Genomic DNA, 56291 nt, shown 5'->3' on the forward strand with positions numbered 1-56291 from the left:
CGGTTCATCGTCACTGCGAAGTCGAACAGCTACGTCGCCGGTGCCAAGCCATCAGCGTCATGCCGCCTGGGTTCACACGACGTCGGTTATACGAGCGAGGGATGGCGCTATCTCGACAGCTATTTCGGTGGTGGCGATTTTGCCGGCCAGGAGGTGGTTTGGGTCAACGATGAACCGGTATGGGCCATGAACTATTTCGGGAGGATTTTAGTGCCTGCGTTGATCGATGCAACGAAGGCCGGGACCGTCATCAAAGCTGCCCTACAGTACATGTATATCGAGGAAAACCGGTTTCTTGGGGGTATGGATTTCGACCATGCGCTCGCCCGCTACCACGATCGCAACGTTGGCGACTGCAGCCATTTTAGAGGGCGCGAGATCATTGTGGTCGCTGGCCGCGAAGCTTACGAGTTGCACTATCACGGCGGCTTGATCAAACCGTAAGCCGAAATTGGTCAGAACTCGACGACCTTGCCGTCGCTGATTGTGACGCGGCGGTCCATACGGGCTGCAAGTTCGTGGTTGTGGGTGGCGATCAGCGCGGCGAGCCCGGATTGGCGGACGAGCGCTTCGAGGGCATCAAAGACGTAGTGCGCCGTTGCCGGATCGAGGTTGCCGGTGGGCTCATCGGCAAAGAGCACCAGCGGCGCATTGGCCACGGCGCGGGCAATGGCGACGCGTTGCTGCTCGCCGCCGGATAGTTCGGCCGGGCGGTGTGAGGCGCGATGGCCGATACGCATGTAATCCAGCAATTGTCCGGCGCGCTCATGCGCCTCTTTCCGCGAGAGCCCAGCAATGAGCTGCGGCATCATGATATTTTCTACCGCAGAAAACTCCGGGAGGAGGTGATGAAACTGATAGACGAAACCGATCTCGTTGCGTCGGATGGCCGTGCGCCGCTCGTCGGACAGCCCGTTGCACGGATTGCCGTTGATCGTGACATCCCCGGCATCCGGGTGCTCCAGCAGGCCGGCCACGTGAAGAAGGGTGGACTTGCCGGTGCCCGACGGCGCGACAAGGGCTACGATCTCGCCACGATGCAGCGAAAAATCCGCACCTTTCAGGATGGAAAGAGTTGTCTCACCCTGGCCGTAGTGGCGTTCGATGCCGGTCAGCTGCAGAACGACGTTTTGCTTCATGAAATGCTGAGGTCCTTATTCGTAGCGCAGCGCCTGCACCGGATCGAGCCGCGAGGCACGCCAGGCAGGGAAAATGGTGGCGAGGAACGACAGGCTGAGCGCCATGACCACGACCGTGATCGTCTCCCCGATATCCATTTCCGCGGGCAGCTTGCTGAGGAAATAGAGCTGGGGATCGAACAGAACCGTGCCGGAGACCCAGGAGAAGAAACCACGGATAGACTCGATGTTGACGCAGACGAGAACGCCGAGAAGGACGCCGCCGAGTGTGCCGACAATACCGATCGCAGCCCCTGTCATGAAGAAAATGCGCATGATCGCCCCGGAACTTGCACCCATGGTGCGCAGGATGGCGATGTCGCTGCCCTTGTCCTTCACCAGCATGATCAGGCCGGAGATGATATTGAGGGCGGCGACCAAAACGATCAATGTCAGGATCATGAACATGACATTGCGCTCCACTTGGAGCGCGGAGAAGAACGTCTCGTTGCGTTGGCGCCAGTCGGTGAGGAACACCTGCCGTCCGGCGGCCGCCTCGATCTGAGGCCTCATCGCCTCGACATCGTCAGGCTTGGTGATGAACAGTTCGATCGACTGGACGATACCTGGTGCATTGAAGTAGAGCTGCGCTTCCTCGAGCGGCATGAAGATGATCGAGGCATCGTATTCCGACATGCCGATCTCGAAAATCCCGGAGACGGTGTACGATTTGACGCGCGGATTGACACCGAAGGGGGTGACGTCGCCCTCAGGCGCGATGAGCGTGATCTGATCGCCGGCAGACAGGCCGAGCTGCTGGGCCATGCGCGAGCCGACAAGAACCCCCTGACCGGCCGCAAAGCCGACGAGATCCCCCGATTTGACATTTCCGGAAATGGTCTTGAGCTTGGTGAGATCCTCGGCGCGCATACCGCGCACAAGGGCGCCCGTACCAGCTCCGCCTTTACCGGAGGCAAGCGTTTCGCCCTCGACGAGCGGTATCGCCATGGTGACGCCCGGGACCGCGGCAAACTTCTGCGCAAGGGCTGCATAGTCGTTCAAGGGCGTGTCGACAGGCTGGACGATGATGTGACCGTTCAGACCGAGAATGCGCGTGATCAGCTCGGTGCGGAAGCCATTCATGACGGCCATGACGATGATGAGCGTCGCGACGCCGAGCATGATGCCGATGAACGAAAAGCCCGCGATGACGGAAATGAACGCCTCTTTTCGCCGGGCGCGAAGATAGCGCCAGGCAACAAGCCGTTCGAAGACTGAAAACGGGCGCGACGCAGATGCTGCGACTTTTGTCTTAGGCTGCTGATCCACTGCCGCGCTGCTTACCGCCATTCGCCTTCCCGCCTTTCATTCAGCCAACCAGCCGGTTGACTGCCGCTTCAATCGTCATCGTCTCGCGCGCGCCGGTCTTGCGATCCTTGACTTCCACTTCACCACTTGCAACCGACCGGGGGCCCACGATCACCTGGACGGGCACGCCGATCAAATCCGCCGTGGCGAATTTCGTTCCGGCGCGATCGTCACGGTCGTCGAGCAGCACGTCTTTGCCGGCCTTCATGAGCGTCGAATAAAGCTTTTCGCAGGCAGAATCACAGGCTTCATCGCCGGACTTCATGTTGATCACAACAATGTCAAATGGTGCAACGGAGGCCGGCCAGATGATTCCGTTCTCGTCATGAGAGGCTTCGATGATCGCCGGAACCAGCCGTGTAGGGCCAATTCCGTAGGATCCCATATGGACCGTATGTTCCTTGCCGTCAGGACCCTGGACCTTGGCTCCCATCGGTTCGGAATATTTCTCGCCGAAATAGAAGATGTGGCCGACCTCGATGCCGCGGGCCGAGAGACGCTCGGCCTCGGGGATCGCGTTGAAGGCGGCCTCGTCGTGCATTTCCGATGTCGCGGCATAGACCGACGTCCACTGGTCGAAGATCGCCTGCAAACCCGCCACGTCGTCGAAATCGGTATTGGCGCCTGGAATATCGAACTTCACGAAATCCTTGTGACTGAACACCTCGGACTCGCCAGTGTCAGCAAGGATAATGAATTCATGGCTGAGATTGCCGCCGATCGGGCCCGTATCTGCCAGCATCGGAATGGCCCGCAGTCCGAGCCGCGAGAACGTGCGGAGATAGGCGGCGAACATCTTCCTGTAGGAATGCTCCGCCCCTTCGCGGGTCAGGTCAAACGAATAGGCATCCTTCATCAGGAATTCGCGCGAGCGCATCGTGCCAAAGCGCGGGCGGATCTCGTCGCGGAACTTCAGCTGAATATGGTAGAGGTTGAGCGGCAGATCCTTGTAGGACTTGACGTAGGAGCGGAAGATATCCGTCACCATCTCTTCGTTGGTCGGACCATAGAGCATGGGGCGGTCCTGCCGGTCCCTGATGCGCAACATCTCCTTGCCATAGGCGTCGTAGCGGCCGCTTTCCTGCCAGAGTTCAGCCGACTGGAGCGTCGGCATCGACAGCTCGATGGCGCCCGCGCGGTTTTGTTCCTCGCGGATGATCGCGTTGACCTTGTCGAGAACGCGCTTGCCGAGCGGCAACCACGAATAGATACCCTGCGACTGCTGGCGTATCATTCCAGCGCGCAACATCAGCCTATGGGAAACAATTTCCGCTTCCTTGGGGTTCTCCTTCAGGATCGGCATGAAATAACGGGACAGACGCATGGCAACTTCCGGTTGGTTTGACAGGTTCGCGGCGTGGAATCGCACAACAAGTTAATGCTGAAGGCGTTCATATCTGCTTCGCCGCAGGAAAGAAACCCTGCTCACGGAGGCCGCAGTCCAACAGTTTGAAATGGCGGCAAGCAGCGCGCCGAATTTTTTCTTCATTCTAAAAAAATGCATGTTTATAAGGACTTACATGAAAAACTTGTCAACAGAAAAATTTTGCGCGAGTGTAGCAAAAATGCAAAAAAACAGATGACAAAGCTTATTCTTTGAGCTAGTTTCAGCTCACAAAAGAGGCAGGAAGGTTAAATTCTTGTCGTTCTCGCGGTCAAGTCTTGGGAGGATCAGATCTTAGGCGCGCTCGTCGCTGCCCCGGCAACGGATAAGGATCACGCGAAACTTAAAAACAAGGCTTCTGCCTTGTTTTTTTTTGCCCTACATCAACTCGTGCTAAATCTCATAGCAAAATTTACACCTCGCGTCGGGTTTCACCGCACGCGCCCAAGCCTGGTGCCTGTGTGCCCCAAATATGCGACAGCCTTATGACATGCCGCTTTGCCAGCTCATTGGTAGCGAGGAACGATGGCCGGGATCGCGTCTACGTTTATGCCGAGATAGTTCGAACACACGAACCAGCCGCCGTAAATTACGCCTGAGACCAGGGTCGTCAGCAAGACCACCCGAGCGGCGCGGAACTTCGTCGGAGCACTGGCGACGGTGCCAAGCACGACCTCATTGTCTTCTTCCTGGGTTCTCATGCCGATCGGCAGGATGGCAAAAAGCGTGATCCACCAGACGACAAAATAGACCGCCAGCGTCGACAAGATTGGTTGGATCATCGTTTGGCTCCCTCCGCGGCTGTATTTCGCGCTTAGCGCTTCCTCGGCCGATATCTATAAGGCGAAAGGCGCTGCTGTTCAAAGCGTGAGATAGCGCCCTAATGTCACAGCTGTTCGAGTTCTATCAGCGTCCCGAAGAAATCCTTCGGATGCAGGAAGAGCACCGGCTTGCCGTGGGCGCCGATCTTTGGTTCGCCGTTGCCGAGCACGCGCGCTCCAGATGCAAGCAGATGGTCCCGTGCCGCGACAATATCGTCAACTTCATAGCAGATGTGGTGCATCCCACCGTCGGGGTTCCTTGCCAGGAACGCGGCGATCGACGAGCCCTCCCCGAGCGGCTCCAACAGCTCGATCTTGGTGTTGGGCAAACCGACGAAGACGACGGTGACGCCATGTTCCGGCAGGGGTTGGGGCTGCGACACGGAAGCACCGAGCTGGTCGCGATATGCAGCGGTCGCCGTCGCCAGATCCGGCACGGCAATTGCCAGGTGATTAACCCTTCCGAGCATCGACACCTCCTTGTCAGCCTGGATCTCAGACCTTGTTCATGAAGACGGTCACCACAGGCTTCTTCCCCCAGATGTTGTTTGCTGTCGAGCGAACCGCCCGGCGCACAGCTTCCTGGAGCATGTCGAGGTCTTTGCGGCGCGCGCGCGGAATGCTTTCGATGGCACTGACCACGGCATCGAAGAGCGTGTCTTCCATTTCCTCGCCCTCATCGTCGTAGATCGGCAGACCGATGGCCACAACATCGGGATCGCCGATGATATCGAAGCGCGCATCGAGCACGACGCCGACCGCGACATGTCCGGCAAAGGACAGCTTCTTGCGGTCGCCTATGCCCATTTCCTCGAAATCGCCGATCAGCGTTCCGTCCTTGTAGATCCGACCATGCGGCACGTCGTCGATGACCTCGACCGGCCCGGGCGCCAGGCGAAGCATGTTGCCATTTCTGACGCGAGGCACAAGTGCGATGCCGGATTGTTGGGCGAGCTCCTTCTGAGCGACGAGATGGGCGGCTTCGCCATGGACGGGAACGAGAACCTTCGGCCTTGTCCACTGATACATCTTCTGCAACTCGTTGCGGCGCGGGTGCCCAGAAACATGGACCAGCGCCTCGTTGTCGGTGACAATATGGATACCCTGCTCCACCAAGCCATTCTTGATATCCTGAATGGCCTTTTCATTGCCTGGGATGGCGCGTGAGGAAAATACCACGATATCGCCGGCGGACAGCGCAACATTGCGCATCTCGTCCCGGGAAAGCTTGGCGAGGGCCGCCCGCGGCTCCCCCTGGCTGCCAGTCAGGATGACGACAACCTTGTCGCGCGGGATATAGCCATATTCGTCTTCGGCAATGAAGGGCTTCACGCCTTCCATCAGCCCGACATCGCGGGCAACATTGGCGACGCGCTTCAGCGAGCTGCCGAGAAGCAGCACCTCACGGCCAGCAGCCTCGGCGGCTTCGGCAACGGTGCGGATACGCCCGACATTCGAGGAGAATGTGGTGATCGCCACGCGTCCGTCGGCGTTCTCGATGATCTTGCGCAAGGATTCCGACACGTCTTTTTCCGACGGCGAGACACCATCGCGCATGGCGTTGGTGGAATCGCACATCAGCGCGAGGACGCCCTCGTCGCCGAGTTGGCGGAAACGGGCTTCGTCGGTGAGCGGACCAAGCGACGGCTCATGATCGATCTTCCAGTCGCCGGTATGCACGATATTGCCAAGCGGCGTGCGTATCACCAGCGACATCGGCTCGGGGATGGAGTGGTTGACCCCAACGCCCTCGACGCTGAACGGACCGATATTGACGCGGTCTCCAGCCTTGAAAGGGGTGATCGGAATTTCACCACGCGACTTCTCGTAGTTGCGCTTTGCCTCCAGCATGCCGGCGGTGAAGCCGGATGCATAGACCGGCACATTCAGGCCCGGCCAAAGATCATTCAAGGCGCCGTAATGGTCCTCGTGCGCGTGGGTGATGATGATCGCCTTGAGATTTTTGCGTTCCTTGGCAAGGAAGCGAATATCCGGCAACACAAGGTCGACGCCGGGCAAATCCGGCCCGGGAAAGGTCACGCCGCAATCCACCATGATCCACTGGCGATGGTCCTTGGGGCCATAGCCGTAGAGCGCGAGATTCATGCCGATCTCGCCTACACCGCCAAGCGGCAGGAACACCAATTCGTCTTGGTTCGCCATACTATTCTTTTATCCATTATCCAAAAAAGACATCGCCTGCGGCGATCGTCATGATCCTGCCTGCACCGGTGTCGAGCATCAACAAGCCACTATCATCTATCCCTGCGAATTGGCCGGAAATCGACCGGTCGGGCAGGTTTACCGTTATCTTTTCGCCTATGCCGCAAGCGACATCGCGCCACCGTGCGGTAATTTCGCGTATGCCCCTGCCCTTGTCCCACGCGGCGAGCGCTTCCGCCATCGAGGCATAAAGATGCGCGAACACCTCTTCAGGCGAGGCGGACGCTCCCTGCTCGCGCAGGCACGTTACGGGATATTGCGGGTTTTCAGGCATGACCGCAATATTGATGCCGATGCCGATGACCAGCGCATAACGGCCGCCGGGCAAGGCCTCGCCTTCGATCAGAATGCCGCAGGTCTTCTTGCGTCCGATGAGAATATCGTTCGGCCATTTGACCTCAACAGGCTTGGCGGCCAACGGCAGCACCGCGCGCACCGCCTGATGAACGGCAACGGCAACCGCCAAAGGCAGCGAGCCAAGGCGTTCCATCGGGGCTGGGTCAATCAGCAGAAGCGACGCATATAGATTACCAGGCTCAGAAACCCAAGGTCGCCCGCGCCGGCCGCGGCCACCGGTCTGCCGGCCCGCGGTGATCCAGAAATTGCCCGCGTCGCCGGCACGCGCACGGACGAGGCATTCACTATTGGTGGAAGAGGTCTCAAGCAGCGCCTCATGCCGGAAGTCGGCAGGCAACTTCCGGCTTCCGGTTTCAGCAGCCATTAAAACAGCGTCGCGGCAGCCAAGTCGGCGGCGCCGCCGATGGGGCCGCCGATGAGGACATAGGCAATCACGAAGAGGCCAGAAAGGCCGTAGACCAGGCGCAGTTCACCGGCGGAGCGCGTAAAGTCGTCCGTCGCCTCGTCGAACCACATGACCTTGACGATGCGAAGATAGTAGTAGGCGCCGACAACCGATGCCAGCATACCGATGATCGCCAGCCCGTAGAGCTTTGCCTCGATGGCTGCAACGAACACGAAGTACTTCGCGAAGAAGCCCGCAAGCGGTGGAACCCCGGCCAGCGAAAACATCAGCGCAGTCAGGACGACTGCCATGAACGGATTGGTCGACGACAGGCCGGCAAGATCGCTTATGCTTTCGACCTGGCGCCCATCCTTGCGGCGCATCGCCAAGATGCAGGCGAAGGTGCCGAGCGTCATCACCATGTAGATGACCATGTAAAGCATCACGCCGGATACGCCGGTCTTGTTGCCGGCAGCAAGGCCTACGAGCGCGTAGCCCATATGGCCGATCGACGAATAGGCCATCAGCCGCTTGAAATTGTGCTGGCCGATCGCGGCGAAGGAACCAAGCAGCATCGACGCGATCGAGATGAAGACGACGATCTGCTGCCAGTCGGCGAGAACCGGCTGGAAGGCCGTGATGACGAGCCGTGTCAGGATCGCCATGGCCGCAACCTTGGGCGCACCCGCAAGGAAAGCGGTGACCGGCGTCGGCGCGCCTTCATACACATCAGGCGTCCACATGTGGAAGGGCACGGCGGAAATCTTGAAGGCAAGGCCGGCGAGAACAAAGACAAGGCCAAAGACCAAGCCGAGCGACCGTGTTTCAGAGCCCAGTGCCACGGCAATGGCATCGAAGGTGGTGTGACCGGTAAAGCCGTAGACCAGCGACATGCCGTAGAGCAGCATGCCGGAGGAAAGCGCGCCAAGGACAAAGTATTTCAGGCCGGCTTCCGTCGACTTCAGGCTGTCGCGGTTGATGGCACAGACGACATAAAGAGCCAGCGACTGCAGTTCCAATGACAGATAAAGCGAGATCAGGTCATGGGCCGAAATCATCAGCAGGATGCCGAGCGTCGCCAGAAGCAGGAGCACTGGAAACTCGAAACGATCAAGCTGCTGTTCGCGCGCCTGCCCGATCGTCATGAACATGGCGACGATCGAGCCGATCAGTGCGACGATCTTCATGAAACGGGAGAAGCCGTCGGAAAGATAGGCGCCGCCATAGGCAAGGCCTGTGCTTGGCTCAAAAATAATCCAGAGACCTGCGATAACAAGCACGGCAATGGCGAGCCCTGTTACCATGGGACCGGAACGTTCCCCGGCGAACACGCCGATCATCAGCAGCGCGAGCGCACCGATCGCGAGAATGATCTCCGGGAAGGAGAGCTGCAGACTGGCATAAATTGTGTCAGCGGTCATAGCCAAAAAGTCCCGTCATCATTTCATCGACAGCGCAACGTCGTGCGCGGCGTGCAGGGCTGCAGAGTAGTTGTTCACAAGCAGGTCCACCGAGGCAGCGGTCGCATCGAAGATCGGCGCGGGGTAGATGCCAAAGAAGATCGTCGCCGCGATCAGCGGATAGAGAATGAGCTGTTCGCGCGGCGACAGGTCCAACAACGCCTTCAGCTTCTCCTTTTCCAACGCGCCGAAGATGACACGACGGTAGAGCCAAAGTGCATAGGCGGCCGACAGGATGACGCCGGTCGCGGCAAATAGCGCAACCCAAGTGTTGACGCGGAAGACGCCGATAAGGGTCAGGAATTCGCCGATGAAGCCTGACGTGCCGGGAAGACCGACATTGGCCATGGTGAAGATCATCATCGCAACGGCATATTTCGGCATGTTGTTGACGAGACCGCCATAGGCCGCGATGTCGCGGGTATGGGTTCGGTCATAGACCACGCCGACGCAAAGGAAGAGCGCGCCGGAGACAATGCCGTGCGAGAGCATCTGGAAGATTGCCCCCTGCACGCCCTGGGTATTGGCGGCGAAGACACCCATGGTGACATAACCCATGTGCGCCACCGACGAATAGGCAATCAGCTTCTTGATGTCCTCCTGCATCAGCGCCACCAGCGAAGTATAGATGATGGCGATCACGGACAGCGAGAAGACGAAGGGTGCGAAATAGGCTGACGCATCCGGGAACATGGCGAGCGAGAAGCGGATGAGACCGTAGCCGCCGAGCTTCAGCATGACACCCGCAAGGATCACCGAACCCGCCGTCGGCGCCTGAACGTGCGCATCAGGCAACCAGGTGTGGACCGGCCACATCGGCATCTTCACGGCGAAGGACGCAAAGAATGCGAGCCATAGCCACGTCTGCAGATGCGGCGGGAACTTGAAGGCAAGCAGCGCCGAGATATCTGTCGTTCCGGCCTGCCAGTACATCGCCATGATGGCGAGCAGCATCAGCACCGAACCGAGCAGCGTGTAGAGGAAGAACTTGTAGCTGGCGTAGACGCGATCCTTGCCGCCCCAGACGCCGATGATCAGGAACATCGGGATCAGGCCTGCTTCGAAGAACACGTAGAACAGCACGATGTCCAGCGACACGAAGACGCCGGTCATCATCGTTTCCAATACCAGGAAGGCGATCATATATTCCTTCAGCCGCTTCTCGACCGAGAGCCAGCTCGCCAGCACGCAGAAAGGCATCAGGAATGTCGTGAGGATGATAAACAGCATCGAAATGCCGTCGACGCCGAGATGGTAGCCGATACCGGTTCCAAGCCAAGCGTGCTTCTCGACCATCTGGAAACCGGGATTGGCATTATCGAATCCGGCCCAGATAAACAGGGATACGACGAAGGTGAACATCGTCGTCAGCAGCGAGATGTTGAGGATGTTACGACGGCCATTTGGCCCGTCCTCGCGCATCAGGAGCAGGAGCACCACGCCGACCAGCGGCAGGAAGGTGACCGTTGAAAGAATAGGCCAATCGGTCATCAAAGGGCACTCCCGAGCATCATCCAGGTAACGAGGGCTGCTATGCCGAGCAGCATCGCGAAGGCGTAGTGATAGAGATATCCGGTCTGCAGGCGAACCACGCGGTTGGTAACGTCAACGACGCGCGCCGCAACTCCGTTCGGGCCGTAGGTATCGATGATGCCGCCGTCACCCTGCTTCCAGAGGAAGCGTCCCAGCCGCTTGGCGGAACGGACGAAGAGGAAGTCGTAGAGTTCGTCGAAATACCACTTGTTCAGCAGGAACTGATAGAGAATCCGATGCTGACGAGCGAGATTCCGCGGCGTTTCAGGCGACTTGATGTACATGTACCAGGCGGTCACCAAACCGAGCAGCATGGCGATGAACGGGCTGAGGCTGACCAGCGCCGGCACGCGCTCGAGCTCCTCCAGGATCTTGTTGTCGGGAAGCGTAAACAGCGAACCCTTCCAGAACTCGCCATAGCCTTCGCCGATGAAGTAACCGTGGAAGACAACGCCGGCCGCCAGAGCGCCGAGCGCCAGTAGGTAGAGCGGGATTAGCATGACATTCGGCGATTCGTGCACGTGGTGCATGACTTCGTGCGACGCGCGCGGCTTGCCGAAGAAGGTGAGGAACGCCAGGCGCCAGGAATAGAAGCTGGTGAACATGGCGGCGATGACCAGCAGCGTGAAGGCAAAGCCTGAAACCGGGCTATGCGAGGCATAGGAAGCTTCGATAATCGCGTCCTTGGAGAAGAAGCCTGCAGTGCCGATGATCGTGAACGGAATGCCGACGCCTGTTAGTGCCAGCGTGCCGATCGTCATCATCCAGAAGGTCATCGGAATGTGCTTCCGAAGCCCGCCCATGTGGCGCATATCCTGTTCGCCATCGACGGCATGGATCACCGAGCCGGCACCGAGGAAGAGCAGCGCCTTGAAGAAGGCGTGGGTGAACAGGTGAAAAATCGCCGGGCCGTAGGCGCCGACACCGAGAGCCACAAACATGTAGCCGAGCTGCGAACAGGTCGAATAGGCGATGACGCGCTTGATGTCGTTCTGCACGAGACCGACGGTCGCGGCAAAGAACGCGGTGATCGCGCCGATCGTGGTGACGAACACCAACGCATCCGGCGACAATTCGAAGATCGGCGACATGCGGGCAACGAGGAAGACGCCGGCCGTGACCATGGTCGCGGCATGGATGAGCGCCGAAACCGGTGTCGGGCCTTCCATCGCGTCCGGCAACCAGGTGTGCAGCAGGAACTGCGCGGACTTGCCCATCGCACCCATGAAGAGAAGCAGGCAGATGCCGGTAAGCGCATGGGCGCGGGTCAGCTGCATGCCGAAGAGATTGAGGACGATATCGCCCGGCTGACCACCCTGCCCGGCCGCAAAGCTCTGGGCATTGCCGAAGATGACGTCGAAATTGATCGAGCCGAAGAGGACGAAGACACCGGCTATGCCAAGGACGAAACCGAAGTCGCCGACGCGGTTGACGACGAAGGCCTTTATCGCAGCCGCAGAGGCCGAAGGCTTCTTGAACCAGAAGCCAATGAGCAGGTAGGAGGCCAGACCCACGCCTTCCCAGCCGAAGAACATCTGAGCCAGGTTATCGGAGGTCACCAGCATCAGCATGGCAAAGGTGAAGAGCGACAGATAGGCAAAGAAGCGCGGGCGATGCGGATCGTGATGCATATAACCTATCGAATAGACATGAACGAGCGTCGACACCGTATTGACGACGACGAGCATGACCGAAGTCAGCGTGTCGATGCGCAGCGCCCAGGAGGCATCGATGCCGCCGGACTGGATCCACCTTAGGATCTCGACCTTGATCGGGCCTTCATGCGGCGCCCCGAGAGCGACGGTGAAGAAGACGATCCAAGACAGAAGCGCCGCGATGATCATCAGGCCGCAGGTGATGTATTCCGATGCCTTGGCGCCAACCGAACGGCCGAAAAGGCCGGCAATCAGGAAGCCGATCAGTGGAAGAAAGACGATAGCCTTATAGAGAAACATAGCTGTATCAGCCCTTCATCATATTGACGTCTTCCACGGCGATCGAACCGCGGTTTCGGTAGAAGACAACGAGAATTGCAAGACCGATCGCAGCTTCTGCGGCAGCAACCGTCAGGATGAACAGCGCAAAGACCTGTCCGACGATATCGTTGAGGAAAGACGAGAAGGCGATCATGTTGATGTTGACGGCAAGCAGGATCAGCTCGACCGACATCAGGATGATGATGACGTTCTTCCGGTTGAGGAAGATGCCGAAGACGCCGAGCACGAAGAGGATGGCGCTGACCGTGAGGTAGTGGGAAAGTCCGATGACCATGATAGTGTTCCTTTAACCCTCGCGTTTCAGCTCAAACGCCCTGCCCAGGCTTGACCGTGACCACCTCGACGGCGGTCGCGGGCGTGCGGGCAACCTGTTGCGGAATATTCTGGCGCTTGATGTTGGTGCGGTGCCGTAGCGTCAGGACGATGGCGCCGATCATCGCGACCAGCAGCACAAGACCGGCGATCTCGAAGAAATAAACGTAGTTCGTATAAAGCACGTCGCCGAGCGCTGCCGTGTTGGTCTTGCTCGAAAGCGGCGGAATCGGCATCGCGACCGTCTTGGCGATCACGGGCGAGATGACGGTGCCGCCAGCCACGACGATCAGTTCGGCTGCCAGAATGACCCCGACCAGCGCGCCGATCGGCGCATAGGCCAGGATGCCGGAGCGCAGCTCGGCAAAGTCGATATCCAGCATCATCACGACAAAGAGGAAGAGCACCGCCACGGCGCCGACGTAAACGACGAGCAGGATCATCGCCAGGAACTCCGCTCCGAGAAGGAGGAACAGTCCCGCAGCGTTGAAAAAGGTCAGGATCAGGAACAGGACCGAATGGACCGGGTTCCGCGCCGAAATGACCATGAACGCCGACGCCACCGCGATAAAGGCGAACAGATAGAAAAAAAGAGCCTGCAGACCCATGTTGGTGCCTTCTTCATCTTCCCCCGGGCAGTTGAGCCCCGAACAGTCGGGGGTGTCCCTGCCCGATCGAGCTTCGCATGCGACTGCGTGGCGAAGCCCCGGTCTAAGTTGAACCCCGACAGTCGGAAACGATATCCGCCCGTCACGGCTTATTCAAAAATTCCGGCTCAGCGGTAAGGCGAGTCGATCGAGATGTTGCGAGCGATTTCTCGCTCCCAACGGTCGCCGTTCTCGAGCAGCCGTGCCTTGTCGAAGTAAAGTTCCTCGCGGGTTTCCGTCGCAAACTCGAAGTTCGGCCCTTCGACGATCGCGTCGACCGGGCAGGCTTCCTGGCAGAAACCGCAATAGATGCACTTCACCATGTCGATGTCGTAGCGCACCGTGCGGCGGGTGCCGTCGTTGCGGCGCGGGCCGGCTTCGATGGTGATGGCCTGGGCAGGACAGATCGCCTCGCAAAGCTTGCAGGCGATGCAGCGCTCTTCACCGTTCGGATAGCGACGCAACGCATGTTCGCCACGAAAGCGCGGGCTGACCGGCCCCTTTTCGAAGGGGTAATTGATCGTGGCCTTCTGCTTGAAGAAATAGCGCATCGACAAAAAGAAGGCGCCAACGAATTCCTTGAGGAACAGCGAGCTGACGGCGTTTGAAAATCCAGCCATCTTATTCTCCAAATCTGCTTGAGGCGAAGGGAAGCATGATCATGCCCACCCTGTCAGCTTCAGCACGAATGCAACGATAACGACCATGGCGAGCGAGATCGGCAGGAAGACCTTCCAGCCGAGGCGCATGAGCTGGTCATAGCGGTAGCGCGGAACGAAAGCCTTGACCATGGCGAACATGAAGAAGACCAGGCAGGACTTCAACAGGAACCAGATAACACCGGGCACCCAGTTGAGGATCCAGATATCGACCGGTGGCAGCCAGCCGCCAAGGAAAAGGATCGTCGTCAGCGAGCACATCAGAACGACGGCAGCATATTCGCCCAGCATGAACATCATGTAGGGGGACGAGCCGTATTCCACCATGAAGCCTGCGACCAGTTCCGATTCCGCTTCCGGAAGATCGAAGGGCGGGCGGTTGGTCTCGGCCAGTGCCGAGATGAAGAACACGATGAACATCGGAAACAGCGACAGCCAGTGCCAGTCCAGGAAGGACGACGGCAGCCCGAGCTTGGTGCCGAGACCAATCTTCTGCGACAGGACAATATCGGTCAGGTTCAGCGAGCCGACGCAGAGCAGCACCGTGACGATGACGAAGCCGATCGAGACCTCGTAGGACACCATCTGCGCTGCGGAGCGGAGGGCGCCGAGGAAGGGATATTTCGAGTTCGAGGACCAGCCGGCCATGATTATGCCGTAGACTTCGAGCGAGGAAATCGCCAGCACATAGAGGATGCCGACATTGATGTTGGCGACGACCCAACCGTTGGCAAGCGGAATGACGGCCCAGGTGGCAAGCGCCAGCGTCACCGAGACCAGCGGTGCCAGCAGGAAAACGCCCTTGTTGGCCCCGGCCGGGATGATCGGCTCCTTGACCATGAACTTCAGAAGGTCGGCGAAAGACTGGAAAAGACCCCAGGGACCGACGACGTTCGGACCACGGCGCAGCTGCACCGCTGCCCAGATCTTGCGGTCGGCAAGCAGGATGTAGGCGATGAAGATCAGCAAGCAAACCAGGAGCAGAAGCGATTGGCCGATCATAATAAGCGCCGGCCAGACATAGGTCGAAACGAATAATTCCATTGTCCCCTGCCCTTACTCTGCCGCAGCCTGGAAATTGTTGCGGGCCAATGCCGAACACTCCGCCATGACGGCCGAAGCGCGCGCTATCGGGTTCGTCAAATAGAAGTCTTTCACTGGCGACGCAAACGCGGATTTGCCCATCTTGCCGGCTTTTTTCGCAAGTGCGACAATTTTGGCGCTGTCGGCTTCGGTGATCTCGTCGATGCGTGCGAAATGCGGGAAAGCGGCATAAAGCCTTGCGCGCAATTCACTCAGCGAATCAAAGGGAAGCTTCTTGCCAAGCACATCGGAAAGAGCGCGGATGATGGCCCAGTCCTCACGTGCTTCACCGGGCGCAAAGCCGGCGCGATTGCCCATCTGCACGCGGCCTTCGGTGTTGACCCAGATGCCGGATTTTTCGGTGTAGGTCGCGCCCGGCAGGATGACATCCGCATTGTGGGCGCCGTTGTCGCCATGCGAGCCGATATAGACTGTGAATTTTGTCTTCTTGGCGGAGAAATCGAGTTCGTCAGCGCCGAGAAGGAACAGCACGTCCATCGCCGTCATCATCTCTGCAGCGTTGACGCCATTAGCACCCGGAACGAAGCCGAGGTCGAGACCGCCGACGCGCGATGCCGCCGTGTGGAGGACTGCCAGTCCATTCCAACCTTCAGTGACGACACCGGCAGCGACGGCGAGCTTCGCGATGCTGGCCTGCACGCCTGCGGCATCGCCGCGGATAAAGGCGCCGGCGCCTAAAATGATCATCGGCTTCTGGGCGTTCTTCAGGACGTCGGCAAAGGCATGGCTGCCGTCCACGAGATCCTTCAGCGTATCGGGACCCGCGCCGAGATAGTTGTATTCGTAGCGCATTTCGCCGCCTTCGCCGATCACGCCGATCGGAAACTTGCCGCGCCGCCAGCGCTTGCGGATGCGAGCGTTCAGCACCGCTGCCTCGAAGCGGGGATTGGCGCCGACGATCAGCAGCGCATCTGCCTGTTCGATGCCCTCAATTGTCGGGTTGAAGAGGTAGCTTGCGCGGCCAAGCGACGGATCGAATGCCGCCCCATCCTGGCGACAGTCGAGATTTTCGGAGCCGAAAGACTTCACAAGCTCCGAGAGCGCGTACATTTCCTCGACAGTTGCCAGATCGCCGGCAATCGCGCCGATCTTATCAGCCGAGGTGGCCGATACAGCCGTCTTGATCGCGGCGAATGCCTCACCCCACGTGGCAGGCTGCAGACGGCCGTCGCGACGGACGTAAGGTTTGTCGAGGCGTTGCGTCTTCAGGCCGTCCCAAATGAAGCGCGTCTTATCGGAAATCCACTCTTCGTTGATCTGGTCGTTGACGCGTGGCAGGATGCGCATGACTTCGCGGCCGCGGGTATCGACGCGGATCGCCGAGCCGAGCGCGTCCATGACGTCGATCGATTCGGTCTTGTTCAGCTCCCACGGACGGGCGGTAAATGCGAAAGGCTTGGACGTCAGCGCGCCGACCGGGCAAAGGTCGACGACATTGCCCTGCAGTTCCGAGGTCATCGCATGTTCGAGATAGGTGGTGATCTCCGCATCTTCGCCGCGGCCGATCAGGCCAAGCTCGGAAATGCCGCCGACTTCCGTCGTAAAGCGAACGCAGCGCGTGCAATGGATGCAGCGGTTCATCACAGTCTTGACGAGCGGTCCGATATACTTGTCCTCAACCGCGCGCTTGTCTTCCTGATAGCGCGAGCTGTCGATGCCGAAGGCCATGGCCTGGTCCTGCAGATCGCACTCACCGCCCTGGTCGCAGATCGGGCAATCGAGCGGATGGTTGATGAGCAGGAACTCCATCACGCCTTCGCGAGCCTTCTTGACCATCGGCGTGTTGGTGAAAACTTCCGGCAGCTCGCCGTTGGGGCCGCCACGGATGTCGCGCACGCCCATGGCGCAGGAGGCCTGCGGCTTCGGCGGACCGCCCTTTACCTCGACGAGGCACATGCGGCAATTGCCGGCCACCGACAACCGTTCGTGGAAGCAGAAGCGCGGGACTTCGGCGCCGGCTTCCTCACACGCCTGGATGAGCGTGTAGTGATCCGGGACTTCGATCTCTTTGCCGTCAATCTTCAGTTTTGCCATCGTCCACTCAGTCCTGTTTCGCACTTGCAGCCGAACCCGGCCGCAAACATTTTCATGACCGCAACACCGCCGGCCGCCGGGCGACAATGAGCCGGGTGCCATCGGTCTTACTCACAATAACCTTTGCCGAAGCATGCCCCTGCACGCTAAGGCGACCCGGCCCCGCATCTTCGGGCCCCGCCCGAATGCTCGACTGCCATCTTCGTCTTTCCCCGGCCGCTTGGGTCAGTCGGGAAAATAGTCACTTCCTGCCCGACGCTTTCGCCGCCAGCAATTTCGCATGGCCCACCCAGTCATCACGGGCGATCCGGCCGTCGAAACCGAGCTCGCCATCAAACCGCGCTATATCAGCTTCCGTCCAGGCGGCGATATCGGCGACTGAGCTGATACCGCGCTGGTTCAAAACCTGTTCCAGCTTCGGCCCGATACCCGAAATCCGCTTCAAGTCATCGGTCTTTGCCGTCGTGCCGCTGTTGGCCTGCGCCGGTTTCGGCGCTGCCGCAACCTTTGCAACGACGGCCGTTGCTTTGATGGTCTTCGCTTTGACAGGCGCAGGCTTGACAGCCGGTTCCGGAACGAGCGAAGCCGCAGCCGCGAGGGGTTCAACCGACGCCTCCGGCTGCAATTCATTCCGCGCATCGATCGAGGCCGCCAGCCTGTTGGTGACGTCGAACGCACCCTGGAGCGCGCCGAGGAAAGCCCCTGCCATCTGTGTCGTTACGCTGAAACCGATCGCCGTTGCCGCCGCCATGGCTGCTACCGGATGCGAAATCAACGGGTTCATGGACATCAAAGGCGAACCCTGCAGGATCTCGGCAGCCATCCGGCCGAGTTCAGCCGATCGATCGGCTGCTCCGCCTTCTTGCTGTGCATCTGCAGACTTCACCATCATAGCTCCTTATTCCGCCGCCTGTAGTGCAGCGCCATGTTCCATCGCATTGGCGGTGTAAAGGTCGATGCGCCGTTCGATTTCGGGGCGGAAATTGCGGATCAGACCCTGCACCGGCCACGCGGCAGCATCGCCGAGCGCGCAAATGGTATGCCCTTCGATCTGCTTCGTCACCTGGAACAGCATGTCGATTTCGCGCTTCTGGGCATTGCCCTTGGCCATGCGCTCCATGACGCGCCACATCCAGCCGGTGCCTTCGCGGCAAGGGGTGCACTGTCCGCAGCTCTCATGCTTGAAGAAGGCCGAGATACGGGCGATCGCCTTGATGACATCAGTGGACTTGTCCATGACGATCGCAGCCGCCGTACCAAAGGAAGAGCCCACGGCGCGCAGGCCGTCGAAATCCATTGGGCAGTCGATGATGTCCTTGGCCGGTACGATCGGGCATGAAGCGCCGCCCGGAATGACTGCCAGAAGATTGTCCCAGCCGCCGCGGATGCCGCCGGCATGCTTGTCGACCAGCTCGCGGAAGGTGATGCCCATCGTCTCCTCGACCGTGCACGGACGGTTGACGTGACCTGAGAGCATGAACAGTTTGGTGCCGACATTGTTCGGACGGCCCATCGAAGAGAACCAGGCGGCGCCACGGCGCAGGATGGTCGGCGCAACGGCGATCGACTCGACGTTGTTGACCGTCGTCGGGCAACCGTAAAGGCCCATGTTTGCCGGGAATGGTGGCTTCAAGCGCGGCTGGCCCTTCTTGCCCTCGAGGCTCTCGAGCAGCGCGGTCTCCTCACCGCAAATATAGGCGCCGGCGCCGTGATGGACAATGATATCAATGTCGTAGCCGAGTTTGTTATTCTTGCCGAGCAAGCCGTAGTCGTAGCATTCGTCGATTGCCGCCTGCAGAGCCTCGCGCTCGCGGATATATTCGCCGCGCACGTAGATATAGGCGTGGTTCGCGCCCATCGCGAAGGAGGCGATGACGCAGCCTTCGATCAGCGTGTGCGGATCGTGGCGCATGATGTCACGGTCCTTGCAGGTGCCGGGCTCCGACTCGTCGGCATTGACCACGAGATAGTGCGGGCGGCCGTCGCTTTCTTTCGGCATGAAGGACCATTTGAGGCCGGTCGGAAAGCCGGCGCCGCCGCGACCGCGCAGGCCGGACGCCTTCATCTCGTTGATGATCCAGTCACGACCCTTTTCGAGGATCTGCTTGGTGCCGTCCCAGTGGCCGCGACTGATCGCGCCCTTCAGGGACTTGTCCTTCAGACCGTAGATATTGGTAAAGATGCGATCCTGATCTAGTAACATGCTTCACCTCTACCGCGGCTTCTTACCGAAGACTCTGATGTATTCCGCTTCGCCACCCTTGGCGAGAGCCTTTGCCTGCTTKAGCCAATCGTCACGCTCGATACGGCCATGGAAGCTCAAATAGCCGTCCACCCATTCGCGCTCGGCTTTTTTCCAGCTCGCCACCTGCGCGAAGGTGAAGATGCCGATGCTGTTGAGAATGATCTCGATCTTCGGGCCGACGCCGGAAATCATCTTCAGATCATCCGGCGCTGCCGGCTTTTCGATCGAGGCAGGGCGGTTCTTGTCTTCGAGAGACGGCTTCGCCGCGCCGACAGCGGTGTTGTCCGCCTTCGCTGGAACTGCCTTCGGGTCGCCGGCGGGAAGCGCCGTCTTGCCGTCGGCCGGGCTCTTCAGCGCCGGATTGGTTTCGGCGTCAGTGCTCTTCGGCCGACCTGCTTCAGCCGGCGGGACGCTGACGGCTTCCGTCGCGACAGCCTTCGGGGCCGCACGTGGCTTTGGCGTCTTGGCCGGCGCATCAAGCAGCGACGTCAATCCACCCTCGGGTGCCGAAAACAGGCGGTCGATCTGCGGTCCGGTCGACACTTCGCTGCCTTTTCCTGCCGCAAAGCTGTCGATGATCTCTTCCAGCCGTTCGGGCGTCAGGTCCTCATAGGTATCCTTGCCGATCATGACCATCGGCGCATTGACGCAGGCCCCGAGACATTCGACCTCTTCCCAGGACAGCGTGCCCTCTTCGTTTCGCTCGAAGGTATGAGCATGGATCTTGCTCTTGCAGACCTTCATCAGCGCTTCAGAGCCCCGCAGCATGCACGGCGTCGTGCCGCACACCTGGACGTGGGCACGGCTTCCGACCGGGTGCAGCTGGAACTGGGTGTAGAAGGTCGCGACTTCCAGAACACGGATGAACGCCATGTCCAACATCGTGGCAATCTTCTCAATTGCCGGCTTGGTGACCCAACCGTCCTGTTCCTGCGCGCGCATCAGCAACGGAATGACCGCAGATTGCTGGCGTCCTTCAGGATATTTCTGGATGGTCTTTTGCGCCCATACCGAATTGTCTTCGCTGAAAGCAAAGGCCGCAGGCTGGAATTGATCTTCGGCTAGTCGACGAACGGACATTCTTTCACGCCTTATCTCAGTTTATGGATCCACACCGCGTGCTCGTCAGCGACGAAAATTCGCAGGCGTAAGCCAATTTGTCCTTTTGCATAAATACGACGAACGAACCGCCGCCGTTCGGAACCGCGGTCTTTATCTCAAACCCGCGCGACACCAGGTCGGCCATGGTCGTCTGCGTATCGGCCGACTGCGAACCCGTCTTCGCACCAGTATCTGCCGGAGCCTGTGTCGTGCCCCCTATCGACTTGCCGAGCTTTCCAAGTTCAGGCGTCTTCTGTTGGGCAGACGCCGAGCAGGCAAACAACAAGGCGGCAATGGCCGTTGCGACGGGCAGAAGCTGCATTAGCGGTCAACCTCGCCGAACACGATATCGAGCGAGCCGAGAACAGCTGCGACGTCGGCCAGCTGATGGCCCCGACACATGAAGTCCATGGCCTGCAGATGCGCATAGCCTGGCGCCCGGATCTTGCAGCGATACGGCTTGTTCGAGCCATCGGAAACCAGATAGACGCCGAACTCGCCCTTCGGCGCTTCTACCGCGGCATAAACTTCGCCGGCCGGCACGTGGTAGCCTTCGGTGTAGAGCTTGAAGTGATGAATGAGACCTTCCATCGAACGTTTCATCTCGCCGCGCTTCGGTGGCACGATCTTGCCGTCCAGCGACGAGAAAGGACCGGCCTTCGCATCGCCGAGCAGACGATTGACGCATTGCTTCATAATGCGGACCGATTCGCGCATCTCGATCATGCGGATCAGGTAACGATCGTAGCAGTCGCCGTTCTTGCCGATCGGGATGTCGAATTCGAGATCGGAATAGCATTCGTAGGGCTGCGCGCGGCGCAGATCCCATGCGGCGCCGGAGCCTCTGACCATGACGCCGGAAAAGCCCCATGCCCAGCAATCCTCGAGCGAGACCACACCAATATCGACGTTGCGCTGCTTGAAGATGCGGTTTCCGGTCAGAAGGTCGTCGATATCGTCGAGCGCCTTCAGGAAGGGATCACACCATGCGCCGATATCCTCGACGAGCTGATGCGGCAAATCCTGATGGACACCGCCCGGACGGATATAGGCGGCATGCATGCGCGAACCCGAGGCGCGCTCGTAGAACACCATCAGCTTTTCGCGCTCTTCGAAGCCCCAGAGCGGCGGTGTCAGGGCGCCGACGTCCATCGCCTGAGTCGTGACGTTCAGAAGATGCGAGAGGATACGGCCGATTTCCGAATAGAGAACGCGGATCAACTGGCCGCGGATAGGGATTTCCGTACCGAGCAGCTTTTCGACGGCAAGCGCGAAGGCATGTTCCTGGTTCATCGGCGCCACGTAATCGAGGCGGTCGAAATAAGGAACGGCCTGCAGATAGGTCTTGGTCTCGATCAGCTTTTCGGTGCCGCGATGGAGCAGGCCGATATGGGGATCGACGCGCTCGACGATCTCGCCATCGAGTTCGAGCACGAGGCGCAGAACACCGTGCGCTGCCGGGTGCTGCGGGCCGAAATTGATGTTGAAGTTGCGGACGTTATGTTCTGTCATGGCGACGCGCTCCGCGCTGGCAATAATCAATGGACGAGGTGTAGACGATAGCGTCAATCGGATTGATGACGCCTTTCTTCACTTCGCCGCCTTTTCATCACCCGGCAGCACGTAATCCGTGCCTTCCCAGGGGCTGAGGAAATCGAAGTTGCGGAATTCCTGCTTCAATTCCACCGGTTCGTAGACCACGCGTTTTGCCGCATCGTCGTAGCGCACTTCGACAAAACCCGTGGTCGGAAAATCCTTGCGCAGCGGATGCCCTTCGAAGCCGTAGTCCGTCAGGATGCGGCGGAGGTCCGGATGGTCGGTGAAGAGGATGCCGTACATATCCCAGGCTTCGCGCTCGAACCAATCGGCGCCGGGATAGACCGCGCAGGCAGACGGCACCGGCTGTTCTTCGCCGGTCGGCACCTTGATGCGGATGCGCAGGTTCTTCTTCGGCGACAACAGGTGATAGACGACGTCGAAACGATCAGGGCGCTGCGGCCAGTCGACTCCGCAAATGTCGATCAGATTGACGAAGGCGCATTTCGAATCGTCATGCAGAAATCGCAACAGCGGGATCAGATGTTCGCCCGATGTCGTAACCGTCAATTCGCCGTACTTGATCTCGGACAACGAAATCAGGTCGCCGTGCACTTCGCCGATATAGGCTGCAAGCTTTTCCAGGGATTCACTCATAATGCTTGTCCCCTGCCCTTAGCGTTCGATCGTGCCGGTGCGGCGGATCTTCTTTTGCAGCAAAAGCACGCCGTAGAGAAGTGCTTCGGCCGTGGGAGGACAGCCCGGCACGTAGATATCGATCGGCACGACGCGGTCGCAGCCGCGCACCACCGAATAGGAATAATGATAGTAGCCGCCGCCATTGGCACAGGAGCCCATTGAGATGACATAGCGCGGCTCGGGCATCTGGTCGTAGACCTTGCGCAGTGCCGGCGCCATCTTGTTGGTGAGCGTGCCGGCGACGATCATCACGTCCGACTGGCGCGGCGAGGCACGCGGCGCAAAGCCGAAGCGCTCGACGTCGTAACGCGGCATCGATACCTGCATCATCTCGACTGCGCAGCAGGCAAGACCGAAGGTCATCCACATCAGCGAGCCGGTACGCGCCCAGTTGATCAGTTCGTCCGTCGAGGTGACCAGGAAGCCCTTGTCCGCCAGCTCATTGTTAATCTCGCCGAAAAACGGATCATTGGCGCCGACAGGCTTGCCGGTGGCGGGATCGATGATGCCCTTCGGCTGCGGCGCAACAAGCGTCGAATTGCCCTGTGCTACTCCCATTCCAGGGCTCCCTTTTTCCATTCATAAATGAAACCAATGGTCAAAACGCCGAGGAACACCATCATCGACCAGAACCCGAACCAGCCGATGTCGCTGAAGGACACCGCCCAAGGGAAAAGGAATGCCACTTCCAGATCGAAAATGATGAAGAGAATCGATACCAGGTAAAAGCGGATATCGAATTTCATGCGGGCATCATCGAATGCGTTGAAGCCGCACTCATAGGCAGAAAGCTTCTCCGAATCGGGCGCCTTGAAGGCAACGGCGAACGGCGTAATGAGTAGCGCCAGGCCGATGATTAGCGCAATGCCAATGAAAATCGCTATCGGAATATAGGAACTGAGCAGTCCAGTCATCATGTCCATCCCTGCTTGCGAAGGAGCGCCGGGAGGCGCTTCGGGCTGATAGCCCAGCAAGCGAAAGAGCGTTGCAACAAGCCGTGGTTAGCGCAGCCGGAGCGCCGGCGCAAGGCTTTTGAATACGTCATTTGCGCGCGACTAAATCGGTTTTATCAAGACGATGCAACGATGTCGCGACAATTCGGCCCATAGCCCCGAACGCGATTTCGCAGGTGCAACAAATTCATTATAGATCGTAAGGACTTGTGTGAAACTGGCGCGAGTGACGGGGCTCGAACCCGCGACCTCCGGCGTGACAGGCCGGCACTCTAACCAACTGAGCTACACCCGCGCATATATAAGATGGCCTCTAAAGGCCGAGCCAAAAAGTCCGAAGCGAGCAGCCGCCAGGCGGCCTGCCTTTACTTGAAATGGCGCGAGTGACGGGGCTCGAACCCGCGACCTCCGGCGTGACAGGCCGGCACTCTAACCAACTGAGCTACACCCGCAATTCATTTCAAGTACTCCGGATGCTTTCGCACCCATCAAACCGGCTCAAGCCGTCCGATGAGCGGCTAACTACGGGGTTCGCCTTTTGGTGTCAAGCAGCTTTGAATACAAAACCATGACAGACCACGAAATGTTTTTTGGTCATCGCCGGCTTTGCCCTAGACCGCGCAACATGCCGCTCCCGGTCACTCCTCGAGGTTCCCGGCAAGCGCCTGCTTACCCTGCCCCGTACTGATCGTCCGTCACATATTCCATCCACTCGGCGGCCTTGCCGTCTTGCGTTTCCTGGATGGCGATATGGGTCACGGCGGTTTGCGGTGTGGCGCCGTGCCAGTGCTTTTCGCCCGGCGCGAACCAGACGACGTCGCCCGCCTTGATCTCCTGGACCTCGCTGCCCCAAGCCTGGGCGAGCCCCTTGCCGAACGTGACAACCAGCGTCTGACCGAGAGGATGGGTATGCCAGGCAGTGCGGGCTCCCGGCTCGAAGGTGACGCTGACGACCTGAACGCTTGCGGGAGCCGGCGCCTGCATTAGCGGGTCCTGGCGAACGGCGCCGGTGAAATATTCCGCAGGCGCCTTCATCGACGGGCGCGAGCCGCAAGGCTTTATCTCCATGATCTATCCCCTGTGTCACAGCAGTTCTGATCCAACGATGGGCCAACCTATTCCATCCGAAGGCATCGTCCAAGCGATGACAGCGGGCATGCGGCGACGCGCCCTACAACAGGATGAGGTCCAATTCAGCCCCGATCTCCCGTTTGGCGATCTCGACCACGCTCGTCTCGTGGGTGAAGAGAATCGTCTGGAAACGGCCTGCGGTGCCTGCAAGCGCCTTTAACCCCGAGCAAGTCCGCTCGTCGTCGAAGGTCTGGAAGATGTCGTCGACGACCAATGGCGGCGGCTCGTTTCGGGCGGAATAATCTTCCAGAAAGGCCAACCGCAGGGCCAGATAGAGCTGGTCGCCCGTACCCTCGCTCAAACCGTCGAGCGGTACGCGCTCGCCGCCGGTGCGCTCCGCTAGCAGCTGCAATTCGTCGTCGCTGCCGTAATCCTGGACAAGACGGGCAAAGCGATTACCCGTCAGCAGGGAGAAAAGTTCGCCTGCGCGCGTCATGACCGGGTCTGCCCGTTTCTCGCGATAGGATTCCATCGATGCGCCCAGCATATGGGCTGCGAGTTTCAGCACCACCCATTGGCGAGCGAGTTCCTTGGCTTCCTGTTCGGCGGATAGCTTTTCGAAGACTGCGTATTCGGCGCTGGTGCCCGCTTCCAGCTCCCGCCGCTGCCGATCATTTTCCGAAAGCCGTGCTGAAAGAGTGCCGAACCGCTGGAGCTGGTTTGCATCCTGCGCCTGCAGGCGCTCAATCTCGAGATCGGCTTCGACGCGGCTGAAGCCTGCCAATTCAGCACGCACCGCTTCTTCGGGCTGACCTTCCGCCTGCTCGTGAAGCCGCCTGCGGCTCGCTGCAAGTCGCGTCTCCAGTTCCTTGCGCACGCGCAGCCGCTCCAGCAGCAAAGGTAGGTCGTCCGACTGTGGCGCGTTCTTCGCCAGCGCTTCAAGTCGAGCTTCCGCCTCTTCCGCTTCGGCGCTCGATCGCGCAAGCCGATGCTCGGCGCGCTCCAGCGCCTTCAGGAGGTTGCTGCGGTGCTGCTGGTCGGCATTGGCAGTGATGGCGCGATCATGCAACGCATCCATCGCCGCATCCGGCGAGAATGCTGCGAGATCGGGGGCGGCGGTCGAAACCAGCGCGCGAACGCTGTCCTCGAAGGTGGTGATATCGCGCAACATGCCGCGAACGCGACGGCGGCGATTGTCACGCTCGATCAGCGTTTGTGGCAGGTCCTTCCAGATATCGAGCGCGGCCTCTGCCATCTCGATGGTCGCGTCCTCGGCCAGACCGATCATGGGCGTCGCCTCGGCAAAGGCGTTCTGCCAGCGCTCGGCGTCCGACCGCAGCGCCGTCTCGCGTGCTTCCAATTTGGCAAGCCCGTCCAAGACCGAGACACGTTCGCCCTCGATGGAGCGGCTTTCCGTCCATCGATGCGCCAGATCGGCAATGTGCCGGGACAGAGCCCGCGCTAGCGCCGCCGGCGGCAGGGACGTGGTGCCAGCAAGGCCCGTCGCGTCGGCAAGGGCAGACAGCGCCGGCATTAGCCGAGCCTCAGCCAGGCGCAACAATGCAAGCTCATCCTTGAGAGTACCAAGCGCCTCGCGCTGTCTGGCCAGCGCATCGATCCCGCGCCGCCATTCGATCATGCGGTCCGGACTGAGCGGAGATACCTCTGCAGAGGCAAAGAGCTGCTCGAAATCGCCGGTCGCGTTCTCGAGCGCCGCAGTCGCCGCCTCCTCACGGCGACGATCGGCCAAGAGCGCCTGCTCCAGCTTGTCGAGGCGCACCTTCATTTGCGCGTGACGGGAAACGCGCTCGGCATCGTCCAGCGCTACGTCTGCCAACCGGTCCGCGGTGCGGATCGCCTCCTCGAATATCCCGGCCGGACCTGGTACAGGCGACGCCTTATGGGACTGCCATAGCTCGTCGCGCCGTGTTCGGGCGGCTTCGATGTCGCCGCGGGTGATGAGCGAGCCGCCGCGTTCGAGAGCCGCGATCTCGCGCTCGACTTCCGCCTGTTCCGCCTCCCCGACGCCAACAGCCGCAGCTCTTTCGCGTGCTATGGTGCGCAGCTCATCGAGCCGGGAGCGATGTTCGTTCAAAACGACGATATCCGGAAGTGGGCTTGCCAGCAGCCGGCCGAGGTCGGTCACGGCAGGAAGAAGCCGTGCGGTGGCTTCTGCAAGATCCGCTTCCGCGCGGGACACGCGAACCTGCGCGGCGTCGAACGCCTCGAGCTTGGAAAGGTCGGGCCGCAGCGCTTCCATCTGCTCGGAATAGGGCTTGGCGTCGACGAGGCGCCCGGAAACGTCGGCGCCCTCCAATCGTCGCAGGTGGTCCTGTTCCTCTTCCTGCCGCCCGCGTACCTCCGCATAGCTTCGCTTCAGCTCCTTTCCCTCAGTCGCCAATGCCCGAAGGCGTGCGAGGTCGGCGTCTGCCGGCTGGCGCCGTTCCAGCTCGGCGACATCGACCGACAGACCGAGCTTGCGAGCGAGCTGCTGCAGCCTGACATCGAAATCCTCGACTTCGCCCTTGACCCGGGACATGTCCTTACGGTGGTTCAGATAGGCTCCCTTTTCGGCGTAGCGCGTCATCACGACATTGGCGGCGTCGAGGACGGCATGGTCGACCTCGGCCGTCTCAATCTCGTCCTTCAGGCGGGCAATCTCTTCCGTGGCAGTATGAACCACATCATCGTTCAGCCGTCGAGCCTCGAGCGCCTTGTCTAGATCGTGCTCGAATCCTGGCGGCAAGCCCGCAGTGTCGGCAAAATCCAGCAAGAGCCCGTGCTCAGTATCGACCTCTCGCAGCATAGGTTCAAGCTTCTTCAGCGTCCTCAGACGATCGAGCGCGGTCTTAGTCTCCTGCCGCTCCACCTGAAGCGCTGCAAGTTCGCTCGTGACCTCGGCAGCCTCAGCAACAAGCTTCTTCCAGTCTCCCGATTTCAGTTCGTTTTCGCGCTCGGCTTTGCGAGCGTCGTCGTGACGATCGAGCACCTGGTAGAACGAACGATCCTTCGATCGTCTTGGCGCGTAGATGCCATCCGCCTCGCCGTCGAGCGACTGGCGAAGGCGCGCGAGGCCGGTCAGCCCGGACGCCGCCGAAAACAGTAGGCTTCCGATTTCGCCGCCACTCTGCAGCATGGCGGCGGCGCCAAGCCGCAGACGATCGGAATCGAGGCCAAAGGCGCGCTCGAAGACGTCACGGCTGAGGTTGCCCAGGAATGGCGCCAGGGCGTCTTCGGCAAGCGTCGTCTCCTTGTCGTCGATGCCCAGCAACGTGTTCTTGTTGCCCCGGCGGCGGCGAAACGCAAGGCTTGATCCGTCACGGGCGGAGATAAGGGCACCAATCCGCAAGGTGGCCGCTTCATGCAGAAAGTTGAAGCGGGCGCTGCCGCGCGGAAAGCCAAACAGCAGGTCGGAAATGGCGTTGAGAGCCGACGATTTGCCGGCCTCGTTCGGCCCGTAGATGACGTGCAGACGGGCGTCTGGGCGGAAGTCGAGAGTCCGGTCGGTAAGCGCGCCGTAGCGGATGATGTCGAGCCTGTCGAAGCGCATAGATCAGCTGGCCCCCTGCCCGCGGGCAAGCAGAAGCTGACGCGCCTCCTCGACAAGCATCTCGATGCTGTCGCMAAGCGGCAGATCGCCTGCGCCCGATCCGCTCGGCAGCCGCGCGGCGACTTCGGCCACCAGCCTGTCGGCCTCTGTCGCAATATCGGCGGTGCCCGCGTAGTCGCCGAGCAATCGGCTGAGATCGAGCGAGGCGCCGGGGGCGTTGGTCTTGGCCGGCCGCTCCAGCCGCAACTCCAGCTTTTCCAGCCAGATATCCTCATGGCAGCGATGGCAGGCTGCCTGTACCTCGTCACGCCATTGGGCGCGATTGGCGGCGATTGCCCCCTGCAAAGGCGTCGTGCCGACGAGGCGCACCCGCAGCGCTGTCATGCGGCCTTCCATTCCGGGAACGAGCGGCTGGACGGCATGTTCGACCCGGCGAAGGATTGCGGCCTGGTCATCTTCAGGATCAACCGTGACATTGATCTCGGCAAAGCGGGCCTCGTCGACGATCAGACGTTCCAGAGCGACAGCACCGTCCTCGACGGTGACGAATACCGCGCCCTTGGCGCCGCGTTCGCGAATGCTTCGGCCCTGCAGGTTGCCGGGGAAGATCACATGCGGATCAAGCGATACCTCTTCATAATCGTGGACGTGGCCGAGCGCCCAATAGTGATAGCCGCGCGAGCGCAGATCCTCGACAGAGCACGGTGCATAGGGTTCGTGCGGCTCGCGGCCGGTCAGGGAGGTGTGGAGGACGCCGAGATTGAACCAGCCTGCCACCGGCGGCGGATAGGCAAGCGCGAGGTTGTCGGTGGCGGAACGGTCGGCAAATCCCTGGCCGTGCAGCGCAACCTTCAGGTGATCCAGTCGGAAAGTCCCCGGCTTGTTCGTCGGGAATTCGCAGACATTGCCCGGCAGGGTGATCGTCTTGGTGATGACGCTCGCCGCATCATGATTGCCGCGCAGAAGAAAGACCGGAATCCCCGCCCGCTCCAGCCGCGCCATCTCGCGATTGAAGAATAGGCCGATCTTGTTATCCTTCCAGTCGCCGTCATAGACGTCGCCGGCGATCACGAAAAAGCCGACCTGGCGCTCGATGGCGTGATCGACAAGCGTCGAAAAGGCTTTGCGGCTGGCTTCCACGAAGATCGCTGCAATGTCGGCATCCTTGATCGCCAGCCCCTGGAAAGGGCTGCCGAGATGCAGGTCGGCGGCGTGGATGAAGGTGAAAGAGGACATGCGCTCCGGTCATCGATCGAGTCCGAGGCATTCTTTTAGAAAAAAAATCTCGCGATTGATACGGCTCGCGGCGTTCGTCCCTGGGTTTTGCGCGTTGTTTCGCGCTATCACACGCCTATGTCACGACATTGCGATATTCGATCGATTGTCGGGCAACTGGACGGCTGTTACTGCCAGGACCAGTCTTGATCAGAGGAGGATTTTTCATGAGACATCACGCATTCGGCCGCACGCCTTTCATCGTTAGCGATGTCGGTTTCGGCGCTTGGCAGATCGGCGGCGCCTGGGGCGACGTCAGCGAAGCCGACGGCCGCGCCGCCCTCAATGCGGCGCTCGATGCCGGCATGACCTTTATCGACACGGCCGACGTCTATGGCGACGGCCGCTCCGAAAAGATCATCGCCGACGTGCTGAAAAGCCGCGGCGGTAAGCGTCCGATGGTGGCCACCAAGGCAGGCAGACGCCTCGACCCGCATGTCGCCGACGGCTACACCAAGGCCAATCTCGAAGGCTTCATCGACCGCAGCCTAAAGAACCTCGGGGTCGACAGCCTCGACCTCGTTCAGCTTCATTGTCCGCCAACCGAGGTGCTCTATCGCCCAGAGGTGTTCGAAGGGCTGAACGATCTGCAGAAGGCCGGCAAGATCAAGGGCTATGGTGTCAGCGTCTCCACCGTCGAGGAGGGCCTGAAGGCGATCGAATATCCCGGCGTCGTCAGCATCCAGATCATCTACAACATCTTTCGCCAGCGTCCCGCCGACCTGTTCTTCCAGGAAGCGCGCCACAAGGAGATTGCCGTGATCGTTCGCGTGCCGCTCGCAAGCGGGTTGCTGTCCGGCAAGATCACCCGCGACACCAAGTTCGCAACTGACGACCACCGCAACTTCAATCGCCACGGCGAAGCCTTCGACGTCGGCGAGACCTTTGCAGGCGTGCCATTCGCGGTGGGTCTTCAGGCTGTCGAGGAGGTGCGCAAACTGGTGCCGGCCGGCGCCAGCATGGCAGCCTTCGCCTTGCGCTGGATCTTGATGACCGATGCGGTCACGGTGGTCATTCCGGGCGCGCGCAACGCCGAGCAGGCCAAGGCCAACGCAGCGGCGTCAAGTTTTGCGCCGCTTTCAGCCGACGTCATGACGGCGACCCGCGAAATCTACGATCGCCTGATCGCGCCTCACGTCCATCAGCGCTGGTAGACAAAAAAAGGGTCCGGCGCGAACCGGACCCTCTTTCAACTCTGCTGGCCATCCACTGCCGACGACAACGTCATGCAGCGACGGTCAGACGAGAATGGATTCAGCCGTTGACGGCTTCCTTCAGACCCTTGCCGGGTGTGAACTTCGGCACGTTGCGCGCAGCGATATCAACTTCGGCGCCGGTCGATGGATTGCGACCCTTGCTGGCTGCACGGTGCGAAACGGTGAAGCTGCCGAAACCTGCGAGACGAACGTCGCCGCCATTCTTCAGTTCGCCCTGGACGGCGTCGAAAACTGCGTCGACAGCAGATGCTGCGTCTGCCTTGGTGATGCCAGCCTTTTCAGCAACTGCGGACACGAGTTCATTCTTGTTCATGTTTCCATCCCTTTCTTCTGGTATGAAACGACTCATCTGTAAGTCGGGCGCAGAATACGTATGCTCAGGCCCGCCGCAACCCAAAAGCCCTGCAAAATAAGGAAAAGCAAGCGCTCTGGTGGAGTTTTCACAAAAAAGGCCGGCATAAATGCCGGCCTTTTTCGCGTTTTTCCTCAATTTGGCATAAATGTGGCAAACCTCAGCTCAGTGAGCCAGTGTCTGCCCCAGATCATCCACACCTTCAACCGTGGCGATAACGGGCGTTTCGATCGAGCCATCCCATTCGATCGGGTCCGGTCTGCGGATCAGCGCATGCTTGATCACCTCGCCCATGCGGGACACGGGAATGATCTCCATTCCGTTCTTCACGTTATCCGGGATCTCCGCCAGGTCCTTGGCGTTTTCTTCCGGGATCAGAACAGTCTTGATACCGCCGCGCAGGGCGGCAAGCAGCTTTTCCTTCAGGCCGCCGATTGGCAGCACGCGTCCGCGCAAGGTGATCTCGCCGGTCATGGCGACATCCTTGTTGACGGGAATGCCGGTCATGATCGACACGATCGCCGTTGCCATTGCCACGCCGGCCGACGGGCCGTCCTTCGGCGTTGCCGCTTCTGGAACGTGGACATGGATGTCGCTCTTGTCGAAGCGCGGGGGCTCGATGCCGAAATCGACGGCGCGCGAGCGGACATAGGATGCCGCTGCCGAAATCGATTCCTTCATCACTTCCTTCAGGTTGCCAGTAACGGTCATGCGACCCTTGCCTGGCATCATCACGCCTTCGATCGTCAGCAACTCGCCGCCGACTTCCGTCCAGGCGAGACCGGTAACGACACCGACCTGATCCTCGCGCTCGGCTTCGCCATGGCGGAACCTTGGAACGCCCAGATACTGGTCGATATTCGCAGCCGTAACCGCGATCGACTTGGACTTGCCGCGGATGATTTCAGTCACGGCCTTTCGGGCCAGCTTCATCAACTCGCGCTCGAAGTTACGAACGCCCGCCTCACGGGTATACTGCTGGCTGATCGCCATCAAAGCGTCGTCGCTGACGGAGAATTCCTCCGGCTGCAGCGCATGCTCCTTGATAGCCTTCGGCAGCAGGTGCCGCTTGGCGATCTCGCGCTTCTCGTCCTCGGTGTAGCCGGCGATACGGATGACTTCCATGCGGTCCATCAACGGTGCTGGAATGTTCAGCGTATTGGCGGTCGTGATGAACATAACGTCGGACAGGTCATATTCGACTTCAAGGTAATGGTCCATGAAGGTCGAGTTCTGCGCTGGGTCCAACACCTCCAACAGGGCCGATGACGGATCGCCGCGGAAATCCATGCCCATCTTGTCGATTTCGTCGAGCAGGAAGAGCGGGTTGGACTTCTTAGCCTTTTTCATCGACTGGATGACCTTGCCGGGCATCGAGCCGATATAGGTGCGGCGGTGGCCACGGATTTCGGCTTCATCGCGAACGCCGCCGAGCGCCATGCGGACATACTCACGACCGGTCGCCTTGGCGATCGACTGGGCAAGCGATGTCTTGCCGACGCCGGGAGGTCCGACGAGGCACAGGATCGGGCCCTTGAGCTTGGTCGCGCGAGCCTGGACGGCCAGATACTCGACGATGCGCTCCTTGACCTTGTCCAGGCCAAAGTGATCGGCTTCGAGGATCTTCTCGGCATTGGCCAGATCGACCTTGACCTTGGACTTCTTGTTCCAGGGAATACCGAGCAGCCAGTCGAGATAGTTGCGCACGACGGTTGCTTCCGCAGACATCGGGCTCATCTGGCGAAGCTTCTTCACCTCGGCATCGGCTTTTTCGCGGGCTTCCTTGGAAAGCTTGGTCTTGGCGATGCGCTCTTCCAACTCGGTCATCTCGTCGCGGCCTTCCTCGCCGTCGCCGAGCTCCTTCTGGATCGCCTTCATCTGTTCGTTCAGGTAGTATTCGCGCTGGGTCTTCTCCATCTGGCGCTTGACGCGCGAGCGGATGCGCTTTTCGACCTGCAAAACCGAGATTTCGCCTTCCATGAAGCCGAGCGCCTTTTCGAGACGGCCCTTGACGCTGGTGGTTTCCAGCATCTCCTGCTTCTCAGTGATCTTGATCGACAGGTGCGAAGCAACCGTGTCGGCAAGCTTGGAGTAGTCGTCGATCTGGCTAGCAGCGCCAACGACTTCCGGCGAAATCTTCTTGTTGAGCTTTACATAGCTCTCGAACTCCGAGACGACCGAGCGGCTCAGAGCCTCCAGCTCGACCTGGTCTTCATCAGGCTCCTCGAGCGTGTGGCCCATGGCCTCGTAGAAGTCTTCACGGCTGGTATAGGTATCGATCTCGGCGCGTGCGCGGCCTTCGACCAGCACCTTGACCGTACCGTCCGGCAGCTTCAGAAGCTGCAGTACATTTGCAACCGTGCCAACCTTGTGAATGGCATCGGGGGTCGGATCGTCATCGCCGGCGTTGATCTGGGTGACGAGCATGATCTGCTTGTCGGACCCCATCACTTCTTCTAGCGCGCGGATCGACTTTTCCCGTCCGACGAACAACGGCACAATCATGTGGGGGAAAACCACGATGTCGCGCAACGGCAGTACCGGATAGGCAATGCTCTCGTTAGCCGCAGAGGTTTTCTTCGTCATATCATTTCCTTTCCATCGTCCCGTTTCCGGGCTCTTGGCCAGCCTGTAGTGGGAAGGCCGGCTCTCTCACTTGGCTTAGAAGTGGAGGTTCATGCCGTCTATTTCAAGCCATGCTCCATGCCCGAAGCTCGGGTTTGTGATGGGAATATTACAAAGGGATCACACAGAACTCTCAAGGAACACCCGGCTGTTCAAAACGCTGCCGGTGGCTGGGGCGAACGGGCTTTTGGCCAATTCGTCAACGCATAACAGAATCATTCCATCATCGCCGCGACTGCTGTTCTTCGCAACGGCTAGACCTGCGTTCCGGCCACCTTATCCCGAACCTTATCAGAAAACTCCGCGATTTTTCAAATAGAAAGGGGCCCGTCGACGACGAGCCCCAGAATAGTCTGGATCAACTGTGGATCAGGCGGTCGCGTTCGCCTTCTCTTCCTGCCGGTCGGCATAGATGTAGAGCGGGCGGGCCGAGCCGCGGACGACTTCTTCGGAGATAACGACTTCGCGTACACCTTCGAGAGCCGGCAACTCGAACATCGTGTCGAGCAGGATCTTCTCCATGATCGACCGCAGGCCACGAGCGCCGGTCTTGCGGGTGATGGCGCGGCGGGCGATTTCGCGAAGAGCATCCTCGTGGAAGTTCAGCTCCACGTCCTCCATCTCGAACAGGCGCTGATACTGCTTCACCAGCGCGTTCTTCGGCTCGGACAGGATCTGGATCAGCGCGTCGGCATCAAGGTCCTCAAGCGTCGCCAGGACGGGCAGACGGCCAATGAATTCCGGGATGAGACCGAACTTGACGAGATCTTCCGGCTCCAACTCGCGCAGCACTTCTCCGACCCGACGGTCGTCCTGCGACTTGACCGAGGCACCAAAGCCGATGGAGGTTTTTTCACCACGGGCGGAAATGATCTTATCGAGGCCGGCAAAGGCGCCGCCGCAGATGAACAGGATGTTCGTCGTGTCGACCTGCAGGAATTCCTGCTGCGGATGCTTACGACCGCCCTGCGGAGGCACTGATGCAACGGTGCCTTCCATGATCTTCAGAAGCGCCTGCTGCACGCCCTCGCCCGATACGTCACGGGTGATCGACGGATTGTCCGACTTGCGCGAAATCTTGTCGACTTCGTCGATGTAGACGATGCCGCGCTGCGCGCGCTCGACGTTGTAGTCGGCGGACTGAAGAAGCTTCAGGATGATGTTTTCTACGTCTTCGCCAACATAGCCCGCTTCGGTCAGCGTCGTCGCATCGGCCATCGTGAACGGCACGTCGATGATGCGGGCAAGCGTCTGGGCGAGATACGTCTTGCCGCAACCGGTCGGGCCGACGAGAAGGATGTTCGATTTCGCCAGTTCGACATCGCCATTCTTCGAGGCGTGGGCCAATCGCTTGTAGTGATTGTGCACGGCAACGGACAGGATCTTCTTGGCCTGTCTCTGGCCGATGACGTATTCGTCGAGAACCTTGATGATGTCCTGGGGCGTAGGGACGCCATCGCGGGACTTTACCATCGAAGACTTGTTCTCTTCGCGAATGATGTCCATGCAAAGTTCGACGCATTCATCGCAGATGAACACCGTCGGTCCGGCAATCAGCTTGCGGACTTCGTGCTGGCTCTTGCCGCAGAATGAACAATACAGGGTATTCTTGGAGTCACCGCCGTTGCTGCCGCTGACTTTGCTCATATCACTTTCCTTCCAGCACGCCGCATTTCCAGATCGAAATGGCGGTCCACTCAATGCGCCCGCCGACCGTGCTCCATAAATTGGAGCTCTTGCCGGTTAAGGCGCTCCTCGGGGTACTGAACGAAGCCCACACAATCATGCCCGGGCCTCGGTGGCAACGAATTCCCCTTCGAATGCCGAACGCTATGTCATAAAAACTCTACATAGCATTAACAGTTACTATTACCGTCTTCCGCATCAGTTTAAACCCCTATTCAATCACAATTGGGATAGAACTGTGGCGTGGAAGACACCGTCCTTTGGATAATGAAATCATTATCCCGGGATAATGAAGACATTACCACTCGGGTGATGAAAACATCAGCCCGGCGGCAATCACGCGGCAGCGTCGCCTTCCATTTCCGCACGTGACGTCAGCACCTTGTCGACCAGGCCCCAGTCCTTTGCCTCTTCGGCGGACATGAAGTGGTCGCGATCGAGCGTCTGCTCGACTTCCTCGTAGGTGCGGCCGCAGTGCTTTTCGTAGATCTCGTTCAGGCGGCGCTTCATCTTGATAATGTCGCGAGCGTGACGCTCGATATCCGATGCCTGCCCCTGGAAACCGCCCGACGGCTGGTGAACCATGATGCGCGAGTTCGGCGTCGTGAAGCGCATGTCCTTGTCGCCGGCTGCGAGAAGCAGCGAGCCCATGGACGCCGCCTGACCGATGCAAAGCGTCGACACCGCAGGCTTGATGAACTGCATCGTGTCGTAGATCGCCATGCCGGCGGTGACCACGCCGCCGGGAGAATTGATGTAGAGCGCGATTTCCTTCTTCGGATTTTCAGCTTCGAGGAAGAGCAACTGCGCGCAGACCAGCGTCGCCATGTGATCTTCGACCTGGCCGGTCAAGAAGATGATGCGTTCCTTCAAGAGGCGCGAATAGATGTCGTAGGACCGTTCGCCGCGATTGGTCTGCTCCACGACCATCGGCACAAGAGCCATGGCGGTATCGACTGGATTTCTCATTTGCGTCCTTTGTCAAACTTGCACCCGACGGCGAAAACGGCGGGAATCGAATAAATATCTGTCACCCCTACATAGAGTGTCACTGCCCTGCACTTCAAGACGCGCGAAGGGATAACGTCAAGAAGCCTGTTGGCTGTGGATTGCCCCGAGACAAGGTTTCCCGCGGCTTTCTTCCAGATCGCGATTAATGCCCGGTTAGCCTGCTGCGCTTTTTGCGACTGTAGATGACGGAAGCTTAACGCGCCTCTGCAATCTTGGATTTATAAGCTATTAACAATAAACTTTTGGGTGCGCCCAATCTCGCCCTTTCGGAGAGCGACCGCAGTGTTCAGTATTACGCCGGGATTGGCGATCTGGTGCAGCGAAGCGGTAACGCCTGCAGGCGTGCTGATTGTTGCGTGGCGCAAAGACCGGCGGGCTCAGGTCTATTTGACATGGTCCCTCGGTCTGCTCGTCAGTGCCGTCTTTTCCGGCAGTAATTATTGAGATATTCCTCTGGCCATGATGATACCCTCCGTACTTTCCATCGATCCCGCAACACGCCGCGTTTCCCTTGAAGCCAACGATCCGGCCTTCTATGGCAACCCGAATGCGGTCTATGCCGCGCTGCATGCGCATTGTCCCACCTTCTATTGGGAACAGCAGAAACAGTGGTATTTCACCGGCTATGACCATGTGAACGGGCTGCTGCGCGATCGGCGATTTGGTCGTCAGATCCTGCATATCGCCACGCGCGAAGAACTCGGCATGGAGGCGCCCCTTCCGCATCTGAAAAACTTCGATCTCGCCGAACGGCATTCGCTGCTTGAAATCGAGCCCCCTGAACACACCAGGCTGCGAACCCTCGTCAACCGCGCCTTCGTCACGCGTCACGTCGAAAAGATGAAGCCTGAGATCGCCGAGCTGGCAAATCAGCTGATCGATCGGTTTGAACATAAGGGCGAAGTCGAGCTGCTGTCGGCCTTCGCCGATGTCATCCCCGTCACAATGATCGCGCGGATGATCGGCATTCCCGAGGAGATGGGACCGCAGTTGCTGAAATGGTCGCATGCCTATGTGCGCATGTACATGTTCGGCCGGACACGTGACGATGAATATGGCGCCGACCAGGCTGCCAAGGAATTCGCCGACTATGTGAAATCAGTCATTGCCGAGCGGCGGGCCAATCCGCGCGATGACCTTCTGACCCACATGATCACCACCGAGCACAAGGGCCAGTACCTGACGGATGAAGAGCTGGTTTCGACGACGATCGTGCTGCTCAATGCCGGGCACGAAGCGACGGTCCACCAGATCGGCAATTCCGTGCGCGTCATCCTCGGAAGCGGACATGCACCGCAAGACATCTTCAAGGATGATGCCGCCACGGAGCGCACGGTCGAAGAAGCGCTGCGCATCTGCGCGCCGGTCCATGTCTTTCAGCGCTGGGCGCTGGAGCCGGCCGAGATTGACGGCGTCTCCTTCCAGCGCGGCGACAAGGTGGCGATGATCCTTGCTGCCGCCAATCTCGATCCGACCAAGTTCTCCGATCCCCTTCACTTCAAGCCGGATCGCCAGGAGGCGTCGAACCTCTCCTTCGGCGCCGGCATCCACTTCTGTATCGGCGCGCCGCTGGCCCGGCTGGAGCTGAATATCGCGCTGCCCATCCTGTTCAAGCGGCTGCCGGGCTTGAGGCTTTCGAAGGCGCCTGATGTCAAGGACGTCTACCAATTCCACGGGCTCGACAAACTGGAGCTGGCTTGGTGAACCAAGCGGGATAAGGGAGTCTATCGAGTCCCTTATCCAACCTTCCTCAAGTCATGATTGATGCGCCTGAACGCAAAAATGGCGCGCCCTGGGGCACGCCATTTTAAAAGCACGACGACGCTTAGATATCAGCCGTAGCGGCCGGTGATGTAGTCTTCCGTGCGCTTGGTCTTCGGCGCCTGGAATATCTGTTCGGTCTGACCGTATTCCACCAGTTCGCCGAGATACATGAAGGCGGTGTTGTCGGAGATGCGGCTTGCCTGCTGCATGTTGTGCGTGACGATGACGATCGTGAAATCGCGCTTCAGCTGAGAAACCAGTTCCTCGACCTTGGCGGTCGAGATCGGGTCAAGAGCCGACGTCGGTTCGTCGAGCAGCAGGACTTCGGGGCGAAGAGCAATGGCGCGCGCGATACAGAGGCGCTGCTGCTGACCGCCGGAAAGGCTAAGTCCGCTCTGGTGCAGCTTTTCCTTCACTTCGCTCCATAACGCTGTTTCCGTCAGCGCCGCTTCGACGCGGGCGTCCATTTCAGCCCTGGAAATCTTCTCATATAGCCGAATGCCGAAAGCGACGTTTTCATAAATCGACATCGGGAACGGCGTGGGCTTTTGAAACACCATGCCGACCTTGGCGCGCAAAGCGTTCAGATCGACGTCCTTGGTGAGAATACTGCTGCCGTCCAGCAGGATCTCGCCCCCAACCGTCTGGCCCGGATAGAGATCATACATCCGATTGAAAGTGCGCAACAGCGTGGACTTACCGCAACCCGAAGGGCCGATGAAGGCGGTGACCGCATTTTTGCGGATGTCCATATTCACACCCTTCAGAACGCGATGGCCGTTCTGATAGGTGAAATCGAGGTTCTTCACTTGAAGTTTCGCTTGCGTTGCGAGACCCGACCGGGAAACGGCGTCCTTCCCCGGCTGTGCGGCGACGCTCTCGAAATTGTTATCGCTCATGTTCATCGTTTCATTCCTATCGTTCGGCGGCTGCGTCACTGGCGGCGCCCACTCAAGACACGGGCAAGGATGTTGAGGGCAAGGATGGCAAGGGTGATAATCAGTGCGCCGGCCCAGGCCAGTTGCTTGAGATCCTCGCCGGCATCGGCGGCGAGCGTGTTGATGGCAACCGGCAGCGTGGCGATCGGACCGGTCAGGCTCGAATTCATGAATTTGCTGTAACCGGCCGTAAAGAGAAGCGGCGCAGTTTCGCCGCTGATACGGGCGACGGCCAACAGGATGCCGGTGAGGATGCCCGCCCAGGCGGAACGGTAAATCACCATCGTCATGGACTTCCAGCGCGGCGCGCCGAGTGCTGCGGTCGCCTCACGAAGCGAATTTGGCACCAGCAACAGCATGTCTTGCGTCGTGCGGTTGACGACCGGAAGGGCGATCAACGCCAGCGCGAGGACGCCGGCGATGGCAGAGTTGCCGTGCATGGGTACAACCACGGCGCCATAGACGAACACGCCTATGATGATCGAGGGTGCGGACAGCAGGATGTCGTTGAGGAATTTGGCGACCTCGGCAAGCTTGGAGCCGTTGGCATATTCCACAAGATAGGTGCCGGCGAGAATGCCGATCGGTGCGGCGATCAGGATGGCAAGGCCGGTGACCAGCACGGTGCCGTAGATGGCGTTGATCAGGCCGCCGCGCGAGCCCTGGGCCGGGATCGACATGGTGAACACGTCGAGGCTGAGCGCCGATACACCGCGGTAAAGCAAGCTTACAAGGATCACGCTGAGAAAGAATAGGCCGAGGACGGCCGCAAGGAAGCACAGGGCCATCATCACCCGGTTCTTCCCATAGCGCCGCGACACGATATTCTGACGAATTGCATTTTCCATGGGTTCTTTCCTCAAAGCGAATCGACGCGACCGATCATCCATCTCGCCAGCGCAAGCACGCAGAAGGAAAGGACGAACAAGAGCAGGCCGAGCGCCATCAGGCTCGACAATTGCAGACCGTCGGCATCGCCGAAATTATTCGCGATCTGGGCGGAAATGGTGGTGGACGGCGAGATGATCGACGCCTGCAGACGGCTCACCGAGCCGATAACGAAGGTGACAGCCATGGTTTCGCCAAGCGAGCGGCCAAGGCCGAGCATGATGCCGCCGACGAGGCCGCGACGTGTATAGGGGATCAGGATGTAGCGAGCCACTTCCCATGTGGTCATACCCGTGCCGTAAGCGGATTCACGCAGCATCGGCGGCACGGTGCTGAACACGTCGCGCGAGATGGCGGTTATGAACGGCAGGATCATGATGGACAGCACGAGGCTTGCCGTCAACAGGCCGACGCCCGGCGCCGGCGGCTGGAACAGCAGGCCGATCAACGGCACCTGGCCGATCGTCATCACAAGGAAGGGCAGAATATAGGTCTGCATCAACGGCACGAGAATGAACAGACCGACGACGCCGTAGATGATAGAGGGAACGCCGGCCAGAAGCTCGATGGCAGTACTGATCGGACGTCGCAGGTTGCCGGGGCAAAGTTCCGTGAGGAAGATGGCGATACCGATGCCCAGGGGAACGGCAATCAGCATGGCGATGAGCGAGCTCACCAGCGTGCCGACCAAGGCAGGCACAGCACCAAAGATATTGGCGGGAGCGCTCCACTTCGTGCCCCAGAGGAACGAAAACCCGAAGGTCTGGAAGGTTGGCAAGGCTTCGATGACAAGAACCACAAGGATTGCCAGCAGCAAAAGCACGACAAGAGCAGCCGAGCCAAGCGTCATAAAATAGAAAATCCGATCCTGTATCCGGAATTTCCTGGTGCTGACGCTGGTATCCACTGCCTGGAATCCAGCTGTCTCAGTCGCGTCGGCCATCGGTTTCCCCTTGTCCTGTCACGAAAGGCGGACAGGGCCAAGCCCTGTCCGCCGCAACTTTTCAGCCGAAATTACTTCGTGCCGAAGTCCTTCTTCCAGGACTCTTCGACAACCTTGACAACCGCTTCCGGAACAGGAAGGTAAGACAGGCCAGTCGCTTCCTTCTGGCCCTTTTCATAGGCCCACTTGAAGAATTTCAGGGCTTCATCGTTGGCAGCGGCATCGGCCGGCTTCTTGTAAAGCATGACCCAGGTCGAAGCTGCAATCGGCCAGCTCTTTTCGCCCGGCTGATTGGTGATGATCAGGTTGAAGTTCTTGGCATGGGCCCAATCGGCGCTCGAAGCAGCAGCCTCGAACGTATTGAGGCTCGGCTCGATAACCTTGCCGGCAGCATTCTTCATCTTCGCAAAACCGATGTGGTTGGCAACGACATAGGAATATTCGACGTAGGAGATCGAACCAGCCGTCTGGTTGACAGTGGTGGAAACGCCTTCAGAACCCTTGGCGCCGAAGCCGACCGGCCATTCGACCGTCGTGTTCGAACCAGCCTTTTCCTTCCACTCTGGCGAAACTTTCGACAGGTAATCGGTGAAGTTGAAGGTCGTGCCCGAGCTGTCGGCGCGATAAACGACGGAGATCGCCGTGGAAGGCAGCTTCAGGTCGGGGTTGAGGGCCTTGATGGCCGCGTCGTCCCACTTGGCAATCTTGCCAAGAAAGATGTCGGCCAGCGTCTTTCCGTCGAGAACGAGTTCGCCCGGCTTTACGCCGGCAATGTTATAGGAAACGACGATGCCGCCGGAGATCATCGGGAACTGGGCAACGCCGTTCTTCTCGAGGTCAGCGTCGCTCATCGGCTTGTCCGAAGCGGCGAATACAATGGTCTTGTCGACGAGCTGCTTTATGCCGGCGCCCGAGCCGACCGACTGGTAGTTGACGGCGTTGCTCGTCGCAGCCTTATAGTTTTCGGCCCACTTGGACATAACTGGCGCGATGAAGCTCGAGCCGGCGCCGGTGAGGTCGGCAGCCGAGGCCGAAGCAGCCATGGCGACGACGAGGCCTGCAGAGAGGCAAAGCGAACGAATTTTGTGGTTAAACATGTTAAACTCACTTCCTCAAGTGATGAAAGGATGGCGAGGGAGCAGACGCACGGATATCCAGATAGTTCATCGGACGCGTCAATCTCCCAGCGACACGGATGGCTCTATAGTTGCAATGTTTCAGTTTGATGACAGTTTCGTGAAAGCCAAATGACACGCTTTTCCGGGCATGGAACAACTTCTGGAGATGCTGCCATCCGGTATACGAAGCCTCATGCGAGGATGTAGCTGTCGTGCTCTGAAACTAGCTCACGCTCTTCCAATGAAACCACTGCCTTACAAGCGGATCACATAGTCCTTGCGAGTCGTTTCAACCACTTCCCAGGTTCCGTTGAAGCCGGGTCTCAAGATCATGCGATCGCCGGCGCGCAGATGGAAGGCTTCGCCGTCGTCCTCGGTGACAACGGAGTAGCCCGAAAGAACGTTGAAGTACTCCCACTCGTCGTAGGCGATGCGCCACTTTCCAGGCGTCGCCTCCCATATGCCGGCATGGAGACCGCCGTCAGCTTCTTCGACGTTCCAGGTCCTGAATTGGGGGGTGCCCGAGATGAGCCGATCGGGCGCAGGAGCGCCCATCTCCGGCTCGATCTCCGCAATATCAAGTCTTGCATGGTTGGCCATGGCATCCTCGCTGGAAGCGGAGCTGCGAGCAATCGCGGCCCCTCGCCTCATACTATCTTCGACAGGGACTGTTGGAGATCGGCAATGATGTCCTTGACGTCCTCGAGGCCGATCGACAACCGCACGACGTCAGGCCCGGCTCCGGCCTCGATCTTCTGTTCGTCAGTCAGCTGCTTGTGCGTGGTCGATGCCGGGTGAATGACGAGCGAGCGCGTGTCGCCGATATTGGCGAGGTGGGAAAAGAGCTCCAGTCCTTCGACCAAAGCCTTGCCGGCGGGATAGCCGCCTTTAAGGCCGAAGGTGAAGACCGAGCCTGCACCTTTTGGCGAATAGCGCTGCTGCAGCGCGTGATTGGGATCATCCTCGAGCCCGGCATAGTTTACCCATGCGATCTTCTCATGCGTCTTCAGCCAGCGGGCGATAGTGATCGCGTTGTCGCTGTGGCGCTGCATGCGCAGCGGCAAGGTCTCGATGCCCGTCAGGATGAGGAATGCATTGAAGGGCGAGATCGAAGGGCCGAGATCGCGCAGGCCAAGAACGCGGCAGGCGATGGCGAAGGCGAAATTGCCGAAGGTCGAGTGCAGCACCACGCCATTATATTCGGGGCGCGGCTCCGACAGCATGGGATAGTTGCCGGACGCCGACCAATCGAAGGTGCCGCCATCGACAATCGCGCCGCCCATGGAATTGCCATGGCCGCCCATGAATTTGGTCAGCGAGTGAATGATGATGTCGGCACCGTGTTCCAGCGGCCGGATGAGATAGGGGCTTGCCATGGTGTTGTCGACAATCAACGGCAGGCCGTGTTTCTTGGCAACGGCGGCGATTGCGGCGATATCAACGAAGGTGCCACCGGGATTGGCAAGGCTCTCGATGAAGATGCCGCGGGTGCGCTCGTCGATCTGGCTTTCGAAGCTTGCCGGATCGCCCGAATCCGCCCAGCGCACCTGCCAGTCAAAATTCTGGAAGGAATGGCCGAACTGGTTGATCGAACCGCCGTAGAGCCGCTTGGCGGCAATAAAGTTGCTGCCGGGCTGCATGATAGTGTGAAAAACGAGCATCTGCGCTGCATGGCCGGATGCAACGGCAAGACCAGCGGTCCCGCCTTCGAGTGCGGCCACCCTCTCTTCGAGTACGGCCTGTGTCGGGTTCATGATGCGGGTGTAGATATTGCCGAACTGCTGCAATCCGAACAACGCAGCCGCATGGTCTGAATCGTTGAAAACGAAGGAAGTGGTCTGGTAGATCGGCGTCGCTCGCGCGCCGGTGGTTGGGTCCGGCTGCGCGCCGGCGTGGATTGCCAGCGTGTCGAAGCCCGGTTTCGTCGTCGCCATATTATCCTCCCGTAGCCCTTGATCGGAGCACGGAGGATCATACCGGCTCAACCGGCAAAGTTAACCGCGATCTTTCCCCGATTGCGCGCAACCGTAGAAAATCCATCGCTCAAAGTCGGCAGCGACAGTCTCAGGCGGCCAGCAGACGCGGTATCTCGATGGCCGGACAGCGGTTCATAACCACTTTGATGCCGGCGGCTTCCGCCACTGCGGCTGCGGTGTCGTCGCGGATTTCGAGCTGCCCCCAGATGACGGATGGAAGCGGCTTCAGCGTCAGAACCTCGTCTATGATGGTATAGAGATATTCCGGCGCACGGAAGACATCGACCATATCCACCGGCTCCGGGATGTCTGCCAGAGTGGCGCAGACGGTCTGGCCAAGGATCTGTTTTCCTGCCTGCCCCGGATTAACGGGGATGACGCGGTATCCCTTCGACAAAAGATAGGCCATCACCCCATAGCTCGGGCGCGCCGCATTTGACGACGCGCCGACGAGCGCGATGATCTTCACTGTCTTCAGGATGTCGGTGATATAGGTATTGTCATACTGGTCATGGTTCATCTCGGCCCCTCCGACTGCGATCACAACTGCGTTCACGCCCTGATCCGGGTGAACTTATGTGGCAGCTGAGACGTATATAGGGATTGCAATTCTAATCAGGATCGCTGCGATGAGAAAGTCTATTCTTCTTGGCCTGGCCATCGCTTGCGCCGCAGTGTCGCAGGCGCTGGCCATCAATCGCTATAACGCCCTCTCCTACACCTGTCCGCAGGCCCAGGCACTGATACAGCGCGAACGCGCGGTCATCCTGCGCTACCCCGCAGAGCGCGTCAGAAACATGACGCTTTACGATCGTTTCGTCTCCAATAGCGATTCCTGCGACGTCGGCTATTATGCTTACCTGTCGTATATCCCTACAAGGGGAGCTTCGGTCTGTCCGGTTTACACCTGCCGCCCGTCAACGGATTTCGATGACGACATCATCATCCCCTGAACTCGAGGACGGCTATCAAATCCCGGCAGCGCCGAAATGATCTTTCAACACCGCAAGGTTTAATTATTTTTTTCTAATTTTTATATTTGGAAAATACTCACGCGTGAGCAGCCGCGACACGACCTTTCGAAGAGCGCCGCTGCGCGACATAGGCGAATGCTGCCATATACTTGTTATGTACCTATTTTGTTCACTCGTTCATTAGAAGCATCTCATAGTTGAGTGACCGGATGCAAAAAGTAATCACCGATAGTGCGTCGCACAATACGGCGCAGAATGCACGCAGTAGTAGTTGTCGTGAAACCTACATAATTCACAAAATAAGTTGCATTTCGTGTTATTCACGATCATAAGACGTCGCTCTTGCCACAAGCAGCCACATCGCGGTTGCCCGCTCCTTCCGAGGTATCCGTGTCCGTTGATGTGATCGCCTTCGTTCTTTTCGGCGCGCTGCTTCATGCCACCTGGAATGCCATCATCAAGGCGGGGACAAACAAATTCCTGGATGCGGCACTCGTGTCAGCCGGCGGCGCGGTGACCGCTTTGCCGTTTCTGCCCTTCCTGCCCATGCCGCTGCCGGCGGCATGGCCATTCATCGGCGCTTCGGCCATCCTGCAATTCATCTATTTCCAACTGGTGGCAGCCGCCTATCGCGCCGGTGACATCGGCCTGGTCTATCCCCTGATGCGAGGCGTCGCACCGCTGCTCATTGTCGCCACAAGCGGCTTCATCCTTAGGGAAACGCTTTCCGGCGGCGCGCTTTTCGGCGTCCTGACAATCTGCACCGGCATCCTGACGCTCGCCTTCGAGGCGAGGAACGGCGGGCGGAATGCGATCGTCCTGGCGCTCGCAAACGCCTGCGTCATCGCCACTTACACCTATGTCGATGGCATCGGCGCGCGCCGGGCCGGCAACCCGGTTTCCTATACGCTGTGGATGGCGCTCCTGCCACCGATCTTGCTGTTTACCTGGGCACTCTCGCAACGCGGCGTCGATGCGGTCGCCGCCCATGTCCGCTACAACTGGTGGCGTGGGCTGATCGGCGGCGGCGGCTCGATTTCATCCTACGGCATCGCGCTCTGGGCAATGACCAAGGCACCCGTCGCCACCGTCGCAGCACTTCGCGAAAGCTCTATCCTATTCGCGCTTGTCATCTCGGTGGCGGTGCTCAAGGAAAAATCGAGCGTCTGGCGCTACATCGCTGGCGCCATCATCGCAGCCGGCGTTCTGATACTGCGGTTGGGTTGAACGGCAGCAGATCTAGCGCCCTCACGGCTTGGCGGGAGGCGGGTCGAGATCGCCGGCGCGTCTAGGTATGATATGAACATGCACATGAGCAATCTTCTGACCTGCGACGGCACCTACATTCGCCCCAACATTGAACCCGCCGACGTCGGGATCGACTGCGCGAATTGCCTTGGTCTGGCGGATGACCAGTTCATGGATTGCGGCAACCTCCGGCAATTCGAGATCGAAATATACGGCCACACACCGTTTGGGAATCGCAAGGGAATGCAGCGGCTTTACCGGGTACTTGTCCCGGATCACGACCGCTAGCTCGTTTTCGTCAAGGATGTCGCCTGGTTCAATTGAGCAAAAGACGCATTTTGATATCAGCAATGCATTTCTCCATTCAATATATTGGCGCGACACGCTTCGCCAAGCAACTTCCAGCAAGCGATATGCAGCTGCAATGTGTGGTAATATAATACCATACATTTAACTCTTTGATTTAGCAATAGAATTTTTCCATTCATCCAAAATCCCAATCTTGACGTTTCAACACCTTCCCCGTATAAGCCGCACCAGATCGCAGCCCTTCACGGCTGCTTTCTTTTTGGCATGGGCTTGCTCCTGTCAATACAAGCAACAAGAAACGCCCTGATGCCTTCGGGTCAAGGGTCCTAAAAGAGAGTATATAACATGGCAACCTTCTCCCAGAAGCCTGCAGAGGTGGAGAAGAAGTGGGTGCTCATCGACGCCGAAGGGCTCGTCGTTGGCCGTCTCGCTTCTATCATCGCAATGCGTCTGCGCGGCAAGCACAAGGCGACCTTCACACCGCACGTTGACGACGGCGACAATGTCATCGTCATCAATGCCGACAAGGTCGTATTCACCGGCAAGAAGTACGAAGACAAGGTCTACTACTGGCACACCGGTTACGCCGGCGGCATCAAGGAGCGTACGGCTCGCCAGCTGATCGAAGGCCGCTTTCCGGAGCGCGTTCTCGAAAAGGCTGTTGAGCGCATGGTTCCCCGCGGCCCGCTCGGCCGTCGCCAGATGAAGAACCTGCGCGTTTATGCCGGTTCGAACCATCCCCACGAAGCTCAGCAGCCGGTCTCCCTCGACGTGGCCAAGCTGAACAGCAAGAACACAAGGAGCGCCTGATAATGGCTGACCTCTCTTCCCTGAAGGATCTCGGCACGTCGTCGGAAGCAGCTGCTCCGGTTCACGTTCGCAAGGTCGATTCGCTAGGCCGCTCCTATGCGACCGGCAAGCGCAAGAACGCTGTTGCTCGCGTATGGTTGAAGCCGGGCTCCGGCAAGATCATCGTCAACGGCAAGGACTACCTCGCCTATTTCGCACGCCCGGTTCTGCAGATGATCCTGCGCCAGCCGATCGTCGCGTCTGCCCGCGACGGCCAGTTCGACATCATCGCTACCGTTGCCGGCGGCGGTCTTTCCGGCCAGGCCGGCGCTGTTCGCCATGGCCTGTCCAAGGCGCTTACCTACTTCGAACCGGGCCTGCGCCCCGTTCTGAAGAAGGGCGGCTTCCTGACCCGCGACAGCCGTGTCGTTGAACGTAAGAAGTACGGCAAGGCCAAGGCCCGTCGTTCGTTCCAGTTCTCCAAGCGTTAATCGCTTCGATTTCGAGACATGCAAAAGGCCGGGTTTTTACCCGGCCTTTTCTTTTTGGCGCTGCTTGAAGGGCTTCGACCGCTACCAGCGCAGCAGCTTCGATCCGGCGATATAGCCGGCGAGTGTTACGAGCGCGATGGCGATCGGATACCAGAAGGCGACGAAGAGCGGACTATCATCCGTGCAATTCGATGCGTAGAACGTGGCCGCGATGCCACCTGCGGCAAGGCCAGCTACCGCGCCGGCGATGCCCGGCCTTTCCGGCGCGCCCTGTCTTAGCGCAAAGATGAAGCAGGCAAGCGGCCCGATCGACAAAAGCGGGATGAAGGTCAGGCAGAAGCGAGCATTGTGGCCCATCATGCGGGGAGCCCAGCTAGCTTCGGGCATCATCATCATTTCGGCGGATGCTGCCGCGGCAAGCAGAAGCGGCGCGAGAAGAAGTGCCCAGACCCAACCCTTGAGCGGCACACCTGGACGACCGATCCGCATGACCACGGCGAATGCGGTGGCGACAAGCGCGATCGTGAAGACGAACTTGAAGAGGAAGCGGCCGGTCTGCATGGCGGCGCCGATATCGTCGCGGAAGCCGATGCCGGCAAAAAACATCGAACCCGAGATCAGAATTCCGGCTACCGCAGCAAGCGCCAGCGTCCGGCCGATCCTTGAGCGAACCGGCGCGTCCTGCGCAAGAAGCTTGATGAGGTCATTCGTCTCCACGTATTTCACTCCGATACAAGACTGCCAGCGCCTTCAGCGCCCGGTGAAGCGCCACGCGCACCGCACCTTCCGTCATCTTCAGTCGGTCCGCGGTTTCGCGAACGCTTGTGCCTTCAACCGAAATCGAGCGGACGATGGTGCGCTGCGGGTCCTTCAGCAGCGCCAGCATATGGTCGACATCCAGCCGATCCAACGCATCGACCTGTTCTTCCGCCTCCAAGGTCGCAATGACGTCGTCAATCGGTATGTTCACATGCCGGCCACGCCGGCGCAGGCTGTCGATCATCTTGTTGCGGACGATCGTCGAAATCCACGGGCCGATCGGCCGCGACGTATCCCACGTTCCGCGCTTCAGATGGATCGCCAGCAGTACCTCCTGGACCACGTCTTCCGCCTCGCTCAACGGCGCGCCGAATTGTTCGCAACGTCGGCGGGCCATCGCCCTTAGATGCGGCGCCACGGCCGACAGGAAGCAGTGATAGGCCTGCGCGTCGCCCGCGATCGCCGAGCGCATCCACTCCGCCCATTCCGTTTCGCGCGCCGAATAGTTCATTCGACATATCTCACTACGGCCAGGCGCACAGATTTGTTACCAACGACGATCATATTTCTTCCCGTTTTCCGACGAGCGTTCTGCGCGCATTGCTCCCCCATATCGTCGCATCCTCATATCCCCTTGATAGCGCAACAAAACGGCTTGTGAAGTTTTTTTCGCCCTGCGTGTAATGTTTGCCGTGTGCTGCCCGTAGACGTCGATGCAAGCCAATGACGGCTCGCCTCAGTTACGGAGATAGAACCATGAAGACCAGCATCATCACTTTGGCACTTGCAGGCTCGCTCGCTTCCGCCCTCGCGTCAGTCGTTGCCGTGCCTGCTTCCGCTGCCGACACTTCCAAGGAAAAGTGCTACGGCGTCGCACTCAAGGGCCAGAATGATTGCGCCGCGGGCAAGCATGATTGCGCCGGCAAGTCCAAGGTCAACTACGACAAGATGTCCTTCAAGCTTGTCCCGACCGGCTCCTGCGTCACCGTGAAGACCCCAAAGGGCCATGGTTCGCTGACTGCGGCTTGATGCTGTCGTCGACGCTTTCCGCTCAAATCCGGAGATTATCATGAACAAGTTACCCGCAGTTGCCTTTGCCGCCTCTGTCGCGACCGCCCTGACATTACTCGGCAGCGTGCCTGCCTCCGCTGCGCCCAAGGAAAAGTGCTACGGCGTCGCCATGAAAGGCCAGAACGATTGCGCGGCCGGAGCGGGCACGACCTGCGCCGGCACTGCAAAGGTCGACTATCAGCAGTATTCCTGGAAGCTCGTACCAGGAGGAACCTGTGAAACGACCAAGACGCCGAATGGCCACGGAACGCTGACGCAAGGCCCTGCCCCGGTCTGATCCTTCACTTTCTATCCGAACCCACAATAAGCGGCGGCGCAGTTCAATGCCGCGCCGCCATCCCCTGATCCTAAGGAGGTTTGTCATGACGTCGTCCCAGCTCCCGCGCCGCGCAGGCGTCGGTTTCAAACCGGAGCATTTCGCGACAATCAATTCGGCGCCGCAGCCGATCGGCTTCTTCGAGGTACATGCCGAAAACTACATGGGGGCCGGCGGGCCGCCGCATGCCCAGCTCGGGCGGCTTCGCGAGGATTATGCCCTGTCGATCCACGGTGTCGGCCTGTCCATCGGCTCGATGCAGCCGCTCGACAAGGAGCATTTGAGACGCCTGAAACTGGTCTGTGATCGCTACGAACCGGAGAGTTTTTCGGAACACCTTGCCTGGTCGACGCATGACACCGTCTTTCTCAACGACCTCCTGCCGCTGCCCTATACGGACGAGACGCTTGCGCGCGTCAGCGAACACATCGACGAGGTGCAGACATTTCTCGGCAGGCAGATGCTGCTTGAAAACCCGGCGACCTATCTCCTGTTTGAGGAAAGCACTATCGCCGAAACGGATTTTCTAGCGGCCATCGTCAACAGGACGGGATGCGGGCTGCTGCTCGACGTCAACAACGTCTTTGTCGCCTCGACCAACCACCGCATGGACCCGCGCGATTATCTCAACCGCTTCCCCGTGCAGTGGGTGCGCGAGGCTCACCTGAGCGGCCATTCTGAGACCATCGACGACGCCGGTGCGCCTCTCCTCATCGATTCACATGACACGCCGGTCAAAGACCCCGTCTGGGCGCTCTACGAGAAGCTTATTGCCCGGACAGGTCCGATCGCGAGCCTCATCGAATGGGACAACGACGTGCCTGAATGGCCGGTCCTTTCCGCCGAGGCACAGCTTGCCGATGCAATGCTCGAGCGCTGCGGCGCGCGCCGGGCTGCGTGAGGGTCAGTCATGTCCATCACAATTCAAACCCGCTTTGCCGGCGCGCTTCTCGATACCGATCAAGCCATTCCCGAAGGTCTCGCGGCCTGGAACGGCCCTCGCCCGAAGCGACGTTTTCAGGTCTATCGCAACAATGTCGCAGTCGGGCTGATCGGTGCACTGGCCTCCCGCTTTCCCATGGCCGAAAAGATCGTTGGAGAGGAATTCTTTGCCGCGATGGCGCATGAATTCATTCGCCGACACCCGCCGCGCTCGCCGCTGCTGTTGAACTACGGGGATGATCTTGCCGATTTCGTCGAGACGTTCGAGCCGGCTGCAAGCGTGAGCTACCTGCCCGATGTCATACGGCTTGAGACGGCGCGCGGCAGAGCCTACCACGCCGCCGACGCCGAACCGCTTGACGCCAGCATCCTTGCGTCGCTGCCGGCCGCACGCCTTCCCGCCTTGACCCTCACCCTGCATCCCTCCGTATCGATCATCCGCTCAGCTCATCCCTTCGTCACGATCTGGGCGATGAATGTCGGCGACATGGATTTTGCCCCAATCGAGGACTGGGTCGGGCAGGATGCACTCGTGGTCCGGCCTCGTATGACCGTGCTTGTGCAGCGATTGCCGCCCGGCGGGGCGGCGTTTCTCTATGCACTCGGCGCCGATGCGAACCTTGCAACCGCGGTGGAAAAGGCGGCAACCGAAGCTGCCGATTTCGATCTTTCCGCCAACCTTGCCGGCGCCATCCAGGCAGGCGCGATCGCAGCAATCGGCTTTCGGGAGAACGGCAATGAATAAAGAGATCACGATGCACCCCACGGCCACGCAATCGCTGCCACAGAAATTCTACCGCGCGCTGCGGCTTCTCGATCGTATCCCGCATGATTTCGTTGCGTTCGTCGCGCGCCTGTCGATCGCGGCAGTGTTCTGGCAGTCGGGGCAGACAAAGGTCGAGGGTTGGCACGTCACCGACAACGCCGTCTATCTGTTCGAAACAGAATACAAACTCCCCTTCGTCGACCCGTGGCTTGCAGCCCACATCTCGGCATTCGCAGAACATTTCTTCCCGCTGCTGCTGGTGATCGGGTTTGCGAGCCGGCTTTCGGCGCTGGCGCTTCTCGGAATGACGCTGGTGATCGAGATCTTCGTTTATCCGGATGCCTGGCCGACACATGGCACATGGGCCGTTTGCTTCCTTGTCATCATCGCCGGAGGCCCCGGCCGGATTTCGATCGACCATTTTATTGCAAGGCATTTTGGCCGCGGCCTTTAGCTCGTCTGCAGCCACGCAAAGACAGATGGGGCGCTACTGCCGCCTCATGCCTTTCGTTAAGGTTGCTTGCAATCCGACGCCTGGTCGCTTACGTCCTTTTGTCCCAAGGGGACATGAGCCATGACATGCACGCAGTCTTCGCGCTTCGCCGCCACGCCGAAGCCGCCCTACTACATTGTCGCTTTCTCCTCGGCCCGTACGGACGGCGACAACGGCTACGGCGCAATGGCCGACCGCATGGAGGAAATGGCGCTGGCGCAGGATGGTTGCCTTGGGATTGAAAGCGCGCGAGGAAGCGATGGCTTCGGCATAACCAACGCCTTCTTTCGCGACGAACAGAGCATCATCGCCTGGAAGAATGTCGTCGCCCATCTCGCAGCGCAGAAGCTCGGGCGGGAACGTTGGTACAAGCATTACGAGGTGCGCGTCGCACGGGTCGAGCGCGCCTATTCATTCGATCTGACCGAAGGAGAACGCCTTGGCGCACAAGTCGATTGACCATGCATTTACCGCAACGGACCTTACCTCCGCTGCAAGCGATCCCACATTCGCTGGCGCCCTCTCGTTCATGCGGCGCCGGTTCACCAAGGATCTTGCCGGCGCCGATGCAGTGGTCTGGGGCATCGCCTTCGACGCGGCCACCTCCAATCGCCCCGGCGCGCGCTTCGGGCCGCAAGCCATTCGCCGCGCATCGGCGATCTTCGACAACGATCCGCAATATCCCTTCAACCGCGACCTCTTTGCCGAGATGGCGGTGATCGACTATGGCGACTGCTTGCTCGACTACGGCAATCATCAAGAAACACCGGCAGCGATCGAACGGCAGGCCCACACGATCCTCGACAGCGGCGCGTTCCTGCTGACGCTCGGGGGCGATCATTTCGTCACCCTGCCGGTCCTGAAAGCGCATGCGGCAATCCATGGTCCGCTTGCCCTCGTGCAGTTCGACGCGCATCAGGACACCTGGCCCGACAACAAGGGGCGGATCGATCATGGTTCCTTCGTCGGCCGCGCCGTCCGCGAGGGCATCATCGACCCCGATCGCTCCATCCAGATCGGTATTCGCACCCACGCGCCGGAGGATTGCGGCATTCGCATCATCTACGGCCACGAGGTGGAGGACATGCCGGCGGCCGAAATCGCCTCGCATATCATCTCCCAAACCAAGGGGGCTGCCGCCTACCTCACTTTCGACATCGATTGCCTCGATCCGGCCTATGCGCCGGGAACCGGAACGCCGGTTTCCGGAGGACCGTCGAGCGCGAAAATCCTGTCGGTACTGCAGCGGCTACATCAGCTCGACATCCGCGGCGGCGACGTGATGGAGGTTGCCCCGGCCTATGATCATGCCGATATCACCGCCATTGCAGGCGCGACTGTCGCGATGTATATGCTCGGGCTCAACGCTGAAAGGCGGTCGAACGGCCGCAGCTAAAGCCGTTATCATTTTGAATCAACTCTATGCCAAACTGATTCCGCAAACATTGCAAACTCACTGAAAGCGCAGGACAACATGGCACCGAAGATCTTCATCGATGGCGAACACGGAACCACGGGGCTGCAGATCCGCACCCGCATGGCCGATCGCCGCGACGTCGAGCTTCTGTCAATCCCTGAAGCGGAACGGCGCAACGCGGCCATGCGCGAAGACATGCTCAACAGCGCCGACATCGCCATCCTCTGCCTGCCCGACGATGCGTCGCGCGAGGCGGTCAAGATGGTCTCGGCCAATAACAATGTCCGCGTCATCGACACATCGACGGCGTTTCGGATCGATGCCGGCTGGGCCTATGGTTTTGCCGAGATGGACAAGGACCAGGGCGCCAAGATTAGGCATGCACGCTTCGTCGCCAACCCTGGCTGCTATCCGACCGGCGCTGTAGGCCTGATCCGTCCGCTTCGGGCGGCGGGCATTCTGCCTGACGGTTATTCGGTGACGGTCAATGCCGTTTCGGGCTATACCGGCGGTGGCAAGCAGATGATCGCGCAGATGGAAAACCCTGACCAACCCGACGCAATCACCGCGCCGCACTTCCTCTACGGCCTGCCGTTGAACCACAAGCACGTGCCCGAGATGAAGACCCATGGGCTGCTCGACCGCGCACCGGTCTTTTCGCCATCGGTCGGCAGGTTCGCTCAGGGAATGATTGTGCAGGTGCCGCTATATCTGGACGATCTGGCTCTGGGCTCGACGCTTGAGAGCATCCACGCCACGCTCGCAGCCCACTATGCCGGCCAGGACATCGTTCAGGTCGTGCCGCTCGAGGAGAGCCGAGCCCTCCCCCGCGTCAATGCGGTCGAACTCGAGGGCATGGATACGATGAAGCTCTTCGTATTCGGCACGCCAGGCGCCTCGCAAGTCAATCTTGTCGCCCTGCTCGACAACCTCGGCAAGGGCGCATCCGGCGCTGCCGTGCAGAACATGGACCTGATGCTGTCGGCATGATGCCGCCTGTCCAATCAGCCATACCGGCTCGCCTCGGGGCAAAATGGGCGATCGCTACGGCAACAGCGATCGCCGACACCAGGAGCAGCCTCGTCTATCGCGTCGAACGCCATGACGCTCCCGTTGCCATCGTCAAGATCTTGAAACCCGACGGCATGAACGAACTGTCGGGAATGGCGTTTCTGGATTGGCGCAATGGCTCGGGCGCCATCCGCCTCCTAGATCGCGACCAGAATGCATGCCTGATCGAAGACGCCGGAGATTTGCTGCTGCGGCATTATCACAGTCGTTTCGGTGATGATCTGGCGACGGACATCGTCCTTGACGTGGTGGGTAGGTTGCATGCGGTCCATTCGGTCATGCCTCCCGACGGATTGGTGCCCCTCCGCGACCATTTCGTACCACTGTTCGAGGAGGCCCAGCGCCGGGCCAATCCGGCGCTCGCCGAAACGCTGCGCTGGACTGCTCGGCTCGCAGACGACATTCTCCGCGAACAGACCGACCCCAGGCCGCTGCACGGCGATCTGCATCACGACAATATCATCGGAGGTGGGCCACGCGGCTGGCTGGCTATCGATCCCCACGGCTTGATGGGCGATCCGGCCTACGAAGTTTCGAACATCTTTGGCAATCCTTTGGGCGCGACGCGGGAGATTCTTGACCCGGTTCGGGTCGCCAGACTGGCATTCCGGTTTTCCGAAGCGATCGGATGTTGCGAGCGGAAAATCCTGCGCTATGCCGCAGCCCATGCCGGACTGTCGGTATGCTGGTCGCTTGGGGACGATGGATCGGACGAGGCAAAGGAGAATATCACGGAGCGGCTCTTGCTTGCCGGCATCGTGCGGCGGATGTTGGAGGAAAGGAGCGCATGATGGCGATCTTGAAGATTAGGGCTTAGTCCAAGCCCCTCAGACGCTCATTTCGCCTTTATGGCGGATAGCCGGCCCTGTAGAATGGCGTAGCGCGGCAGTATTGCAATCAACCTCTTGACGATATGACTATCGAGAATATCCGAGGGTCATGATATGTCAGTATACAAGCGACGGGGATTTTCGCACTATAGCAGCGCCTTGCTGCGGGACATACAGGCACTGGAATTGATTCCCTGGAGCATGCGCCGAAAGCTGTTGAGGCGGACGGGCATGGATATTTCCGACGGTGCTTCTATCGATGCCGGAGCGATGTTCACCAGCGGCAACGTCACCATCGGCGCCGATACCTATATCAACAGGCATTTCCTGGTGGACGGCCTTGGAAAATGCCGGATCGGCTCGGGGGTCAGGATTGGCCCCGGCGTCAAGGTCATCACGTCGGTCCATGACATTACCGACAATCCGAATGCCCGAGCCAGCACCGAGGTCCGCTATTTGCCCGTC

58 protein-coding genes and 2 tRNA genes (2 of these 60 cut by a window edge) are annotated in these 56291 nt (G+C 59.6%); 18 read left to right on the forward strand and 42 right to left on the reverse strand.

What is annotated here, in order from left to right; translation table 11 throughout:
• Positions 1 to 444 carry the 3' portion of a DUF5680 domain-containing protein gene (locus AB4Z52_RS07830; protein ID WP_442217355.1) on the forward strand. The gene continues 24 nt to the left of window position 1, outside the view, so only the last 444 of its 468 coding nucleotides appear in the window; its start codon lies beyond the left edge, outside the window; its stop codon occupies positions 442 to 444.
• Between the two features lie 11 nt (positions 445 to 455).
• Here the strand turns inward: AB4Z52_RS07830 and AB4Z52_RS07835 are convergent, their stop codons facing one another.
• The 28 genes from AB4Z52_RS07835 to AB4Z52_RS07970 all read right to left on the reverse strand — a co-directional run bounded on the left by AB4Z52_RS07835 (position 456) and on the right by AB4Z52_RS07970 (position 29793).
• Positions 456 to 1139: an ABC transporter ATP-binding protein gene (locus AB4Z52_RS07835; RefSeq protein WP_442217356.1), complete on the reverse strand. Its 684-nt coding sequence runs from the start codon at positions 1137 to 1139 to the stop codon at positions 456 to 458.
• Positions 1140 to 1154: 15 nt separating this feature from the next.
• Positions 1155 to 2468 carry a lipoprotein-releasing ABC transporter permease subunit gene (locus AB4Z52_RS07840; protein WP_442217357.1) on the reverse strand — a complete coding sequence of 438 codons (1314 nt, stop codon included), beginning with the start codon at positions 2466 to 2468 and terminating at the stop codon, positions 1155 to 1157.
• Between the two features lie 19 nt (positions 2469 to 2487).
• On the reverse strand, positions 2488 to 3810 hold the full coding sequence (proS, locus tag AB4Z52_RS07845) for a proline--tRNA ligase (RefSeq protein WP_442217358.1): 1323 nt from the start codon (positions 3808 to 3810) through the stop codon (positions 2488 to 2490).
• Positions 3811 to 4376: 566 nt separating this feature from the next.
• Entirely contained in the window at positions 4377 to 4652 is a 276-nt protein-coding gene (locus AB4Z52_RS07850) for a DUF1467 family protein (RefSeq protein ID WP_442217359.1), read from the reverse strand.
• A 104-nt stretch (positions 4653 to 4756) separates the two neighbouring features.
• Complete coding sequence (mce, locus tag AB4Z52_RS07855; protein ID WP_442217360.1) at positions 4757 to 5161, reverse strand: methylmalonyl-CoA epimerase; 405 nt, start codon at positions 5159 to 5161, stop codon at positions 4757 to 4759.
• A gap of 25 nt (positions 5162 to 5186) precedes the next feature.
• Positions 5187 to 6854: a ribonuclease J gene (locus AB4Z52_RS07860; RefSeq protein ID WP_442217361.1), complete on the reverse strand. Its 1668-nt coding sequence runs from the start codon at positions 6852 to 6854 to the stop codon at positions 5187 to 5189.
• A gap of 16 nt (positions 6855 to 6870) precedes the next feature.
• Complete coding sequence (locus AB4Z52_RS07865) at positions 6871 to 7635, reverse strand: biotin--[acetyl-CoA-carboxylase] ligase (protein ID WP_442217362.1); 765 nt, start codon at positions 7633 to 7635, stop codon at positions 6871 to 6873.
• Positions 7635 to 9077: an NADH-quinone oxidoreductase subunit NuoN gene (nuoN, locus tag AB4Z52_RS07870; protein WP_442217363.1), complete on the reverse strand. Its 1443-nt coding sequence runs from the start codon at positions 9075 to 9077 to the stop codon at positions 7635 to 7637. The genes AB4Z52_RS07865 and nuoN overlap by 1 nt, the downstream gene beginning before the upstream one ends.
• 18 nt (positions 9078 to 9095) lie before the next feature.
• Positions 9096 to 10607 (reverse strand): NADH-quinone oxidoreductase subunit M, encoded by a 1512-nt coding sequence (locus AB4Z52_RS07875; RefSeq protein ID WP_442217364.1) that lies wholly within the window; start codon positions 10605 to 10607, stop codon positions 9096 to 9098.
• Complete coding sequence (nuoL, locus tag AB4Z52_RS07880) at positions 10607 to 12604, reverse strand: NADH-quinone oxidoreductase subunit L (RefSeq protein ID WP_442217365.1); 1998 nt, start codon at positions 12602 to 12604, stop codon at positions 10607 to 10609. Before nuoL ends, AB4Z52_RS07875 begins: the two co-directional genes overlap by 1 nt.
• A gap of 7 nt (positions 12605 to 12611) precedes the next feature.
• Positions 12612 to 12920: an NADH-quinone oxidoreductase subunit NuoK gene (nuoK, locus tag AB4Z52_RS07885; protein WP_111158166.1), complete on the reverse strand. Its 309-nt coding sequence runs from the start codon at positions 12918 to 12920 to the stop codon at positions 12612 to 12614.
• 31 nt (positions 12921 to 12951) lie between these two features.
• On the reverse strand, positions 12952 to 13566 hold the full coding sequence (locus AB4Z52_RS07890) for an NADH-quinone oxidoreductase subunit J (protein ID WP_442217366.1): 615 nt from the start codon (positions 13564 to 13566) through the stop codon (positions 12952 to 12954).
• 167 nt (positions 13567 to 13733) lie between these two features.
• On the reverse strand, positions 13734 to 14225 hold the full coding sequence (gene nuoI, locus AB4Z52_RS07895; RefSeq protein ID WP_442217367.1) for an NADH-quinone oxidoreductase subunit NuoI: 492 nt from the start codon (positions 14223 to 14225) through the stop codon (positions 13734 to 13736).
• A gap of 39 nt (positions 14226 to 14264) precedes the next feature.
• Positions 14265 to 15308, reverse strand: coding sequence for an NADH-quinone oxidoreductase subunit NuoH (nuoH, locus tag AB4Z52_RS07900; RefSeq protein ID WP_442217368.1), 1044 nt, complete (start codon positions 15306 to 15308; stop codon positions 14265 to 14267).
• A 12-nt stretch (positions 15309 to 15320) separates the two neighbouring features.
• Positions 15321 to 17402, reverse strand: coding sequence for an NADH-quinone oxidoreductase subunit NuoG (gene nuoG / locus AB4Z52_RS07905; RefSeq protein WP_442217369.1), 2082 nt, complete (start codon positions 17400 to 17402; stop codon positions 15321 to 15323).
• A gap of 241 nt (positions 17403 to 17643) precedes the next feature.
• On the reverse strand, positions 17644 to 18291 hold the full coding sequence (locus AB4Z52_RS07910) for a helix-hairpin-helix domain-containing protein (RefSeq protein ID WP_442217370.1): 648 nt from the start codon (positions 18289 to 18291) through the stop codon (positions 17644 to 17646).
• Between the two features lie 9 nt (positions 18292 to 18300).
• On the reverse strand, positions 18301 to 19605 hold the full coding sequence (gene nuoF, locus AB4Z52_RS07915) for an NADH-quinone oxidoreductase subunit NuoF (protein WP_442217371.1): 1305 nt from the start codon (positions 19603 to 19605) through the stop codon (positions 18301 to 18303).
• Between the two features lie 9 nt (positions 19606 to 19614).
• On the reverse strand, positions 19615 to 20727 hold the full coding sequence (locus tag AB4Z52_RS07920) for an NADH-quinone oxidoreductase subunit E (RefSeq protein WP_442217372.1): 1113 nt from the start codon (positions 20725 to 20727) through the stop codon (positions 19615 to 19617).
• 16 nt (positions 20728 to 20743) lie between these two features.
• Complete coding sequence (locus AB4Z52_RS07925) at positions 20744 to 21070, reverse strand: hypothetical protein (protein WP_442217373.1); 327 nt, start codon at positions 21068 to 21070, stop codon at positions 20744 to 20746.
• Positions 21070 to 22260: an NADH-quinone oxidoreductase subunit D gene (locus AB4Z52_RS07930; RefSeq protein WP_442217374.1), complete on the reverse strand. Its 1191-nt coding sequence runs from the start codon at positions 22258 to 22260 to the stop codon at positions 21070 to 21072. The genes AB4Z52_RS07925 and AB4Z52_RS07930 overlap by 1 nt, the downstream gene beginning before the upstream one ends.
• A gap of 78 nt (positions 22261 to 22338) precedes the next feature.
• Positions 22339 to 22941, reverse strand: a complete 603-nt coding sequence (locus tag AB4Z52_RS07935; RefSeq protein ID WP_442217375.1) for an NADH-quinone oxidoreductase subunit C — start codon at positions 22939 to 22941, stop codon at positions 22339 to 22341.
• A gap of 18 nt (positions 22942 to 22959) precedes the next feature.
• Complete coding sequence (locus AB4Z52_RS07940) at positions 22960 to 23541, reverse strand: NuoB/complex I 20 kDa subunit family protein (protein WP_442217376.1); 582 nt, start codon at positions 23539 to 23541, stop codon at positions 22960 to 22962.
• A complete protein-coding gene (locus AB4Z52_RS07945) occupies positions 23532 to 23897 on the reverse strand; it encodes an NADH-quinone oxidoreductase subunit A (protein WP_442217377.1) in 366 nt (121 codons plus the stop codon). The genes AB4Z52_RS07940 and AB4Z52_RS07945 overlap by 10 nt, the downstream gene beginning before the upstream one ends.
• 257 nt (positions 23898 to 24154) lie before the next feature.
• A tRNA-Asp gene (locus AB4Z52_RS07950) sits at positions 24155 to 24231 on the reverse strand.
• An 80-nt stretch (positions 24232 to 24311) separates the two neighbouring features.
• A tRNA-Asp gene (locus AB4Z52_RS07955) sits at positions 24312 to 24388 on the reverse strand.
• Positions 24389 to 24605: 217 nt separating this feature from the next.
• Complete coding sequence (locus tag AB4Z52_RS07960; protein WP_442217378.1) at positions 24606 to 25004, reverse strand: (R)-mandelonitrile lyase; 399 nt, start codon at positions 25002 to 25004, stop codon at positions 24606 to 24608.
• Between the two features lie 103 nt (positions 25005 to 25107).
• Positions 25108 to 28557, reverse strand: a complete 3450-nt coding sequence (locus AB4Z52_RS07965; RefSeq protein ID WP_442217379.1) for an AAA family ATPase — start codon at positions 28555 to 28557, stop codon at positions 25108 to 25110.
• A gap of 3 nt (positions 28558 to 28560) precedes the next feature.
• Positions 28561 to 29793, reverse strand: a complete 1233-nt coding sequence (locus AB4Z52_RS07970; RefSeq protein ID WP_442217380.1) for a metallophosphoesterase family protein — start codon at positions 29791 to 29793, stop codon at positions 28561 to 28563.
• Positions 29794 to 29999: 206 nt separating this feature from the next.
• Between AB4Z52_RS07970 and AB4Z52_RS07975 the strand changes: the two genes are divergently transcribed.
• On the forward strand, positions 30000 to 30986 hold the full coding sequence (locus tag AB4Z52_RS07975; protein ID WP_442217381.1) for an aldo/keto reductase: 987 nt from the start codon (positions 30000 to 30002) through the stop codon (positions 30984 to 30986).
• Between the two features lie 100 nt (positions 30987 to 31086).
• Here AB4Z52_RS07975 and hupB read toward each other — a convergent pair whose 3' ends face one another.
• From hupB to clpP, 4 genes are all read right to left on the reverse strand, one after another.
• A complete protein-coding gene (gene hupB, locus AB4Z52_RS07980) occupies positions 31087 to 31362 on the reverse strand; it encodes a DNA-binding protein HupB (protein WP_111158181.1) in 276 nt (91 codons plus the stop codon).
• 204 nt (positions 31363 to 31566) lie between these two features.
• Entirely contained in the window at positions 31567 to 33987 is a 2421-nt protein-coding gene (lon, locus tag AB4Z52_RS07985) for an endopeptidase La (RefSeq protein ID WP_442217382.1), read from the reverse strand.
• 408 nt (positions 33988 to 34395) lie between these two features.
• A complete protein-coding gene (gene clpX, locus AB4Z52_RS07990; protein ID WP_442217383.1) occupies positions 34396 to 35673 on the reverse strand; it encodes an ATP-dependent Clp protease ATP-binding subunit ClpX in 1278 nt (425 codons plus the stop codon).
• Positions 35674 to 36048: 375 nt separating this feature from the next.
• Positions 36049 to 36681, reverse strand: a complete 633-nt coding sequence (gene clpP / locus AB4Z52_RS07995; RefSeq protein ID WP_111158185.1) for an ATP-dependent Clp endopeptidase proteolytic subunit ClpP — start codon at positions 36679 to 36681, stop codon at positions 36049 to 36051.
• Between the two features lie 324 nt (positions 36682 to 37005).
• Between clpP and AB4Z52_RS08000 the strand changes: the two genes are divergently transcribed.
• Both AB4Z52_RS08000 and AB4Z52_RS08005 read left to right on the forward strand, forming a co-directional pair.
• A complete protein-coding gene (locus AB4Z52_RS08000) occupies positions 37006 to 37167 on the forward strand; it encodes a hypothetical protein (RefSeq protein ID WP_442217384.1) in 162 nt (53 codons plus the stop codon).
• A 15-nt stretch (positions 37168 to 37182) separates the two neighbouring features.
• A complete protein-coding gene (locus tag AB4Z52_RS08005; RefSeq protein ID WP_442217385.1) occupies positions 37183 to 38427 on the forward strand; it encodes a cytochrome P450 in 1245 nt (414 codons plus the stop codon).
• A 128-nt stretch (positions 38428 to 38555) separates the two neighbouring features.
• On the opposite strand, the gene pstB is transcribed toward AB4Z52_RS08005, so the two are convergent.
• The 7 genes from pstB to AB4Z52_RS08040 form a co-directional block, all read right to left on the reverse strand.
• The gene (gene pstB / locus AB4Z52_RS08010; RefSeq protein WP_442217386.1) at positions 38556 to 39392 is read right to left on the reverse strand and encodes a phosphate ABC transporter ATP-binding protein PstB; all 837 of its coding nucleotides are present in this window, start codon (positions 39390 to 39392) and stop codon (positions 38556 to 38558) included.
• Between the two features lie 29 nt (positions 39393 to 39421).
• On the reverse strand, positions 39422 to 40273 hold the full coding sequence (pstA, locus tag AB4Z52_RS08015) for a phosphate ABC transporter permease PstA (RefSeq protein WP_442217387.1): 852 nt from the start codon (positions 40271 to 40273) through the stop codon (positions 39422 to 39424).
• Positions 40274 to 40284: 11 nt separating this feature from the next.
• Positions 40285 to 41256, reverse strand: a complete 972-nt coding sequence (pstC, locus tag AB4Z52_RS08020; RefSeq protein WP_442217388.1) for a phosphate ABC transporter permease subunit PstC — start codon at positions 41254 to 41256, stop codon at positions 40285 to 40287.
• A 71-nt stretch (positions 41257 to 41327) separates the two neighbouring features.
• Positions 41328 to 42353, reverse strand: coding sequence for a phosphate ABC transporter substrate-binding protein PstS (pstS, locus tag AB4Z52_RS08025; protein WP_442217389.1), 1026 nt, complete (start codon positions 42351 to 42353; stop codon positions 41328 to 41330).
• Between the two features lie 276 nt (positions 42354 to 42629).
• On the reverse strand, positions 42630 to 42974 hold the full coding sequence (locus tag AB4Z52_RS08030) for a cupin domain-containing protein (RefSeq protein ID WP_442217390.1): 345 nt from the start codon (positions 42972 to 42974) through the stop codon (positions 42630 to 42632).
• 47 nt (positions 42975 to 43021) lie between these two features.
• Complete coding sequence (locus tag AB4Z52_RS08035; protein ID WP_442217391.1) at positions 43022 to 44308, reverse strand: O-acetylhomoserine aminocarboxypropyltransferase; 1287 nt, start codon at positions 44306 to 44308, stop codon at positions 43022 to 43024.
• Between the two features lie 130 nt (positions 44309 to 44438).
• Positions 44439 to 44870, reverse strand: a complete 432-nt coding sequence (locus AB4Z52_RS08040) for a CoA-binding protein (RefSeq protein WP_442217586.1) — start codon at positions 44868 to 44870, stop codon at positions 44439 to 44441.
• A 109-nt stretch (positions 44871 to 44979) separates the two neighbouring features.
• On the opposite strand from AB4Z52_RS08040, the gene AB4Z52_RS08045 reads away from it, so the two are divergent.
• Together AB4Z52_RS08045 and AB4Z52_RS08050 are read left to right on the forward strand one after the other, a co-directional pair.
• Positions 44980 to 45303, forward strand: coding sequence for a hypothetical protein (locus AB4Z52_RS08045; protein WP_442217392.1), 324 nt, complete (start codon positions 44980 to 44982; stop codon positions 45301 to 45303).
• A gap of 411 nt (positions 45304 to 45714) precedes the next feature.
• Positions 45715 to 46551, forward strand: coding sequence for an EamA family transporter (locus AB4Z52_RS08050; RefSeq protein WP_442217393.1), 837 nt, complete (start codon positions 45715 to 45717; stop codon positions 46549 to 46551).
• A 21-nt stretch (positions 46552 to 46572) separates the two neighbouring features.
• On the opposite strand, the gene AB4Z52_RS08055 is transcribed toward AB4Z52_RS08050, so the two are convergent.
• Entirely contained in the window at positions 46573 to 47022 is a 450-nt protein-coding gene (locus AB4Z52_RS08055) for an HIT family protein (RefSeq protein ID WP_442217394.1), read from the reverse strand.
• 204 nt (positions 47023 to 47226) lie between these two features.
• Between AB4Z52_RS08055 and rplM the strand changes: the two genes are divergently transcribed.
• Together rplM and rpsI are read left to right on the forward strand one after the other, a co-directional pair.
• Positions 47227 to 47691, forward strand: coding sequence for a 50S ribosomal protein L13 (rplM, locus tag AB4Z52_RS08060; RefSeq protein ID WP_442217395.1), 465 nt, complete (start codon positions 47227 to 47229; stop codon positions 47689 to 47691).
• A 2-nt stretch (positions 47692 to 47693) separates the two neighbouring features.
• A complete protein-coding gene (gene rpsI / locus AB4Z52_RS08065; RefSeq protein ID WP_442217396.1) occupies positions 47694 to 48161 on the forward strand; it encodes a 30S ribosomal protein S9 in 468 nt (155 codons plus the stop codon).
• An 81-nt stretch (positions 48162 to 48242) separates the two neighbouring features.
• On the opposite strand, the gene AB4Z52_RS08070 is transcribed toward rpsI, so the two are convergent.
• Positions 48243 to 48878 carry an NrsF family protein gene (locus tag AB4Z52_RS08070; RefSeq protein ID WP_442217397.1) on the reverse strand — a complete coding sequence of 212 codons (636 nt, stop codon included), beginning with the start codon at positions 48876 to 48878 and terminating at the stop codon, positions 48243 to 48245.
• A complete protein-coding gene (locus tag AB4Z52_RS08075; RefSeq protein WP_442217398.1) occupies positions 48865 to 49431 on the reverse strand; it encodes a sigma-70 family RNA polymerase sigma factor in 567 nt (188 codons plus the stop codon). Before AB4Z52_RS08075 ends, AB4Z52_RS08070 begins: the two co-directional genes overlap by 14 nt.
• A 245-nt stretch (positions 49432 to 49676) precedes the next feature.
• On the opposite strand from AB4Z52_RS08075, the gene AB4Z52_RS08080 reads away from it, so the two are divergent.
• The 10 genes from AB4Z52_RS08080 to AB4Z52_RS08125 form a co-directional block, all read left to right on the forward strand.
• Positions 49677 to 49949 (forward strand): BufA1 family periplasmic bufferin-type metallophore, encoded by a 273-nt coding sequence (locus AB4Z52_RS08080; protein WP_442217399.1) that lies wholly within the window; start codon positions 49677 to 49679, stop codon positions 49947 to 49949.
• A gap of 40 nt (positions 49950 to 49989) precedes the next feature.
• The gene (locus tag AB4Z52_RS08085) at positions 49990 to 50268 is read left to right on the forward strand and encodes a BufA1 family periplasmic bufferin-type metallophore (protein WP_442217400.1); all 279 of its coding nucleotides are present in this window, start codon (positions 49990 to 49992) and stop codon (positions 50266 to 50268) included.
• An 85-nt stretch (positions 50269 to 50353) separates the two neighbouring features.
• On the forward strand, positions 50354 to 51208 hold the full coding sequence (bufB, locus tag AB4Z52_RS08090; protein ID WP_442217401.1) for an MNIO family bufferin maturase: 855 nt from the start codon (positions 50354 to 50356) through the stop codon (positions 51206 to 51208).
• Positions 51209 to 51217: 9 nt separating this feature from the next.
• Positions 51218 to 51994 carry an HvfC/BufC N-terminal domain-containing protein gene (locus AB4Z52_RS08095; RefSeq protein ID WP_442217402.1) on the forward strand — a complete coding sequence of 259 codons (777 nt, stop codon included), beginning with the start codon at positions 51218 to 51220 and terminating at the stop codon, positions 51992 to 51994.
• A 10-nt stretch (positions 51995 to 52004) separates the two neighbouring features.
• A complete protein-coding gene (locus AB4Z52_RS08100) occupies positions 52005 to 52469 on the forward strand; it encodes a DoxX family protein (RefSeq protein ID WP_442217587.1) in 465 nt (154 codons plus the stop codon).
• 120 nt (positions 52470 to 52589) lie between these two features.
• Positions 52590 to 52967 carry an antibiotic biosynthesis monooxygenase family protein gene (locus AB4Z52_RS08105; RefSeq protein ID WP_442217403.1) on the forward strand — a complete coding sequence of 126 codons (378 nt, stop codon included), beginning with the start codon at positions 52590 to 52592 and terminating at the stop codon, positions 52965 to 52967.
• The gene (gene speB, locus AB4Z52_RS08110; RefSeq protein ID WP_442217404.1) at positions 52948 to 53904 is read left to right on the forward strand and encodes an agmatinase; all 957 of its coding nucleotides are present in this window, start codon (positions 52948 to 52950) and stop codon (positions 53902 to 53904) included. Before AB4Z52_RS08105 ends, speB begins: the two co-directional genes overlap by 20 nt.
• Positions 53905 to 53982: 78 nt before the next feature.
• Complete coding sequence (gene argC / locus AB4Z52_RS08115; RefSeq protein WP_442217405.1) at positions 53983 to 54915, forward strand: N-acetyl-gamma-glutamyl-phosphate reductase; 933 nt, start codon at positions 53983 to 53985, stop codon at positions 54913 to 54915.
• Complete coding sequence (locus AB4Z52_RS08120; RefSeq protein WP_442217406.1) at positions 54912 to 55787, forward strand: aminoglycoside phosphotransferase family protein; 876 nt, start codon at positions 54912 to 54914, stop codon at positions 55785 to 55787. Before argC ends, AB4Z52_RS08120 begins: the two co-directional genes overlap by 4 nt.
• A gap of 153 nt (positions 55788 to 55940) precedes the next feature.
• Positions 55941 to 56291: the 5' portion of an acyltransferase gene (locus AB4Z52_RS08125; RefSeq protein WP_442217407.1), read on the forward strand. The gene runs 183 nt beyond the window's last position; 351 of the gene's 534 nt are visible here — the first part of the coding sequence; the start codon lies at positions 55941 to 55943; its stop codon lies beyond the right edge, outside the window.

The sequence above is a fragment of the Rhizobium sp. 2YAF20 genome (genome assembly GCF_052114685.1).
In the GTDB taxonomy this organism is placed as follows: Bacteria; Pseudomonadota; Alphaproteobacteria; order Rhizobiales; family Rhizobiaceae; genus Rhizobium.

Coding starts and splice junctions, on each gene's coding strand:
- AB4Z52_RS08045 (WP_442217392.1), top strand. CDS start 44,980: ATGAGAAAGTCTATTCTTCTTGGCCTGGCCATCGCTTGCGCCGCAGTG.
- AB4Z52_RS08095 (WP_442217402.1), top strand. CDS start 51,218: ATGTCCATCACAATTCAAACCCGCTTTGCCGGCGCGCTTCTCGATACC.
- AB4Z52_RS08040 (WP_442217586.1), bottom strand. CDS start 44,870: ATGAACCATGACCAGTATGACAATACCTATATCACCGACATCCTGAAG.
- AB4Z52_RS07865 (WP_442217362.1), bottom strand. CDS start 7,635: ATGGCTGCTGAAACCGGAAGCCGGAAGTTGCCTGCCGACTTCCGGCAT.
- pstC (WP_442217388.1), bottom strand. CDS start 41,256: ATGGCCGACGCGACTGAGACAGCTGGATTCCAGGCAGTGGATACCAGC.
- AB4Z52_RS07975 (WP_442217381.1), top strand. CDS start 30,000: ATGAGACATCACGCATTCGGCCGCACGCCTTTCATCGTTAGCGATGTC.
- AB4Z52_RS07945 (WP_442217377.1), bottom strand. CDS start 23,897: ATGACTGGACTGCTCAGTTCCTATATTCCGATAGCGATTTTCATTGGC.
- clpX (WP_442217383.1), bottom strand. CDS start 35,673: ATGAGCAAAGTCAGCGGCAGCAACGGCGGTGACTCCAAGAATACCCTG.
- AB4Z52_RS08085 (WP_442217400.1), top strand. CDS start 49,990: ATGAACAAGTTACCCGCAGTTGCCTTTGCCGCCTCTGTCGCGACCGCC.
- nuoH (WP_442217368.1), bottom strand. CDS start 15,308: ATGGAATTATTCGTTTCGACCTATGTCTGGCCGGCGCTTATTATGATC.
- AB4Z52_RS07860 (WP_442217361.1), bottom strand. CDS start 6,854: ATGGCGAACCAAGACGAATTGGTGTTCCTGCCGCTTGGCGGTGTAGGC.
- rplM (WP_442217395.1), top strand. CDS start 47,227: ATGGCAACCTTCTCCCAGAAGCCTGCAGAGGTGGAGAAGAAGTGGGTG.
- AB4Z52_RS07875 (WP_442217364.1), bottom strand. CDS start 10,607: ATGACCGATTGGCCTATTCTTTCAACGGTCACCTTCCTGCCGCTGGTC.
- AB4Z52_RS07910 (WP_442217370.1), bottom strand. CDS start 18,291: ATGGTGAAGTCTGCAGATGCACAGCAAGAAGGCGGAGCAGCCGATCGA.
- nuoK (WP_111158166.1), bottom strand. CDS start 12,920: ATGGTCATCGGACTTTCCCACTACCTCACGGTCAGCGCCATCCTCTTC.
- AB4Z52_RS07835 (WP_442217356.1), bottom strand. CDS start 1,139: ATGAAGCAAAACGTCGTTCTGCAGCTGACCGGCATCGAACGCCACTAC.
- AB4Z52_RS07850 (WP_442217359.1), bottom strand. CDS start 4,652: ATGATCCAACCAATCTTGTCGACGCTGGCGGTCTATTTTGTCGTCTGG.
- pstA (WP_442217387.1), bottom strand. CDS start 40,273: ATGGAAAATGCAATTCGTCAGAATATCGTGTCGCGGCGCTATGGGAAG.
- AB4Z52_RS07925 (WP_442217373.1), bottom strand. CDS start 21,070: ATGCAGCTTCTGCCCGTCGCAACGGCCATTGCCGCCTTGTTGTTTGCC.
- nuoN (WP_442217363.1), bottom strand. CDS start 9,077: ATGACCGCTGACACAATTTATGCCAGTCTGCAGCTCTCCTTCCCGGAG.
- lon (WP_442217382.1), bottom strand. CDS start 33,987: ATGACGAAGAAAACCTCTGCGGCTAACGAGAGCATTGCCTATCCGGTA.
- AB4Z52_RS08075 (WP_442217398.1), bottom strand. CDS start 49,431: ATGAACTATTCGGCGCGCGAAACGGAATGGGCGGAGTGGATGCGCTCG.
- nuoG (WP_442217369.1), bottom strand. CDS start 17,402: ATGGCAAAACTGAAGATTGACGGCAAAGAGATCGAAGTCCCGGATCAC.
- AB4Z52_RS08035 (WP_442217391.1), bottom strand. CDS start 44,308: ATGGCGACGACGAAACCGGGCTTCGACACGCTGGCAATCCACGCCGGC.
- AB4Z52_RS07930 (WP_442217374.1), bottom strand. CDS start 22,260: ATGACAGAACATAACGTCCGCAACTTCAACATCAATTTCGGCCCGCAG.
- AB4Z52_RS08030 (WP_442217390.1), bottom strand. CDS start 42,974: ATGGCCAACCATGCAAGACTTGATATTGCGGAGATCGAGCCGGAGATG.
- AB4Z52_RS07935 (WP_442217375.1), bottom strand. CDS start 22,941: ATGAGTGAATCCCTGGAAAAGCTTGCAGCCTATATCGGCGAAGTGCAC.
- AB4Z52_RS07965 (WP_442217379.1), bottom strand. CDS start 28,557: ATGCGCTTCGACAGGCTCGACATCATCCGCTACGGCGCGCTTACCGAC.
- pstS (WP_442217389.1), bottom strand. CDS start 42,353: ATGTTTAACCACAAAATTCGTTCGCTTTGCCTCTCTGCAGGCCTCGTC.
- AB4Z52_RS08105 (WP_442217403.1), top strand. CDS start 52,590: ATGACATGCACGCAGTCTTCGCGCTTCGCCGCCACGCCGAAGCCGCCC.
- bufB (WP_442217401.1), top strand. CDS start 50,354: ATGACGTCGTCCCAGCTCCCGCGCCGCGCAGGCGTCGGTTTCAAACCG.
- AB4Z52_RS07940 (WP_442217376.1), bottom strand. CDS start 23,541: ATGGGAGTAGCACAGGGCAATTCGACGCTTGTTGCGCCGCAGCCGAAG.
- AB4Z52_RS08120 (WP_442217406.1), top strand. CDS start 54,912: ATGATGCCGCCTGTCCAATCAGCCATACCGGCTCGCCTCGGGGCAAAA.
- mce (WP_442217360.1), bottom strand. CDS start 5,161: ATGCTCGGAAGGGTTAATCACCTGGCAATTGCCGTGCCGGATCTGGCG.
- rpsI (WP_442217396.1), top strand. CDS start 47,694: ATGGCTGACCTCTCTTCCCTGAAGGATCTCGGCACGTCGTCGGAAGCA.
- AB4Z52_RS08080 (WP_442217399.1), top strand. CDS start 49,677: ATGAAGACCAGCATCATCACTTTGGCACTTGCAGGCTCGCTCGCTTCC.
- AB4Z52_RS07890 (WP_442217366.1), bottom strand. CDS start 13,566: ATGGGTCTGCAGGCTCTTTTTTTCTATCTGTTCGCCTTTATCGCGGTG.
- hupB (WP_111158181.1), bottom strand. CDS start 31,362: ATGAACAAGAATGAACTCGTGTCCGCAGTTGCTGAAAAGGCTGGCATC.
- AB4Z52_RS07960 (WP_442217378.1), bottom strand. CDS start 25,004: ATGGAGATAAAGCCTTGCGGCTCGCGCCCGTCGATGAAGGCGCCTGCG.
- AB4Z52_RS08100 (WP_442217587.1), top strand. CDS start 52,005: ATGCACCCCACGGCCACGCAATCGCTGCCACAGAAATTCTACCGCGCG.
- argC (WP_442217405.1), top strand. CDS start 53,983: ATGGCACCGAAGATCTTCATCGATGGCGAACACGGAACCACGGGGCTG.
- nuoI (WP_442217367.1), bottom strand. CDS start 14,225: ATGGCTGGATTTTCAAACGCCGTCAGCTCGCTGTTCCTCAAGGAATTC.
- AB4Z52_RS08055 (WP_442217394.1), bottom strand. CDS start 47,022: ATGTATGGTATTATATTACCACACATTGCAGCTGCATATCGCTTGCTG.
- pstB (WP_442217386.1), bottom strand. CDS start 39,392: ATGAACATGAGCGATAACAATTTCGAGAGCGTCGCCGCACAGCCGGGG.
- clpP (WP_111158185.1), bottom strand. CDS start 36,681: ATGAGAAATCCAGTCGATACCGCCATGGCTCTTGTGCCGATGGTCGTG.
- nuoF (WP_442217371.1), bottom strand. CDS start 19,605: ATGTTACTAGATCAGGATCGCATCTTTACCAATATCTACGGTCTGAAG.
- AB4Z52_RS08005 (WP_442217385.1), top strand. CDS start 37,183: ATGATGATACCCTCCGTACTTTCCATCGATCCCGCAACACGCCGCGTT.
- nuoL (WP_442217365.1), bottom strand. CDS start 12,604: ATGTTTCTCTATAAGGCTATCGTCTTTCTTCCACTGATCGGCTTCCTG.
- proS (WP_442217358.1), bottom strand. CDS start 3,810: ATGCGTCTGTCCCGTTATTTCATGCCGATCCTGAAGGAGAACCCCAAG.
- AB4Z52_RS07840 (WP_442217357.1), bottom strand. CDS start 2,468: ATGGCGGTAAGCAGCGCGGCAGTGGATCAGCAGCCTAAGACAAAAGTC.